A 56,238-nucleotide genomic window follows, 5' to 3' on the forward strand; every position below is an offset into this window, starting at 1 on the left:
GCCGGTGACGTTGGAGGCGTCGCACCCCAGGTGGTCTGCGAGCGCACGCATGGACTGCGGCGTCTCGAGCACGAGCACCATGCGCGCCAGGGGCGGGGTGAGCCCGGCCTCGGCGACGACGTCGCTGAAGTCCTGCTGCACCCGGTCGACGACCCGGAAGAGCAGGCGCGTGAGTGCGTGGGCCTCACCCAGACGCGCAGCATCGTTGGTCATGCCCGCACGCTACTTGACCAACTCAACGATTGACCTCGCCATGCATGAGTGATTGCATGAGTACCTCAACCATTGACGTACCAAAGGATCTCTCATGGCTGCCACTGACCTGCTCCGCCGCCCTGGTCCCACCGTTCGTAGACCGGTCGTTGCAGCCGTGCGTGCCGGAGCCGGGGCGCTCGCGGTGACCGGGCTGGTCAGTCTCACCACCCACCTCGTCGCCGGGTGGGCCGGGGCCGAGTTCGCGGCCCGGGGCGCAGACTCATGACTCGGACCATGTTCACGGAGGCGGAGCACGCGTTCCTCGCCGCACCGCGCGGGCTGGCGCGAGTCGCGACCGTCGACTCCACCGGGATGCCCCACGTGGTGCCCACCGGCTGGTCGTTCGACGCCGCCAGCGGCGACCTCCTGCTGACCGGTCGCGACGTCGGCTCCACGCAACGCGTGAAACACCTCAGGGCTCAGCCCAGGGCCGCCGTCGTCATCGACGGGGTGGACGACGCCCGGGGATGGAACCCCTGGGCCCTGGTCGTCCGGGGAACTGCTTGCTACGACGACACCGCCGACGCGATCCGGGTGACGCCGGTCTCGATCATCTCGTGGGGCATCTGAGGGCTGCCGATGCAGAAGACCCCGTCCCCTCGCCGACCAGCGTGGGGACGGGGTCTCACCGTCTGGTGGAGTTGAGGGGATTCGAACCCCTGACCTTCTCATTGCGAAGGTGTTCCTTGCTTCCATCTCCCAAATGCGCAACCGCTTCCGTGCGTTGCAGTGCTTGCCACGAATAGCCCGAATCTCCGACTCGGGGGCCACGGGGGCCACGGCCGGACGACGGATCCACGGGCGGACCGCCTGCTGGGTTAAGCGGTCGCCTGACGTCCGCAAGGCTCAGTTCACAGCCGCCGGGCCGACGCGTCCAGCGCCGACACGGGCTTGGGCGTGTGCTTCTACACCGCAGCAGAGCGTCCCGAATGAGGATCCGCTTGCGGTAGATGCTCTGTCTGACGGCGTTGCCGTCCATCACGGTCGGTCAGCCCAGACGATCCTGGAGCAATGACGCGCCGGGGCCGGCAAGCTCGCTCGCGACACCGCGTCGCCCGGCCAGAGCCATGAGCACCGCCTCGCCGGTGCCGCGTGCCTCGGGTCCCTTGCCGCGGACCCAGTCGACGTCGGTAGCGACCAGCCGGACCCCACGCCCGTGCCACCAGCCGCCCAGCGGAGGTGCGGTGACTGCGAAGGGCAGCGCGTATCGCAGCCGTTGGGCGGGGATATCGCGCTTCATCCCCAGGGGGCGGCGCATGTCCTGGTGGTGGATGAGGCTGTCGACCAAGCCGACGCCACCACGCCGGGCTGCGGTCGTGCCGCGCGGCTCCAGATGCGCCCGCAGGAACGCGACCAACTCGGCCGGAGGGCGATGCTGGTAGTCGACCATCGCCTCAGTGTTGAGCCTCGCGGGCCGAAAGCCAGCCCGGGCAAACAACCTGAGGACCTCGATTCGGCTGCGCTCCTCGTAACTGACGACGTGCGCGGCCACGTCTCGCACCCGCCAGCCCGCACAGAGACTGGGCGCATCCCACTGCTCGGCCGACAGCGACTCGAGGAAGTCGGCCATCTCGGCCCGCTCGGCAGCTGCCATCGCCATGGCGTCCATGACCACGTCCTTTCCACATAGCTTCGGGTTCGCGCTCGCCTCAGGCGGTCGAGTCACGGACTAGCCTCGCCGGTTGCCTAGCGAGATGTCTTCATGGCCGCCCGCTTGACGGTCGCGTCGTCATTCATCAGGTCGTTGTACCTACTGGACCCCATCGGCACGAGTGCGACGCGGCCCTCTGCATTGGCATGGATGCCCCAGCCATAGCTCTTGGCCAACGGCGAGGTCCGCAAGCAGGGCTGTCCCTTGGAAAAGAACTCGGCACGTGCTGCTTTCCGCTCCTGGGTGTCGATGCCTTTGCGGTCGGCAAAGACACCGAAGAGCACATCGTCGCTCGTCAGTTCGTAGTCATGGCCATGCATCATCGCGAACTGCAGTTCGGCGACCGATCCCTTTCCTGTAGGTGGTGCCGTCGCCGCCACGGCCTTGGTGTCTGGTGACACCGCGATCAGCGTGTTCACGTAATTGGTCGTGTGCATCAACACATCATGACAGTGGGGTGCGACACCCGGCGAGGAGTCGTAGGCAGGCCGGGATGCCAAAGCTCTTCACCGACTGAGGATCGTCACGCGACCGTGACCACTGTCGGATAGTAAGCGGACAGTGGCCAGGATTTGGTAATGCTGTACGGCTTCGCCCACTCACCTGCCCAACGTCGACGATTCGTACGGTCTCAGGCCTCTGTGTTGAGGGAGGAGCTCGGAGTTCCGCTGAGCGCCGTCGCATTGATCAGCTGTTGCACGACGTCGGCGCTGCCGGACACGTCGATGTCCGGCAGTTGCTCGAGGGGGACGCTGCCGATCACGCACGCTTTCCAGTCCCGGCTTGTGGCCGACACCTCCGCGTCGACTCTTTCCGGTTCCGGCGACCGGTCGATGGTCGTGCGTTGCTTGGACATCCGCGCCAGATAGGTGACCGGCTGAGCGTCGTTTCGCCGGGAGTCCGTGAGGATCAGCGCGACACGTCGTTCGTCTGGGCTGCCGGAGGCCGCCCGGGCGTGTGCGCGCATCGCGAGGACCACGGTGTCGGGGCTCAGGTCCGCCTCGCGGGGCAGCGCGGGTGATCCCACGGCCCATAGCGACAACGCCGTGTTGACGGCTTCCAGCCCGTAGCCCCATTCGGTCAGTTCGTAGACATCGATCCGGCCGGGTCCGGCCAGACGGCGTCGTTGCACGATGGCGGCGGTCTCCAGATCATGCAGGCGCTGGGTCAGGACGGCGGGTCCGATGCCCATCACGTCTCGCTGGATGTCGGAGAAACGCTTCGGGCCCAGCAGAAGCTCGCGCACCACGATCATCGTCCACCGTTCCCCGATGAGGTCGAGAGCGTGAGCGGCGGCACAGCCGTCGTTGTATGAGCCGTAGGACCGTCGAGCCGCCATTGACACATGCTACTACTACTGTCGTAGTGTGTGCTTCACTATTCGTAGTGCCAAGGTCGATGGCTGGCACGCACGCGAGACAGGAGCCGGCATGCGTCTCCCAGCAGCGGCGGTATGGCAGACCGTTCACTCCGAGAGACGACGGCTCGTCGCGGATCTTTCCGGGCTGAGCGAGGACCAGTGGCGACTCCCTTCGCTCTGCCCAGGCTGGGATGTCCACGACGTTCTCGCGCACCTCGTGGATACGGCGAGAACCGGCCGGGCGGCCTTCGTCCGTGACCTGCTGAGAGCGCGCATGGACTTCGACCGCGCGAACCAGCACGGCATCGTCCGGCACAAGCGGCGGGACCCGCGGGACACGGTCAAGGCACTTATGGAGGCCGCTGATCTCACGCGGACTCCACCGGCGAACCTGGCAACCCGCCTAGTCGAGGCCATCGTGCACGGTGAGGACATCCGCCGACCTCTGGGCATCGCTGGGTCGTATCCGGAGCCCGCGATCGTGCAGGCCCTCGTCTATCAGATGCGCACCCCGGTCTCCTTCGGTGGTGGGCGCGAGCGTGTTGCGGGCCTGCGGCTGGTCGACCGGAGGACTGGGGCGATCTGGGGACAGGGCGACGATGTGGAGGCCGACGCCATCGATCTCCTGCTCGCGGTCTCCGGGCGTCGCCTGGATCGGGAGAGGCTCACCGGGAGCGGAGCGTCTCGCCTCGCCGGCGCCTCAACAGCCGTGCCAGGTGCGCGTCGGGCGCATGATCGATGAGGAGGGGATCGAGCGGTATGACGAGGTCGGACGACCGCCTGTGGGCCCTGATGCGGGCCGAGCGGGCCGCGCTGGCAGATGACCTGTCGGCCCTCAGCGCTGAGCAGTGGCGACACGCCACCTTGTGCGGGCAGTGGGACGTCGAGCAGGTCGTCGCCCACCTCACGGCCGCGGCCAGCTTGAATCAGTGGCGGTGGCTGCGCAGCATCGTCGGCGCGCGTTTCCGTCCCGACGTGCACAACCAGCGGCGACTGGCCGAGCAGCGCGGCAAGACTCCCGCTGAGACGCTCGACCGGTTCCGTGCCGTGATCGGCAGTACCACGGCGCCCTCCGGGCATACGCCGGCCTACCTCGGCGAGGTCCTGGTGCACGCGCAAGACATCCGCTGGCCGCTGGGAATTCTCCGGTCACCGAGCGTCAACGCGCTGACACCCGTGGCCAACTTCTTCGCCCGGCGGAACTTTGCCGTCGCGAGCCGCACGAACGCTGCCGGTCTCCAACTGAGGGCGGACGATGGGCCGTTCGCCACTGGCTCCGGCCCCCTGGTCACCGGTTCGACGCTCGCCCTAGTGATGAGCATGGCCGGCCGCGCGCCCTATCTTGAGCAACTCGACGGGCCAGGAGTACCGATGCTGCGCTCGCGCCTTCACGGCACCGCCGCCTGAACCAGTTCCGCCTCAAGACCACGACCCGCAGGAACCTCTCGCTGAAAAGGGACGCCATGACCGACGTGCCTCACGACCTGGACCACAGCTTCACCGTGCCGATCGGAGTCAACGTCAAGGGCGAGACCTGGCCGTGCGTCGAGATGCCCGGCTCGGCCGAGTTCTTCGGAACTAAGAGGAGCGTGCGGGTCGACGCGACCGTGGACGGCATCCCGGTGTCCGACGTAGGACTGATGGTCACCGGCCGCGGCGGGCACATGCTCTCACTCAGCGCCGCGATGCGTAAGCGCCTTGACAAGGACCTCGGAGACGAGGTCGTCGTCCACCTGCAACGCCGCCTCCGCTGAGGCTCCACTGCAGCTTCGCAGAAGTTCCATTCGCCGCTGGCCGTCTGAGAGCCGTCCCGCAACCCGAACCTTCAACGGAGACGCCACGGACCAGGGGCGGAGCGATGGCTGGTTGTCCCGGAGGGCCAGTCCGGTGACATCCACCGGGGACGGGTCCCTATCCGGAGACCAGTGCGTTCCCCCGCTTTGACACCGGCGACCGATCAGAGTCAGCTCGGCAAGGTTCGCCGCGGCCGGCCGGCAAGGTTCGCTGCATCTCTAACAAGTGTGTCGTGCTGGACCCCCTCTGGCGTCAGTTCGGCATCCGCGCCAGGACCGAGCACCGCTCGCTAGAGGCTCGGAGTCTGCCCATGCGCCTGTTCGGCGAGCCTCGACAGTTTCCTGCTGACGGGCGCGGAGCGCGTCTGCATCTCTCTACCTACGCCCGCCGATGGAGGTGCCGGCACCCGGCATGATCGTTCGTCGATCGGCACCCGAAGGCATCGCCACTAAGGCCACCAAGAGTGGGCGATCACGGCGCGTCCCGATCGGCAACCGCGTGCTCCCGATCGTCGAGCGGCTCAAGGTCGACAAGTTGCCGAGTGACCTGCTCTTCACCACCGTGTCCGGCTCCCGCCTCCACCGCTCCGCGGTGCTGCGCACGATGAGGTGGGAGCGGACCGGGCGGGGCCGCCGCATCCACGACCTGCGACACACCGCCGCCTGCCCCTGGCTGGCGCGCGGTGTCGATGTCAGCACGGTGCAGGCCTGGATGGGCCATGCATCGATCGCGACGACGAACCTCTACCTGCACCACCTCGGCACTGGAGCCGATCTGGCCAGCCTGGAGCGCCTCAACAGGGCGCCGGGGGCCACCGGGGGGCCATCCGCCGGACGCGCGGGCGAACAACAATGACGAACCCCCCGGGTGATCCGTGCGTTTCCGCAGGTCGCCCGGGGGATTCTATCGGTGGAGCTGAGGGGATTCGAACCCCTGACCTTCTCATTGCGAACGAGACGCGCTACCAACTGCGCCACAGCCCCGTGAACCCTGCGGTCCACTGCATCAACCGATGTGTTCGAAAAGATAGCACCTGCGCCGGAGGAGACCGCAATCAGGTCGGTCCCGAGCCTCGGTGGCTCAGCCCTTGCGCGGCCGTGCCTCTCAGTGGCCGACGGCCCGACGGTGCGCGGCTTCCTCCGCGGCGCGAGCCTCGGCCTGCTTGATCTCCTGGGCGGTGCGCGCCAGCGCGGACTCCGCCTCGGAGTGGCCGGAGGTCCACACGCCGGTGGACTCGAGGTCGATCTGCTGCACGGTCCGCCGCGTGGCCACCGGCTTGGACACGTAGGTCGGCAGCGTCACCGGAACCATGTCCCAGCGCGAGGGGTCGTCGGCGGCGAGCTCCTCCTGCACCACGGGCAGGGTCAGGCTCGACTCGCGCACAGCGCCCGACCCTGACACGTCGACGGTCACGACCGGGTGTGTCTCGGTGGGGTCGTCGGAGGCGCTGCGGGTCGCCGGCGCCTGCGGGGCGCGGGCGGGGCGTACGGCCTCGCGACGCTCCGACTTCACCATCAGGCGACAGGCGACGAGCCAGGCGACCAGCAGACCGCCGGGGATCGCCAGCGACCACCACGGTGCGGCACCGGCCGCGGCCACGGCAGCGACCACGACCAGCGCGAGCAGCAGGACCGAGAGCACGTTGCGGCGCCGACGCGTCGCCCGCTGCGCCGCGGCACGGCGGGCCGCGATCGTCGCGGCGACCGGCGCAGGACCCTTGGTCTCGATGACGGGACGCGAGGGGGCACGGCCGGGCTGCACGACGAGCCGGGCGTCGCGCGACGACGTGGGTTCGCGGCGGGCCAGGACGCGCATGCGGCTGGAGAACCGCTCCACCGACCGGCTGCGCTGGGTCGTCTCGTGGTGCTGGAGCGCCTTGGGCACCAGGTACACGCCCCACGCCACGGCAAGGGCGACGAAGATCAGCGCGCTCGGGTCCACAGGACGAGACTAGATTCGTCCGGGCGCCTTGCGAGGTATCGCGGCAGGTGTGTCGCAGAACAACATCTGGGACTGCTGTGACTCGCGGCCCGCCTAACCGTCGCGCCCGATGTTCTCACGCAACCGCGCCAGCATGCCCCCGGGCACCTCTTCGCGGGTCACGGCGTAGACCCGGTGGTCACGCCAGTCACCGTCGATGTGCAGGTAGCGCGGCGCCAGGCCCACCTCGTGCAGCCCCAGCTTCTCCACCACCCGCAGCGAGTTGGAGTTCTCCGGGCGCACGCAGATCTCGAGGCGGTGCAGACCGGCCACCGTGAAGCAGTGGTCGATCACCAGCGCCACCGCCCGCGGCACCAGCCCGCGGCCGGCCCAGCGCTCGTCGATCCAGTAGCCCAGGGAGGCGAACTGCGCCGACCCCCGCACGATGTTGTTGACCGTCACCTGACCCACCAGTCGCTGGTCGACCTCGATCGCGAACGGCATCGTGGTGCCCAGGCGCGCCGAGCGGCGCAGCCGTCGCACCAGGTCGGCGTAGGTCACCGTGGCGGGCTCGGTGCCCTCGGGCACGCTCGCCTCCCACGGCCCCAGCCACTCGGCGCTGTGGGAGCGCGACTCCAGCCACTCGGCCTGGTCGAGCCGCGAGATCGGTCGCACCTTCAGGTCGCCGTCGACCAGCACCGCCGGCCACGCGCGCGGTCGCGACGCCCCCCACACGGTCTCAGTCCCCTGCGTCCGTGAGCGCGGCGTCCCCGGCGTCCCCCGACCGGGGGTGGTCGCCGCCGCCGAGCTGGTCGACGGCGTGGCGCAGCACCGGCGCCAGCACGGCCAGGCCGTCCTTGACCCCGCCGCGCGACCCCGGCAGGTTGACCACGAGTGTCTCGCCGACGACGCCGGCCACCGCGCGCGAGAGCATCGCCGTCGGCACGCCGGCCACCACACCCGCGGCCCGGATCGTCTCCGCGATGCCCGGCACCTCCGCGTCGATCACCGCGCGCGTCGCCTCGGGCGTACGGTCCGTGGGGGTCAGCCCGGTGCCGCCGGTGGTGAGCACCACCCTCGCCCCGTCCGCCACCGCGGCCCGCAACGCCTGCGCCACCGGCTCACCGTCGGGCACGACCGCGGCCTCGTCGACGGAGAAGCCCTGGCCGCGCAGCCAGTCGACGATCAGCGGCCCCGTCTCGTCGGCATAGACACCGGTGGCCGCACGGTTGGAGGCGACCACCACGGCGGCGGGCAGGACGCGGGACTCACTCACCGCGACCAGTCCCCCGACGCACCGCCGGCCTTGCGCTCCACGCGTACGTCGGTGATCACTGCTGCCTTGTCGACCGCCTTCACCATGTCGATCACCGTGAGCGCCGCGACCGAGACGGCCGTCAACGCCTCCATCTCGACGCCGGTCCGGTCGGTGGTGGTGACGGTGGCGGTGATCTCGACCGCGTCGTCGGCCACCGTCAGCTCGACGCCGACCGACGAGAGCGAGAGCGGGTGGCACAACGGGATCAGCGCCGGGGTCTGCTTGGCGCCCATGATGCCCGCCAGCCGCGCCACCGCGAGCGTGTCGCCCTTCGGCATCCCCGCCCCGCGGAGCAGCTCGACGACGGCGGGCGCGACGAGCACGCGGCCGGACGCCACGGCCGTACGCTTCGTCACCGCCTTGTCGGAGACGTCGACCATGCGTGCCGCACCCGACTCGTCGATGTGGGTGAGCCTGTCGCCGGTGGCCATGCCGTCCTCCTCAGAAGTCCTCGTCCAGGCAGAGCACCTGGACCATGTCGCCCGCCGACACCCCGGAGCTCTCCTCGTCGACGACCACCAGCGCGTTGGCGGAGGCCAGGTCGCCGATCATGTGGGAGCCGTGCCCCCCGACCGGCGTGACGAAGGCGCCGCCGCGGTCGGTGCCGTAACGGGCGCGCACCATCTGGCGACGCCCCACGGTGGAGGTGATCGGGTCGGTGAGCCGGGCCCGGCGGGGCGGGCGCGAGGCCGGCGTGCGGCCCATGAGGGTGCGCAGGGCAGGCAGCACGAACGTCTCGAAGGAGACGTAGGCCGACACCGGGTTGCCGGGCAGGCAGAAGATCGGCACCTCGTCCTCACCGACGACACCGAAGCCCTGCGGCTTGCCGGGCTGCATCGCGACCTGGCCGAACCAGACGGTGCCGAGCCCGCGCAGGGCCTCCTTGACGACGTCGTAGTCGCCCTCGGAGACCCCGCCGGAGGTGATCACCAGGTCGGCGCGCACCAGCTGGTCGCTCAACGCCTCGGTGAAGGACCGCACGTCGTCGGGCACGATGCCGACCCGGTAGACCGTCGCCCCGGCCTGCCGGGCGGCGGCGGCCAGGAGGTAGGAGTTGCCGTCGTAGATCGAGTCGTGACCCAGCGGGGTGCCGGGGTCGCGCAGCTCGGAGCCGGTGGAGATCACCACGACGCGGGGGCGCGGACGCGACCGCACCGTGGCGCGGCCCACGGAGGCGAGCAAACCCAGGTGGCGGGGCCCCAGGACCGTGCCGTGCTCGACGACGAGGTCGCCGGAGCGTACGGCCTCACCGGCTCGACGGATGTTGGCGCCCAGGTCGGCGGCCCGCTCGATGCGGACCCGGGCGACGCCCCGGTCGGTCCATTCGTAGGGCACCACCGCGTCGGCGCCGGCAGGCACCGGCGCGCCGGTCATGATCTTGACCGCGGTGCCGGGCGACAGGGCCAGGTGGGCCGCCCGACCGGCACTGATCTCGCCGACCACGGGCAGGTGGACCGGCGCCTCAGGGCTGGCGGAGGCCACGTCGGCGGCGCGCACGGCGTAGCCGTCCATCGCGGAGTTGTCGAAGGGCGGCAGGGAGACCTCTGCGACGACGTCCTCGGCCACCGGCATGCCGAGCACCTCGGTCAAGGGCATCGGGAAGTCGCGCAACGGCGCCAGGGAGGAGACGATCCGCTCCACCAGCGTGTCGACGGAAAGGGGGCCCTCAGTCACGGAGCACCGTCACCGAGCACCGCGCCGGCCTCGACCCGCTGGGCGGAGTCGGCCTCCAGCGCGACGTCGCCGGTCAGGCGGACGCCACGACCGAAGGTCCAGTCGCCGTCGATCCGCACCGAGGAGGCCTCGCGCAGCGACGGCGCGCCCTCGGGGAAACGCTTGTCGAACTCGCCCACGAACTTGTAGTGCTCGGAGTCGAGGTCGACGAACGGGACCGCCTCGGTGGTCTGGTCGAGCACGAAGTCCTCACCGAGGTCGTAGACGTCGGAGCGCAGCACCAGCAGGTCGTTGGTGGTCTTCACCGGCACGAAGCGGTCGCGCCCGACCTCGATGGTGCGCGCGCCCTCGAAGACCTCGATCGCAGCGCCCATGGCGGTCTCGATCTGCACGACCTCCGGCGAGGTGGGGTCGGCGGGGTCGACCGTCTTGACGTTGCGGATCAGCGGGAGGCCGAGGATGCCCCGACGCTGGGCCAGCACGTCGCGCATCGCGTGCAGGTCGAACCAGAGGTTGTTGGTCGAGGTGAACCGGTGACGGTCCAGGTCGGCCAAGGCCTCCTTGTCCTCCTCGAGCGTCTGCGCCGACTCCCGCAGCACGATCCGGCCGTCGGACTTGCGCCGGGCGAAGTGGCCACCCTTGCGGTCGGAGGCGGTGCGGCGCACGGCCTCGATGGCGAAAGGGGCACCGGAGGCGGCGAACCAGCCCGCCACCCGGGCGTCGGGGATGGCGCCCAGGTTGTCGGAGTTGGAGACGAAGACGTAGCGGTAGCCGGCCTCGATCAGCTGCACGAGCAGACCGGAGCCCTGGAGGGCGGTGTAGATGTCGCCGTGCCCGGGCGGGCACCACTCCAGCGTCGGGTCCTTGGGCCACACGACGGGCGTCAGGCCCTCGGCCAGCAGCTTGGGTTCCTTGTTCTGCAGGAACTCCAGGGGCAGCCCCTCCACCGGCAGGTCGGTGTAGCGGCCCAGCGCGTCGAGGGTGTCCTGCGAGGTGCGGAAGCTGTTCATGAAGACCAGCGGCAGCGTCGCGTCGTAGCGCTCACGCAGGTGCAGCACCTGCCGCACGATGATGTCGAGGAACGAGAGTCCGCGGCGCACGCAGAGCAGCGACTTGGCCCGGTCCATCCCCATCGAGGTGCCGAGACCACCGTTGAGCTTGATGACGGCCGTGGCCCGGACCGCGGCGAGGGCGTCCTCCTCGGAGACCTCGACGTCGACCAGCGACTCCATGTCGAGCGGCTCGATCGTGGACTCCGCGATCATGCCGGTCTCGCCGTGCTCGAGCAGGCGGTGGTAGTGCGCGAAGGTCTGGACGGCAACCTCGTCGACGCCGGCGTCACGCATCTTGGCGACCGCCGCGTCGAGCCCCTTGCTCCTGACATGTGATGGCATACCGACGATCGTAGGCTGATCGCGTGCACGGCGCCGAGGTCCCCCACTTCCCAGACACGGTCGAGGCCAAGCGCGCCCTGCGACGCCGCCTGCTGCAGGCCCGTCGCGACCGCTCGCCCGCCTCGCTGGCCCTCGACGGGGAGGCGATCAGCGTCCACGTCGCGACCCTCCCGCAGGTGCGCGCCGGCGCCTGCGTCGCCGCGTACGTCTCGGCCGGCACCGAGCCCTCCACGGACCGGACCCTCGAGGCGCTGCGCGAGCGGGGCGTACGCGTGCTCCTCCCGGTGCTGCTGGCCGACGACGACCTCGACTGGGCCGCGTACGCAGGCCCCACGGCCTGGCGGACCGGTCGCCGCGGGCTGCGGGAGCCCGACGCGCCTGCGCTCGGGACGCACGCCGTCGCCGAGGCCGACCTGGTGCTCGTGCCCGGGCTGGCGGTCTCGGACTCCGGCCACCGCCTGGGCCGTGGCGGTGGTTCCTACGACCGGGCGTTGGCACGGGTGGCTCCCGACGTCGTCACGGCGGTGGTCCTGCACCCCGACGAGGTCGGCCTGCCGGTGCCGGTCGAGCCGCACGACCGCCCGGTCGACGCGGCCGTCACCCGCGACGGGGTGACCTGGCTGGACTAGTCGTCGCCCGACGGCACCAGCAGCAGCCGCTCCTCGCTCGACTCCCGCACTACCCCGGGGTCCCAGCTCCAGGGCAGCAGGCGCCCCTCGACGAAGAGGTCGGTCTGGTCGTCGTAGTGCGGCGAGGCGGGGTGACCCGACACACCGGTCAGGTTGACCCACCTGGACTCGTCGAAGTCGGCCAGCGAGACGACCATGCGCATGGAGGGCGAGCTGGTGACGGTGAACCCCTCGGTCGCATTCCACGCGGTCGCGTTGGGCGCCGAGGGACCTCCGCCGATGCCGCCGCCGCTGCGGTTGAAGAGTCTCTCGACCACGCCGATCCCGGAGGTGCCCAGGGTGGAGTGGGTGAGGTCCAGCTGGTGCAGGTCGCCCCAGGCCCAGCGCTCGGGGCGCACCGACCGCCGCCGGGTCATCTCGTCACGGGCCTCCTCCAACGCACGGGCCAGCACGTCGTCGCGGACCTCGACCACGCCCTCGGTGGTCCGGTCGTCCCACAGCGGGTGGGCCGGTCGCGCCAGCAGGTCCTCCACGACCGCGACCCAGCGCGAGTCGCCGGCCGGGTGGACGCGGGTGCGCAGGTCGTCGTGGAACGCCAGCGCCAGCAACCGCTCCCACACCACGTTGAAGTAGGCCGCGGCGGCGCTGTCGGAGTCGTCCTGCTGGTCCCAGTCGGCGAGCAGGTCGACGGCCTCGGCCACGTAGGGCGGGAGCCCGTCGATGTCGAGCAACGCGAGCACGAGGGTCTCGGCCAGCGGGTTGCGGGCGTCGAGCTGGATCTCGGCCATCTCGGCGACCGTCAGGTCGTCCTCGGCCTCGATGAGCTCGCGGATCCGCTGGGCGCGGTAGCCGTGGTCCCAGTCGTGGGTCAGGTGGTGCGGGTAGTCGGGCCCGGCGACGGCCTGGTTGGCGGTCACGACGAAGCCCTCGTCGGGGTTGAGCACCGACGGCAGCTCGTCGAAGGGGACGTACTCCCCCGTCCAGTCGTTGCGCTCCACCCAGCCCGGCACCGGGGTCCGGCCGTCGTGGCCGGGGCGGCGCACCGGCACCTTGCCGGGCGCCTGGTAGCCGATGTTGCCGGCCGTGTCGGCGTAGACGAGGTTCTGGGCCGGCACGTCGAAGAGTCGGGCCGCCGCCCGGAAGGAGTCCCACCCGCTGGCGCGGTTGAGGGCGAAGATGGCGTCGGCGGTCGTGCCGGGCTCGAGTGCCGTCCACGCCAGGGCGACCGCGTAGGGATCGCCGGTGAGGGCCTCGGCCGACCCCTGGGCCGCCCGTTCCTGCGCCGCGGCGTTGGCTCCGACCGAGCTGGCTGCCTGCGAGACGTCGGAGATCAGCGGGCCGTGGTCGGTGGCACGCACCTTCAGCTCGAAGTCCTCCTCACCGCGCACCTCGATGGTCTCGGTGCGCACCCGGAGCGGACGCTCCCGCCCGCCGTGGCTCCACGAGTCGCCGTCGACGCGTTCGAGGTAGAGGTCGGTGACGTCGGGACCGAGGTTGGTGAAGCCCCAGGCGATCTCGGCGTTGTGGCCGATCACGACACCGGGGAGTCCGGAGAAGGTGAAACCGGCGACGTCGAGGGTGCAGTCGGGGGTGCGCTCACGGCAGTGCAGCCCCATCTGGGTCCAGATCCCGGGCTGGCTGGTGCCCAGGTGCGGGTCGTTGGCGAGCAGCGGTCGCCCGGTGGCCGAGCGTTCGCCGGAGACGACCCAGGCGTTGGAGCCCAGGCCCTGCCCGCGCCCCAGCAGGGCGGGCACGGCGGCGAGCGAGTCGCGTACGCCCTCGAGCACGGCCACGCGGGCCGAGGCGCCGGCGCGCCCGGGCGTCCCGACCCGGGGACGGCGGCCCGTCGCGCCGGCCACGAACTCCCCGTCGACGATGCGGCCGCCACCCACGATCGGAGGGTGGCGCTGGGCGTCGTAGGGCGGGTGGAGCGTGTCGACCACGTCGTCGTCGTTGGTGAGGGCGGCAACGGCCCGGTCGATCTCGTCGTCCATGTTGCCGCGCAGGTCCCAGGCCATGGCCTTGAGCCACGTCATCGAGTCGACGGCGGTCCACTTCTCCGGAGTCGTCTCCACGCCCGTGAGGTCGAGCAGGGAGTACTCGACCGCCAGCTCCGCGGGGCTGCGCTGCGCGATCAGCGCGTTGACGCCGTCGGCGTAGGCGTCGAGCAGCGTCCGGGTGTCGGCGCTGACCAGGCCGAGCTCCTCCTCCGCCACGCGGCGCCAGCCCATGGTGCGCACCATCTTGTCGCTCTCGAGGGCGTCGGGGCCGAAGATCTCCGCCAGCCGCCCCGCCGTGGCGCGGCGACGCACCTCCATCTCGAAGAAGCGCTCCTGGGCGTGCACGTAGCCCTGGGCGCGCACGAGGTCGCGGTCGCTGTCGGCGTAGATCCGGGGGATGCCGTGGGCGTCGCGGTGCACCTCGACGGCGCCGTCGAGGCCCGTCAGCACGACCTCGCCGGAGGTCTGGGGCAGCGGCCGTCGGTAGAGGTCGACCGCGAAGACCGTCAGCAGCACCAGGACCAGCACCAGGCCGGTGGCGACCCCGGTGGCCCAGTGGGCCCACCGCGGCCAGCCCCGGTAGCGCGACCACCAGGACGGGGTCGGGGTGGAAGCCGGGCCGTGGGGTGCGGCGTCGGTCACAGCTGCTGCGTGGGGAGTCATCACCGGCCATTGTGCCGACCCGACGTGCCTTACCATGGACGACGTGCCGACCTACCAGTACGCCTGCACCGAGTGCGAGCACGCCTTCGAGCAGTTCCAGAGCTTCAGCGACGACGCGCTGACCACCTGCCCCGAGTGCGGCGGGCGCCTGCGCAAGCTGTTCAACGCCGTCGGGGTCGTCTTCAAGGGTTCCGGCTTCTACCGCACCGACAGCCGCTCCGGTTCGTCGGCCAGCGTGCCCGCATCGGGCGGTTCCTCCACGAGCTCGTCGTCCACCTCCTCCTCCGGCTCCAGCTCGAGCGGGTCGTCGTCGACCACTTCGACCAGCACCAGCTCCGCCGCCAGCTGACGTCCACAGCCCGACGGCTCCGGCCGGTGACCGGGGGGGCTGTGCACGGTCAGCGCGGACCTCTTCCGTGACTGCCTAGCGTCGGCGCCATGGCGTCGACCTCACTTCCCCCACCTCTGCGCGAAGGACCCCACTCCCGCGGCCCCGACCGCCCGGCCCGGCTGCGTCGCTGGTGGCGGCGACACGTGGTCGCACACCGCCGCCTCCTGGTGGCCCTCTGCCTGGGCCTGGCTGCCCTCGGCACGTTGCGCACGGTGGCGCCGGCGCCACCCCCGACCGACGAGGTGCTGGTGGCCGCCCGCGACCTGCCCGCCGGCACCGAGCTGACTCACAGCGACCTGACCCTCGTGACCTACGCCCGGGGCACCGCCCCCGACGGTGCACAGACCGACCCCCTGGGGGCCACCTTGGCCAGCCCCCTGCGTCGCGGCGAGGCGGTGACCGACGTACGGCTGCTCACCCCCGACCTCATGGACGGGCACCCGGGGCGGGTGGCCGTGCCGGTGCGCGTGGTCGACCCGGCGGCCGCCGACCTGCTCCGGGTGGGCGACACGGTCGACCTGCTCAGCGCCGACCCCGCGACCGGGGACGTCACGGTCGTGGCCCGGGCCGCACGCGTGGTGGCGCTGCCGCCGGAGCCGGACGGCGTTTCGGGGCAGGGGTCATCGGGCAGGGTCGTCGTCGTTGCCCTGACCCACGACGAGGTGGAACCGGTCACCGTCGCGACGGTGCGACAGTTCCTCACCGTCGTCTGGTCCCGCTAGCGTGAGGCGACATCGACCTCGGCGCACCCGTGTCGAGCCCCACACCTCCAGGAGTACTCCATGTCCGGCTTCAAGAACTTCCTGCTGCGCGGCAACCTCATCGAGCTCGCCACCGCCTTCATCATGGCGACCGCCTTCGCCAGCGTCGTCACCGCCACCGTCGCGGTGATCATGGACCTGATCGGCAAGCTGGGCGGCGTGCCCGACTTCTCCTCCTACAAGCCGGGCGGCGTCTCGGTCGGCGCCTTCCTGACCGCCCTGATCTCGTTCATCATCATGGCCGCGGTCGTCTACTTCCTGATCGTGAAGCCCTACACCGTGGCCAAGGAGAAGTTCTTCCCGGCTGCCGCCGAGGAGGACGAGGGCACCCCCGAGGACGTCCTGCTCCTCACCGAGATCCGCGACCTGCTCCAGGCCCAGTCCGGTGGGCGCACGACCGGACAGCCCCCGCTCGGTCAGTGACCTCCGTGGTGCGGCGGCACCTGTGACCTGAGCCAGGCGTCCTGCGCCGACTCCTTCGGCGCCGCGCCCGGGGCGCGCTCGTCCGAGGTGGTGGCGGGCAGCACGTCTCCGAAGATCTCCGCGAGCCGCCGCCGTCGCTGCCACTCGGGCTCCTCGGGCACCTCAGGTTCCTCGCGCTCAGGCGGCGCCGGCGGGGTCTCGTCGCTCATCAGTCACCGGCCTCAGGCGCAGCGGGCCTCGAACTCGGCCGCCTGCTTCTCGTCCTCCGACGGCCCCCGCTTGCCACCCTTGCCGCCACCGCCGTCACCGCGACCCCCGGGGGCGCGATCGGCACTGATGGCCTTGCTGGTCAGCTCGGGGCCCAGGGGACGGTCGAACTTCACGCGCTCCCACAGCTCGTCGGCCTGGTCGGTCCACGCCACCCTCCCGAAGTGCTGGTGCCCGCGCGGGAAGTAGGAGAAGGGCACGGTCACGAACTGCACCTTGCTCATGCCGATGTTCTGCAGGCTGAGGGCGATGCCGGCCAGCTGCTTGGTGTTGTTGATGTTGTCGGAGATCGTCAACGACTTCGCGACGGCCGAGAGGAAGCCGAGCACCCGGTCCGGCCGGGCCAGGGTGCCGGCGGAGCTGACCTTCTTCACCATGGAGGCGATGAAGGTCTGCTGCCGCGAGATGCGGCCGATGTCGGTGCCGTCGCCGATGTTGCGCACCCGGACGTAGTCCAGGGCCTCGTCACCCATGACCTCGCGCTCGCCGGCCTTGAGGTAGATCTTCGCCTTGTCGTCGTTGACGTCGAAGGGCAGACAGATCGGCACACCGTCGATGGCGTCGACCATGTCCTTGAAGCCGGCGAAGTCGATGGTCACGAAGCCGTCGACGCGCACGCCGGTGCTCTGCTCAAACTGCTCGACCGTGCATCCCTCGCCCCCCACCTTGTAGGCGGCGTTCCACATGGCCTCCGACTGCTCGGGGATGCTGTTGTCGGGGCCGCAGGCGGGACGGTCGACGATGGAGTCACGCGGGATCGAGATGCCGTAGGCGCGGGTGCGGTCGGCGGAGATGTGGAGCAGGATCGTCGTGTCGGAGAGGCCACCCTCCTCGTTGTCGATCTTGTTGTCCTCACCGTCGCGGGTGTCCGAGGCCATCACCAGGATGCGGACGGCCTTCTTCGGGCCGGTGTCGAAGTCCTCGGGCCGGTTGTCGACGTGCTCCATCGCGTCGGAACCGTCGATGTTGCTCGTGATCGAGCGGTAGACGGCGACGGCACCCAGGCCGGTGACGAGGGTGAGAGTCAGCATCGTCGAGAGGATGACCATCCCGACGGTGTGGCGCTTCTTCGCCTTGCCACGCCGCTTGGGGCCTTGGTCGGACCCCTCCGGACGCTCGGATGCCTCGCTCACGCACACCTCGGGAGTTCAGGGGACAGCGCCGGTGACGGTAGCCGCCGGACAGGACGAATCTACGGCAAACGCGCAACTTCGTGCTCCCGGACCCTTGGGCCTGCGGGTGGCCCCTGTCACGATGGAGCCCATGCCCGACTCCCAGAGCGACTCCCGGCCCGACCGCCCCTCCGGCTCCGCGCGTGACCTCGACGTCGTCCTGCTCGGGGCCACCGGCTTCGTGGGCCGATTGACCGCCCAGCACCTCGCGGCGCACGCCCCCGCCGACGTCCGGTGGGCCGTCGCGGCCCGCTCGGAGGCGGCCCTTCAGCGCCTCGTGGCTGACCTGGCCGACCACCCCTCTCCCCCGGTCGCCTCCGTCGTCGTCGACGTCACCGACACGACCAGCCTCGACGCGCTCGCGGCGCGCACCCGGGTGCTCGCCACCACCGTGGGCCCCTACCTGAAGTACGGAGACGCGGTCGTCGGCGCGTGTGCCCGCGCCGGCACCGACTACCTCGACCTGACCGGCGAGGCCGAGTTCGTCGACCGCAGCTGGACGGCCCACCACGCCACAGCCGTCGAGTCGGGCGCCCGCCTGGTGCACGCCTGCGGCTTCGACTCGGTGCCCCACGACCTGGGCGCCCAGTTCACGGTCGAGCAGCTGCCCTCCGACGTGCCCCTCACGGTGCGCGGCGTGGTGCGCTCCTCGGCCGCCTTCTCCGGCGGCACCTACGCCTCGGCCCTCAACGCGATGGGCCGCATGGGCGAGGCCCGGGAGGCGGCCCGCGCACGTCGCGCCGTCGAGCAGCGCCCCGAGGGGCGTACGTCGCGGGCCACCGCCCCGCGCCCCCACCGCGACCCCGACCTGGGCTACTGGCTGCTGCCGCTGCCCACGGTCGACCCGGTGATCGTGGCGCGCAGCGGCGCCGCCCTCGCCGACTACGGTCCGCGCTTCACGTACTCCCACTTCGCGGGCATCCGTACGTTGAAGCGCGCGGTGCTGGGCGGGGTCGCGGTCGCCGGGCTGGCAACGGCCGCAAAGGTCCCGCCACTGCGGCGACAGCTGGAGAAGCGGGTGCCCGCGGGCTCCGGACCCTCGGCGGAGAAGCGGGCTCGCTCCTGGTTCACCGTCGACTTCATCGGCGAGGGCGGCGGGCAGCGGGTGCACACCCGCGTCAGCGGCGGCGACCCCGGCTACGACGAGACCGCGGTCATGCTGGGCGAGGCGGCGCTGTGCCTGCTGCGCGACGACAACCCCGAGACTGCCGGACAGGTCACCACCGCCGTGGCGATGGGACCCCGGCTGCGCGAACGTCTGGAGCGTCACGGGATGCGCTTCGAGGTCATCGACAGCTGAGCTCCTCCCCGTCGGGCGGCCCGTGCACGACGACGGCCAGCCCGCCGGGCACCGTGTGCAACGCCTCCAGGGTGGGGCGCACGGCGTGCACCCGTCGGACCAGGCCGTCTGCCCATGCCTGGACCGGTGTGGCGCCGGCCGGGATCCGCGAGGGGGTCCGGTCTCCCGCCGCCCGGACCAGGCCGGCCAGCACTCCCTCGGCGCGGTCGAGCAACAGCCGCAGTCCCTCGACCGAGCGGGCCAGCGCCGCCAGGGTGGAGCTCAGTCGGGCGGTCAGGGTGCGGGCCCGCGCCGCCACCCGGAGCACCACCCCCGGCACCGCAGCCCCGGCGGTGACCACGACCGTGACCGCGCTGCTGGTCGCCATGCCGACCAGCTCGGAGATCGCGTCGCGCACGAGGCCCCGCACGACGGTCACCAATCCCGAGGCCCGTCGCATGGCCTCGGCACCCGCTGCCACCAGGGCGGCGAACACCTCGCAGTCGGCGCCTGCTCCCCGAGCGAACTCGGCGGCCGCGGCCACTGCCTCCCCCGCCATGTCGCCCAGGTGACGTGACGTCGTCTCCCGGACCACGCCCACCGACGTCATGGTGGCGGCGGCCGCGTCCTCCAGTCGGCCCGCGTCCGCCATCACGGACGTCGGGTCGCCCGCCAGGTCGTCGAGCATCTCCCGCAGCGGCCCGACGTGCTCGATCGCCCAGCCGACCCCGGCCGAGGTCAGGGCGGCCACCGGGTCGGCCACGAAGCCGACGGCCCCCAGCCCCGCGCTCAGCCCGTAGAGACTCGCCTCGACCCAGTCGCCTTCGCGCAGGCTGCTCGCCACCAGTGCCGCGTCGTGCGGCACGCCCGCTCCCGCCCAGGCGTCCATCAGCGACCACCCCCCAGGGCTCGCGCCACCTCCAGGTCGACGAGGTGGATGTCGTTGGCGGTGTCCCGGGCCGCCAGGGCTCCCTGCTGCCACGTGTCGCCGCACCGTTCGGCGGCGCGGGTGGCCAGGTGCACGAACCCGAGCAGGGCCGGTGTCAGGAACTGGTTGAGCCGACCGAAGTCCTGACCTCCGGAGCCCACCGAGGCGATCGTGGTGCGGTGGGCGCTCACCGAGTCACCGGTCTCCTCCCAGGCCCCCGCGAGGGCACGCAGCCGGTCGCCGTCGACCTCGAGGATCATGACCCGGCCCCCACGAACCGGGCACGCGCCTCGTCGACCACCTGCGTGGCGAGGGGGTCGTCACCCCACGTCGTGCGGGCGTGGCCGGCGAGCTGCGCGAGGGCATCGGCCAGGGCGGCGCGGTGCGCACGTACGGTCGCCTGCGCGAGCAGGCTCGACGGTGTCGGGGCCGGGAGGGGGTCGGGGTAGGTGACCTCACGGAGCAGCCCGTGCTGGTCGACCACCACCCGGACTCCGGAGGACTCGCCGCGACCCCTGACCCCCTCGAGGGCGGTGGCGAAGTCCCGGGCTCGCTCGAAGGCGTCGTGGGCGCGTCGGGCGCGGGCGTCGATGCGCGCCAGGGCGTCGTCGAGGTTGCCCGGGGTGGTGTCGGTGTCGTCGGTGGCGTGGGAGAAGTGCGTCGGCATGGACCCCAGCGTCGCGGCCGGACGCCGAGCGACGGAGACGCTGTCCCCAGCCACCGGCCATCCGGACGGCTGTGGACGTCACGTGGCGGGTGCAGGTGTGGCCGTGCGGTGTGGTGCCCCAGGCAAGAGTCGAACTTGCGACCTTTCGCTTAGGAGGCGGCTGCTCTATCCACTGAGCTACTGGGGCGTGACGCCGGGACCCTCCGACGTCAGGGGACATCTTGGCACGAGCGCGGAACTGTCCGTGCGCGGCCCGGGAACCGCGGGGCGGCCTGCCGCGTCACACCTGCATGACGACCTCGCACCCGACCTCGCGCCCCACTGCCGCTCCCAGGACCCGCCGCCGCGGACCGCTGCTGGCCGCCGGCAGCGTGCTCGCCGTCGGGGGCGTCTTCGGCGCCGGCGTGCTCGTCGGGCAGCACGACGCACCTCCCTCACCCGCCCCGCCCCACTCCGCGTCCCCCGCCTCGGACCCGTTCCGCCTCGCCAACGCCGACCTGGCACCCGTCGACTCCTGCGAGGAGCTGCTCGCCTCCTACCAGGAACGAGCCCTGGAGGTCGTCGGACCGTGGGGCTGGGAGGGCGGGTGGCACCACCCCCTGCTGCGCAGCCCCATCGCCGAGCTGGCCGGCCCCCAGGCGACGGCCGGCCGCGCGGACGCCGCGGCACCCACGCCCCGGGCGGCGACCTCGAGCGCGACCGGCACCAACGTGCAGGAGGAGGGCGTCGACGAGCCCGACACCGTCAAGACCGACGGCAGCCTGCTGCTGCGGGTGCGCGACGGCGACCTCGTCATCCATGACGTCACCGGCACCGCGCCCCGCGAGCTCTCCCGCACCGTCCTGCCCGAGATGGAGCAGCCCGAGGTCCTGCTGGTCGGCGACACCGTCGTGGCACTGGGCACCACCTCCCCACCGGACTCCCTCCGCGACGAGGTGGACACGCCCGCCACGCGCGTGGTCACGCTCGACGTCTCCGACCCGGTCGCCCCCGAGGTGGTCTCCGAGACCGTGTACGACGCCACGTTGGTGACGGCCCGTCAGCACGGCGACGTGGTCAGGGTGGTGGTGCGCAACGACCTGCCCGACCTCGACTTCCGTCACCCCGACGACGACCGGGACGCGAGGACGGCCCAGCGTCACAACGAGGATCAGGTGCGCGCGAGCACGCTGGCCGACTGGCTGCCCTCGTTCGTCGACGAGGCCGACGGAGAGGCCGAGCAGGCCGTGGCCTGCGCCGACGTGGCCGTGCCCGGAGCGACGAGCCCCCTCGGCACCCTGACCACGGTGACCTTCCACGCCGACGACGCGCGGGAGCGTACGACCGTGGCGGTCGCCGCGGCCACGGACGTCGCCTACTTCTCACCCGACCGCCTGCACCTCGCCACCGCGCCGATGATGAGCGGCTGGGGTTGGCGCCGGCCCTCCGACGGCAGGTTCGCGCCCGACCCCGACGAGGGGCGCAGCCACCTCTACTCCTTCGCCCTCGAAGGCACCGACACCGCCTTCGTCGCCTCGGGTCGGGTCGACGGCTCCGTGCGCGACCGCTGGTCGATGGACTCGGTCGACGGCGTGCTGCGGGTGGCCGTGGGTGCCACGACGGCCACCGGAAACTTCAACTCGGTCGTCACCTTCGCCGAGGACGACGGACGACTGGTCGAGCGCGGGCGCGTCGACCGTCTCGGCGTCAACGAGGAGATCAAGGCCGTGCGGTGGTTCGACGACCTCGCCTTCGTGGTGACCTTCCGTCAGGTCGACCCGCTCTACGCCGTCGACCTCTCCGACCCCACAGACCCCACGCTCCTGGGCGAGCTCAAGATCCCGGGCTTCTCCGAATATCTGCACCCCGTGGGGCCGCACCGCCTCATCGGCATCGGGCAGGACGCCAGCCGGTCCGGAGCGCTGCGGGGCGCCCAGGCCGCGCTCTTCCTCGTCACCGACCTGGCCCGCCCGCGTCGCCTCGACACCGTCACCTATCCCGAGGGCACGCAGGCGGGCGCCGGCACCGACCCGCGCCAGTTCACGTGGTTGCCCGAGCGACGCACGGCCCTGACCGTGGTCACCGACGGCTGGGTGGGGCGTACGGCCTGGGTCTCCGCCCTCCGGTTGGCCGGCGGACGCCTGCACGAGACGCGCACCGAGGTGGCCCACGGCCACGACGTCGGCGACGTGCGACTGGTGCCGTTGCCGTCGGGCGACGTGGTGCTCGTGGCCGGTGACTCGGTGGAGTTCTTCGACGTAGATTGACCACATGTGCCGCAACATCCGCCCGCTCAACAACTTCGAGCCGCCGGCGACCGACGGTGAGGTCGCCGCGGCGGCGTTGCAGTACGTCCGCAAGGTCGCCGGCACGACGCAGCCCTCGCTCGCCAACCGCGAGGCGTTCGACGCCGCGGTCGCCGAGGTCACCGTCGCCACCCGTCGCCTGCTCGACTCCCTGGTCACCACTGCCCCGCCGAAGGACCGCGAGGTGGAGGCCGCGAAGGCCCGGGCCCGCGCCGAGGCCCGCTACGCCCGATGACCCTCGTGACGACACCGGACGCCGGGGCCGCCCTCGGACCTGCGCTCGACCTGGTCGCCGACCGGCCGCTGGTCGTGCTGACCGGCGCCGGGCTCTCCACCGACTCCGGCATCCCCGACTACCGGGGGCCCGGCTCGGTGCCCCGCACCCCGATGACCTGGGCCGAGTTCGTCGCCACCCCCGAGGCGCGCCGTCACTACTGGGCGCGCAGCCACGTGGGCTGGAGCCGGATGGGCGCCGCCGAGCCCAACGCGGGCCACCGCGCGCTGGCGGCGCTCGACCCTGAGCTGCTGATCACCCAGAACGTCGACGGCCTGCACGAGGCGGCCGGCACCCGTCGCGTCGTGGCGCTGCACGGCCGGGTCAGCCAGGTCATCTGCCTGGCCTGCGCCACCGTGATGTCGCGCGCGGCGGTGCAGCGCATGCTCGAGGCCGCCAACCCCGGGTGGGCCGAGGCGCACGCCGACGTGGCGACTCGGCCCGACGGTGACGTCGAGCTGGCCGAGACGGCCGACTTCACCGTGCCGGGCTGCCCGCTCTGCGACGGTCCGATCAAGCCCCACGTGGTCTTCTTCGGCGAGAACGTGCCGAAGAACCGGGTGGAGCGCTGCTACGCCGCCGTCGACGCACTGCCGGAGGCCGACGGTGTCCTGCTGGTGGTGGGCACGTCGCTGAGCGTGATGAGCGGGCTGCGCTTCGTCAAGCGGGCCACGCGCCAGGGCACGCCGGTGGTGCTCGTCAACCGCGGTGCGACCCGCGGCGACGACCTCGCCACGGTGCGGCTCGACGCCGGGTGCAGCGAGTTCCTGACCGCGCTGGCGGCGCTGCGGGCAGGTCAGACCGAGCGTACGAAGATGTGGTCGGCCGACTCGTAGTCGATCTCGGCCGCCTCGCCGCCCGAGCCCACCATCACGCCCTCGGCGGTGGCGACGATCTTGACCGTCTTGTCCGGCACGGCGCCGACGCGGCGCAGGGTCGCCATCAGCTCCTCGTCCTTCTGCATCTCTTCGGAGATGCGCCGCACGTGCACCCGCGCGGCGTCGAAGGTCGCGACCTTCGACAGCGGGGCCACGCCGTGCATGAACGACTCGTTGCTGGGCGACTGGCCCAGCTCCTCCAGCCCGGGGATCGGGTTGCCGTAGGGCGACTCGGTGGGGTTGTCGAGCAGCTCGATGAGCCGACGCTCCACGGTCTCGGAGATCACGTGCTCCCAGCGGCAGGCCTCGGCGTGCACCAGCTCCCAGTCGAGGCCGATCACGTCGGTGAGCAGGCGCTCGGCGAGGCGGTGCTTGCGCATCACCCGGGTGGCGAGGCGCAGGCCTTCCTCGGTCAGCTCGAGGTGACGGTCGCCCTCCACGGTGAGCAGCCCGTCGCGCTCCATGCGGGCCACCGTCTGCGACACCGTCGGCCCGCTCTGGTGCAGGCGCTCCGCGATCCGGGCCCGCAGCGGGACGATCCCCTCCTCCACGAGCTCGAAGATCGTGCGGAGGTACATCTCGGTGGTGTCGATGAGGTCGCTCACGCCAGCCATTGTGTCCCATCCGGGCCAAGGAGTGGCACGCTGGCCGCATGAGCACCCTGATCGTTCCCTCGCGCTACTGCGGCCCCCCGAGGTCGGGCAACGGCGGGTGGACCGCCGGGGAGCTGGCCGCCCACGTCGAGCACGGCTGCCCCACCGACCGCGCGGACGCCTGGCCTCCGGTGCGCGTACGCCTCCGGCAGCCCCCGCCGCTCGACGTGACGATGACGGTGACCGACGTCCAAGGCACCACGACCCTGCTCCACGACGGTGCCGTGGTCGCCGAGGCGGTGCCCTCGGTCGACGAGCTGCTGCCCGTGGCGCCGGTGGGTCAGGACGCCGCCCACGCCGCCGAGGCGACCTACGCCGGGGCGGCGCAGCACCCCTTCCCCACCTGCTTCGCCTGCGGCCCCGAGCGGGAGGAGGGCGACGGCCTGCGGATCTTCCCCGGCGAGGTCGACCCCGTCGAGGGGCGCCGGCGCGTCGCCGCGACGTGGACGCCGCACCCGAGCCTCAGCGAGGACTGGCACGTCTACGGCCAGGCCGGTCGCCACGTGGCGCTGCCCGTCACCTGGGCCGCGCTCGACTGCGTCGGCGGCTGGGCCGAGGACCTGCTCGGCCGTCCCATGGTGCTGGGCCAGATGACCGCCCGGGTCGACGCCCTGCCCGAGGTCGGTGAGACCCACGTCGTCGTCGGCGAGCACCGCGGCTCCGAGGGACGCAAGACCTTCACGGCCTCCACGCTGTACGCCCCCGGCGGCGCCGTCGTGGCCCTCGCCGAGCACGTGTGGGTCGCGGTCGACCCAGAGCGGTTCGGCTGACGGATCAGGCGTCGGTGCCCGACTCCTCGATCTCCTCGAGGGCGAGGTTGTAGCGCCCCAGGTCGCGCACGAACGCGGCCAGGCTCTCGTCGTCCCATCCGCCGAGGCGCTCCTTGAGGCGGGCGCGGCGCACGTGGACGAGGTGGCGCATCCGCTCCAGGGCGTCGGGGGTGGGCGCGAGCAGCGTCGCGCGCCGGTCGTCGGGGTCGGAGCGGCGCTCGACGAGGTCGAGGTCGACCAGGTGCTGCACCGTCCGGCTCACCGCACCCTTGTCGAGGTCGAAGCAGCCGGCCACCTCCGAGGCGCGCACCGAGCCCCGCTCACAGATGAGTCCGAGGACGATGTAGGAGGTCGGCACCAGCTCGGGGTGCACGAGGGTGGCGCGCACCGCCATCACCCGCCGGGCCCGGCGCATGAGCACGCCGACCTCGCGCTCGAGGGTCTCCAGCACGCGGTCGCGTCCGGCTTGGTCGTCGGGGTCCACGTCACCCATCGTGCCCCACCGGCTCCGCGTCCGCGTCAACGTGGGGCCTCTCGTCGGCCCGCTGCACGGTGTGGCGCAGCGGCACCTCCTGGATGAAGAGCACGCAGACCAGCGTGAGCACCGCGAAGGGCACGGTCAGCGCGAAGACCGAGGCGATGGCGTCACCGTAGGCGTTCTCGAAGACGAGACGGACAGGGGTCGGCAGGGTGGCGAGGTCGGGCACCGACTGCGAGTCGCTGCCGCCGCCCAGGGCCATGCCGAGCCGCTGCAGGCCCGCGCGCACGGAGTCGGAGACCTGGTGGGCCAGCACCGCGCCCAGGGCCGCGACGCCCGCCGAACCACCGATGGAGCGGAAGAACGCGACGAGCGAGGAGGCCGCACCGATGTCGGCGAACGCGGTGTTGTTCTGGACCGCCAGCACCAGGTTCTGCTGGATCGCCCCGACGCCGAGGCCCAGGACGAGCATGAAGAGACCGACCTGCACGAGCCAGGTCTCCCGGTCGATGGTGCCGAGCAGGCCGAGCCCGACGATGACGAGCACTGCGCCACCGACGAGGTAGCGCTTCCACTTCCCGGTGTCGGAGATCAGGCGCCCCGAGACGATGCCGGCGACCATGGTGCCGAGCACCATGCAGATGCTCATCAGGCCGGCGGTGGTGGGGCTCATCCCCCGGGCGAGCTGGAAGTACTGGCTGAGGTAGACGCCGGAGCCGAACATCGCGATGCCGACCGAGACCGAGGCAAGGGTGGCCAGGGAGGTGGTGCGGTCGCGGAAGAGGCGCAGCGGGATCAGCGGGTCGACGGCCACCTTCGCCTCCCACCAGACGGCGACGAGCGTGACCACGACCGCGGAGACCACGAGGACAAGGCTGATGGTCGAGGTCCAGGCGAACTGGTTGCCGGCCAGGGAGATCCACACCAGCAGCAACGAGACGCCCAGCATCACCAGGAACGCACCGACGTAGTCGATGGAGACCTGCTTGCGGGGGCGCTGCGGCAGCTTCAGGGTGCGCTGGAGGAGCAGCCAGCCGGCGACCGCGAAGGGCAGGCTCACCCAGAAGCACCAGCGCCACCCGAGGGTGTCGACCACGAGACCACCGATGAGCGGTCCGCCGACCGTCGCGACGGCGAAGACCGAGCCGAGGTAGCCGGCGTAGCGGCCGCGCTCGCGCGGCGACACGATGCTGGCGATCACGACCTGCACGAGCGCCATCAGGCCACCGATGCCGAGACCCTGGATGACGCGCGCCCCGATGAGCATCTCCATCGAGGTGGAGAAGCCGGCGACCAGGGAGCCGACGGCGAAGATCGTCAGCGCGGTCTGGGTGAGGACCTTCTGGTTGAAGAGGTCGGCCAGCTTGCCCCAGACCGGCGTGGTCGCGGTCATCGCGAGCAGGGTGCCGACCACGACCCAGGTGTAGCCCGTCTGGCTGCCGCCGAGGTCGGCCACGATCGGGGGCAACGCGGTGTTGACGATCGTCGAGGCGACCATCGCGGCGAACATCGACAGCAGCAGGCCGGAGAGCGCCTGCAGGATCTGCTGGTGGGTCATCGGTGCGCCGGGCGAGGCCGACGGTGCCGAGTCGACCGCTGGGGCGGACGGGGAGGTGGAGGTGCTCACAAAGACTCTTTCGCGGGGACGACGTGTGGTCGAGCGGCGACCCGGGAATGACCCAATGGTTGCCGCGCGCAACCATACGCCTGATCGTTGACTCTGGCAACCAACGGCGGCGGCACGACCACGTCGAAAGGGGACCTCTTGGAGTCCCTCCGGACCGGGCTTCGGCTTGCTTCCCCGTGACACGGGTCCAGGCTCGCTGGTCGGCGGCCCCCGTCCTCAGTCGGTGGCAGCCGCGGCGAACTGGGCGGCGGCGAGTCGGGCGTACGCCCCCTTCGCGGCCAGGAGCTCGGCGTGCGAGCCCTGCTCCACGATGCGGCCCTCCTCCATCACCAGGATCAGGTCGGCGTCGCGGATCGTGCTGAGCCGGTGGGCGATCACGAAGGAGGTGCGGTCGGCCCGCAGCGCCCCCATGGCCTGCTGCAGCAGGAGCTCGGTGCGGGTGTCGACCGAGCTGGTCGCCTCGTCGAGGATCAGCAGCGCCGGGTCGGTCAGGAAGGCGCGCGCGATCGTGACGAGCTGGCGCTCACCCGCCGAGAGGTTCGACCCCTCCTCGTCGACGACCGTGTCGTAGCCGTCGGGCAGCGAGTGCACGAAGCGGTCGACGAAGGTGGCCCGCGCCGCCTCCAGCACCTCCTCGCGGGTGGCGTCGGGCCGGCCGTAGGCGATGTTCTCCGCGATCGTGCCGCGGAAGAGCCACGTGTCCTGCAGCACCATGCCGATCCGGGCGCGCAGCTGTGCGCGGGGCACCGTGGCGATGTCGACGCCGTCGAGGGTGATGCGTCCGCCGGTGACCTCGTAGTAGCGCATCACCAGGTTGACCAGCGTGGTCTTGCCCGCTCCGGTCGGACCCACGATGGCGACCGTCTGCCCCGGGCGCGCCACCAACGACAGGTCACGGATCAGCTCGCGCTCCGGGTCGTAGGAGAACGACACGCCCTCGAACCGGACCTCGCCCGCACCGTCGTCGACGAGCGCACCCGAGGCGGACTCCACCTCCTCCGGGCCGTCGAGCAGCTCGAAGACCCGCTCGGCGGAGGCGACCCCCGACTGCAGGAGGTTGGCCATGGACGCCAGCTGGGAGACGGGCTGGTTGAACTGGCGGGTGTACTGGATGAACGCCTGCACCTCTCCGATGGAGAGCGCACCGCTGGTCACCCGCAGGCCGCCGACGACCGCGACCACGACGTAGGCCAGGTTTCCGACCAGCATCGTGACCGGCATGATCAGCCCGGAGACGAACTGTGCTGACCAGGCGGCGGAGTGCAGCTCGTCGTTGACCTCGGCGAAGCGGGCGCGGTCGGCGTCGCGGTGGCCGAAGACCCGCACAAGCGTGTGGCCGGTGAACGACTCCTCGACGTGGGCGTTGAGCCGACCGGTCTCGCGCCACTGGGCGATGAAGAGCTGCTGCGAACGCTTCATCACCGCCGACGTGGCCAGCATCGTCACCGGCACCGACACGACGGCGACCAGGGCGAGCAGCGGTGAGATCCACAGCATCATCGCCAGCATGCCGAGCACCGTGAAGAGGGCGGTCAGCACCTGGCTCAGCGTCTGCTGCAGCGACTGGGCGAGGTTGTCGATGTCGTTGGTGGCGCGGCTCAGGATCTCGCCGCGGGGCTGCCGGTCGAAGTAGCCGAGCGGAAGCCGGTGCACCTTCTCCTCCACGTCGCTGCGCAGGCCCCGCACGGTCTGCTGGACCACGTCGTTGACCACGAAGCCGGCGAGCCACGAGACCAGGGCAGCGACGACGTAGAGCGCCAGCACCCCGAGCAGCACGCTGCCGACGGCGTCGAAGTCGACGCCCTGCCCGGGCACGACGTCCATCCCGCCGACCATGTCGGCCACCTCGTCGTCACCGCGCTCACGCAACCACCGCACGGCCTCCTCGCGGGTCATCCCCTCGGGCAGGCGCCGACCGATCAACCCGGCGAAGACGAGGTCGGTGGCGTGGCCGAGGATGCGAGGGCCCACCGAGGTGAGGGCCACGCTGACCACGATGAGCGCGAGCACCAGGCTCGTGCGCAGCCGCTGCGGGCGCAGCAGGCCCAGCACGCGCCGGCCCGAGGACCAGAAGTCCTCCGCCTTCTGCCCGACCATGCCGGCGCCGGGGCCGTGCCCCCCGCGCACGATGCGCTCGGTCTGCTTGAGGTCGCGGGACCCACCGGGGCTCGCGGAGGCAGGCTGACCGCTCATGCCGCCTCCGTCCCGGTGGCCTGCGAGGCGACGATCTCCGCGTAGGTGGCACACGAGGTGAGCAGCTCGTCGTGCGTGCCCTCACCGACCACCCGGCCGTCGTCGAGCACCACGATCCGGTCGGCGTCGCGGATGGAGGCCACCCGCTGCGCGACCACCACCACCGTGGCGTCCCGGGTGATGGGGGCGAGGGCAGCACGCAGGCGCGCGTCGGTGGCCATGTCGAGGGCCGAGAACGCGTCGTCGAAGAGGTAGATCGCCGGGCGGCGGACCACCGCACGCGCGATGGCGAGCCGTTGCCGCTGACCGCCGCTGAGGTTGGTGCCGCCCTGGGCAATGGTCGCCTGCAGCCCCCCGGGCATCTGCTCGACGAAGTCACGCGCCTGCGCGACCTCCAGCGCGGCCCACATCTCCTCCTCGGTCGCGTCCGGCCGGCCGTGACGCAGGTTGTCGGCGACCGTGCCGGAGAAGAGGAACGCCTTCTGGGGCACCAGCCCCAGGTGGGCCCACAGCGTCTCGAGGTCGAGCTCGCGCACGTCGACACCCCCGACCCGCACCGCACCGTCGGTGGCGTCGAAGAGCCGGGGCACGAGGTTGACGAGTGTCGACTTGCCCGAGCCGGTCGAGCCGACCACCGCGACCGTCTCGCCGGGTCGCGCCGTGAGGCTGACCCGGTGCAGCACCGGGGCCTCCGCCCCCGGGTAGGCGTAGGTGACGTCGACCAGGTCGAGGTGACCGGGGGCCGGCAGCTGCGTCACCCCGTCGGTGGGTGGCACGACCGACGACTCGGTGTCGAGCACCTCGCCGATCCGGTCGGCGCAGACCGCCGCCCGCGGCACCATGATGAGCATGAAGGTCGCCATCATCACCGACATCACGATCTGCATGACGTAGGAGATGTAGGCGGTGATGGCCCCGACCTCCATCGCCCCGGCCTCGACCCGCTGCCCGCCGAACCAGATCACGCCGACGGTGGCCACGTTGGAGACGACCATGACCGTGGGGAACATCGCCGCCATCCACCGCCCGGCGGTCACCGCCACCGAGGTGAGCGCGTCGTTGGCGACGTCGAACCGGGCGACCTCGTGACGCTCCCGCACGAAGGCGCGCACCACGCGTACGCCCGTGACCTGCTCGCGCAGCAGGCGGTTGACCTCGTCGATGCGCACCTGCATGCGGCGGAAGCTGGGCACCATCTGCGACACGATCGTGCCGATCGCGAGCGCCATCACCGGGACGACCACCGCCACGAGCCACGCCAGGCCGACGTCCTCGCGCAGCGCCATCACCACCCCGCCGACCATCATGATCGGCGCGGAGACGGCCATGGTGCCGAACATCAGCACCACCATCTGCACCTGCTGCACGTCGTTGGTCTGGCGGGTGATGAGCGACGGCGCGCCGAACTGCTGCACCTCACGCGCGGAGAACTCCCCCACCCGTGCATAGATCGACGCCCGCAGGTCACGACCGAAGCCCATCGCCATCCGCGCCGCGAACCAGACCGCGACGACCGCGCAGAGGGCCTGGCCGAGCGTGACGGCGAGCATCACCCCGCCCAGGCGCCAGATCAGGCCGATGTCTCCGGTGACCACGCCGTCGTCGATGATCCGGGCGTTGACCGAGGGCAGGTAGAGCAGGGCCAGCGTGGAGGCGAACTGCAGCGCCACGATGGCCAGCAGGTGCCCGCGGTAGGGACGGACGTACTCCCTCGCCAGGCCCAGCAACCGCCTCACGGAGCCAACCGCTCCCGGAGCCAGGAGTCACCCTCGCGGCGGAAGCGCAACCGGTCGTGCATCCGCCCGGGGCGGCCCTGCCAGAACTCGAAGGCCTCCGGCCGCAGGCGGTAACCACCCCAGGTCGGGGGCACCGGCACCTCACGGTCGGCGAACTGCGCCTCGTACTCGGCGTACGTCTGCTCGAGCGCCGCGCGCGACTCCACCACCTGCGACTGTCGCGACGCCCACGCCCCGATCTGGGCCCCGCGTGGCCGCAGGCGGAAGTAGCCCTCGACCTCGTCCGTCGGCAACGCCGCCGCCACCGCCTCGACGCGCACCTGCCGCTCGATCGGGTGCCAGGGGAAGACGACCGCACACGCGGGGTTGGCTGACAGGTCGGCGCCCTTGTGGGAGGCATGGTTGGTGAAGAAGACCAGCCCGCGCTCGTCGAACCCCTTGAGCAGCACGGTCCGGGAGGAGACCCGCCGGTCGGTGGAGACGGTGGAGACGACCATGGCGTTGGGCTCGTGCAGCCCGGAAGCGAGCGCCTCGTCCAACCAGCGGCGGAAGAGCAGCCAGGGATCGCTGCCCGCGTCGTCCTCGACCAGGCCCGCGTCGGCGTACTCGTGGCGCAGCCGCGCCAGGTCATGCTGCTCGTGCTCCGGCATCAGTCGCTCCTCCGCCACTCGCCCTGCGCGTCAGGGCTCCCCTGCAGTCTCCTCCACGACCACGGGGTCCCGCAGCCGGCCGTCACTCACCGTGGCACCGGCCGCCGACAACGTCGAGGGCAGCCGCACCGCGGAGGCCGCCGCCAGCAGAGCCACGGCCCCCAGCACGACCCACACCGCCACTTCACCACGCGCCAGCAACCAGGTGAAGACCACCGGCGTCACGGCGCCGGTGACTCCCCAGCTGAGCTGGGTCAGCCCCAGGTAACGTCCGCGCAGGTGCGCGGGCGCCGCCTCGGCCGCCGTCGCGTTGAGCACCGGTCCTCCGATGAGCTCGCCGAGCGTGTAGACGGCGGCCCCCAGCAGGACAGCCACCACCGCGACCACCAGCGGAAGGAGCCCGACAGCGACGAAGACGACGTAGCTGGCCACGAACACCAGGTGGGCCAACGCGATCATCCGAGCCCGCTGGCGACCGGTCATCCAGCGCACCACCAGGCCCTGCCCCAGCCCGACCATCAAGGTGTTGAGGGTGAAGAGCACGCCGACCGTCCAACCGGGAAGGTCCAACGTCTCGGCCACGTAGACCGGCAGCGCGTAGTTGAGCACCATCATGCCGACCGCGAACGCGAACTGGATCCCCACCAGCCGCAGGTAGGGACGGTCGCGCAGCACCACGCCCCAGCCGCCCGGCGGCGGCTCGTGGTCGAGGGCGGGCCGGTGGTCGGGCACGCCCAGCAGCAGGACGAAGGCACCCACGAAGGTCATCGCGTTGACGGCGACGATGGTCCGCAACGACGCCTCGGTGCCCACCTGCAGCGCCAGCCCGGCCACCAGGCCGCCCAGGGCGTACCCCAGGTTGCGCACCGCCTGCAGGAACCCGAACCAGGTCTCCCGCTCACCGGGCCGCGAGATCGCCACCACGACCGGACCGAAGGCGCCCCAGAACGACTGGCGCCCCACGTTGAGCAGGATCGACCAGGCGGCGACCTCGACGAACGAGTCGGCCCACAGGTAGGCGGCCATCCCGACGGCCTGCAGGAGGTTGCCCGCGAGCATCACCCGGCGCGGCCCGAGGGCGTCGACGAGCGAGCCGATCACGAAGCTCACCGGGATGGTGACCAGCGCCGAGACCGAGAGCGCCCCACCGACCTGCACCAGCGTGAGGTCGGTCGTCGCGAGGAAGTAGAGCAGCGTGATCGGCATGAAGAGGCCGCTGCCCACCGTGTCGGCGACGATCGCGGAGACGAGACGCCGGTGCTCGCCCACGTGGGGGAAGCCCAACCTGCTCAGCACCCGACCCACTCCCCGACCACGCCTCGAATCCGCCCCCCGGACTGTGCCACAGCTGCCTGCGGCGTCGCGACGGGTTTTCCCCGACGTCGTCCGGGTCACGACTCCCCACCGTGTGAGGCGCGACCCGAAGGGGCACAATGGCGGGTGGCCCTCCCCCACGGGCCCGACCCACCACCGACGAAGGAGTCGCACTCCCATGACCGAGGTACACCACGGACTCGAAGGAATCGTTGCGTTCGAGACGCAGATCGCCGAGCCGGACAAGGAAGGCTCGGCGCTGCGCTACCGCGGTGTCGACATCGAGGACATCGTCGGCCGCGTGCCGTTCGAGAACATCTGGGGTCTGCTCATCGACGGCTCCTACTCCCCCGGTCTCCCTGCCGCCGAGCCCTACAACCTTCCGGTGCACACCGGCGACGTGCGCGTCGACATCCAGGCCGCCATTGCGATGCTCGCGCCGGCCTTCGGATTCGGCCAGACCTACGACATCACCGACGAGCAGGCTCGCGACGACCTCGCCCGGGTCGCCGTCATGGTGCTCTCGTACGCCGCCCAGTCGGCGCGCGGCCTCGACCAGCCGGTCGTGCCGCAGAAGGTCGTCGACGAGGGCAAGACCCTCGCCGAGAAGTTCCTGATCCGCTGGAAGGGCGAGGCCGACCCCAAGCACGTCAAGGCCATCGACGCCTACTGGTCGTCGGCTGCCGAGCACGGCATGAACGCCTCCACCTTCACCGCTCGCGTCATCACCTCCACCGGCGCCGACGTGGCCGCGGCCTTCTCCGGTGCCGTCGGTGCGATGTCGGGCCCGCTGCACGGCGGCGCCCCCTCCCGCGTGCTCGGCATGATCGAGGACGTCGAGAAGACCGGCGACGCCGAGGCGTACGTCAAGAAGCTGCTCGACAGCGGCGAGCGCCTCATGGGCTTCGGCCACCGCGTCTACCGCGCCGAGGACCCCCGCGCCCGCGTACTGCGCCGCACCGCCCGCGAGCTTGACGCCCCGCGCTACGAGGTCGCCGAGGCCCTGGAGAAGGCCGCCCTCTCGGAGCTGCGCGCCCGCCGCCCCGACCGCGTGCTGGAGACCAACGTGGAGTTCTGGGCGGCCATCGTCCTCGACTTCGCCGAGGTGCCGGCGAACATGTTCACCTCGATGTTCACCTGCGCCCGCACCGGTGGCTGGTCGGCGCACATCCTCGAGCAGAAGAAGACCGGCCGCCTGATCCGCCCCTCGGCGATCTACACCGGGCCGGCCTCCCGCGCCGCCTCCGAGGTCGAGGGTTGGAACCCCGACTGGGGCAACTGAGCACCTCCGGCTTCCGGCCCCGTCGTCACGCTCGTGACGGCGGGGCCGTTTCCGTCCCCCGGGGGCCGGGTACGGGTCGGGGGCGTCACCCTTTCCCCACGAGCCCGAGGAGGCACCCCATGACCGAGTCACCCGACAGCGAGGTCTACGGCGAGTACAGCGTCGACGACGAGGACCAGCCGCAGGGCGACGGCGACAGCCTGGTCGACAACCGCGGTCTCCAGGAGCCCCTCGACGAGGGCTACTCCCCGCCGGAGAAGTGGTCGGCCGCCCAGGGCTACGGCAACACGCCCCGCGAGGAGGCCGAGGGCGAGTCCCTCGACCAGCGTCTGCGTCAGGAGGAGCCCGAGCCCGACCCCTACGCGGAGGCGGCCCAGCTCGAGGACGTGGAGAACATCGACGACGGGGAGGTCGGGGACACCCGCGCCGGTCGCCTGGTCGACCCCGACCGCGGCATCGGTGAGGACACGGAGAAGGACCTGGTCGGCGACGACGTCGGCATCGACGGCGCCGGCGCGAGCGCCGAGGAAGCCGCGATGCACATCATCGAGGAGTAGGACCCCCGGACGCGCGGTCAGTCGGAGGGCTGGGCCAGGTACCAGCTGAGCTTGCCCTTCGCGGCCTTGCGGGTGATCGACACGTGCACGTGGTCGCGGTGCCGCAGCGTCTTGGAGCACTTCTTCACCCGTGTGCACGAGGAGGAGAGGTAGGGCCGCGGCCGGAAGCCGTTGTAGGAGCTCCACATCCGGTCGTTCCAGATGACGTACATGATGCCCATCCGGCGGGCCAGCGCGTGCTCGTTGCCGTCGGCGTCGGTGGCGAAGAGGTCGTCGAGCCAGGCACGCGCGAGCTTGCGCTCGCGCTTCTTCGTCGCGTCGAGCATCCAGTCGAAGGCCCGCGACTCCTTGTGCTCGGACTGGCCCCCCGAGGTGCACCGACGGAAGATCCCGCCACGCCCGCCCCCGCGCTGCACGAGGTGGTCGGCCAGCAACAGGATCCCGGGCCTGGCCTTGCGCAGGCACTTGGTCTGCGGCTGGTAGGGCGCGTAGTCCTCGACGGGCTGGGCGTAGGCCGTGTCGTCGGCCCCTGCGGGGGACGACCAGCCGGTGCCGAGCAGGCCCGTGAGCAGCAGGAGGACGACGAGTGCGGCGAGCCGGGGGCGCCGGGCATGGTCGGAGAGGGGGTTCACGATCAAGTCCTGGGGGGTCCGAGAGGTGGTGCACCACCACCGTCGCACGACACGACACGCCGGACAGCGAAATGCTTGATTTGGTGCGCCGGATGCGCCCAGCGTTGCTCCCGCCACGCCGAACGGTCGCTCAGACGAACTCCTTGGCATAGCACCGCGCCAAGGGCGACCACTGGTAGTGGCCGAACCCGGGCACCTCTCGGTAGCCCTCGGAGAGGTACAGCGCGATCGCCTCGGGCTGGCGCAGCCCGGTCTCCAGCACCGACGCCGCAGCCCCCGCGGCGCGCGCGTCGGCCTCCACCGCGGCCAGCATCGCCCGCGCCAATCCGCGTCGGCGCAGCTCGGGCACCACGTACATCCGCTTCAGCTCCACCGCCGGCCCCGCGCGTACGCCCTCGGGCACCGCGTGCCAACGCCACGCGGCGGTGGCCACCGGCGTCTCGTCGAGGTAGCCGACCAGGAAGGCACCCCGGCCACCGACGAACTCGTCGTCCTCCATGGGTGCGGAGTCCGGGTCGCCGTAGAGCACCGCGTACTCGTCCTGCACCCGCTCCACCAGGTGCGCCGCATCGGGGTGGGCGAGGGTCCGCCGCTCGATGCGCCAGCCGGGGGTGACCGGAGTCATGGGAAGATCCGTTCCATCGAAGTGCCGTCCGGGTCAGACTAGGCAAAAGCTGCTGACAGCGACGTCAGGACTCCGTCCGGCACCCTGCCGAGGACCGATGAGAAAGGATGTCCGGTGACCAGCACCGACACCGTCAAGATCCCTGCCGAGCTCCTTCCCGCCGACGGCCGCTTCGGTGCGGGCCCGTCGAAGATCTCCACCAGTGCGCTCGACGCGCTGGCCGCCACGGGCACCTCGCTCATGGGCACCTCCCACCGCCAGGCCCCCGTGAAGAACACCGTGGGCCGCGTGCGCGACGGGTTGGCCACCCTCTTCAACCTGCCCGAGGGCTACGAGATCGTGCTCGGCAACGGCGGCGCGACCGCCTTCTGGGACATCGCCGCCTTCGGACTGATCCGCACCAAGTCGCAGCACCTGAGCTTCGGGGAGTTCTCCTCGAAGTTCGGCACCTCGGCCAAGAAGGCTCCGTGGCTCGCCGAGCCCACGATCATCACCTCCGAGCCCGGCTCGCGCCCCGACGCGGTGGCCGAGGAGGGTGTCGACGCCTACGCGTGGGCCCACAACGAGACCTCCACCGCGGTGATGGCGCCGGTCGTGCGGCCTGCGGGCATCGACGACGACGCGCTCGTCCTCATCGACGCGACCTCCGGTGCCGGCGGCCTGCCGGTCGACCTCAACGAGGTCGACGCCTACTACTTCGCGCCGCAGAAGTGCTTCGCCTCCGACGGCGGACTGTGGATCGCGGCCATGAGCCCGCGTGCCCTGGCCCGCGCCGAGGAGATCGCCGGAGGCGACCGTTACATCCCGCCGTTCTTCTCGCTGCCGACCGCGATCGACAACTCGAAGAAGAACCAGACCTACAACACCCCGTCGGTCGCGACGCTCTTCCTGATGGCCGAGCAGCTCGACTGGATGAACGCCAACGGTGGCCTCGCCGGGATGGTGCAGCGCACCACGGCCTCCTCCGACGCGCTCTACGGCTGGGCCGAGAAGACGTCCTACACGACGCCCTACGTCGCCGACCCGACCCACCGCTCGCTGGTGATCGGCACCATCGACTTCGACGACGCCATCGACGCCGCCGCTGTCGCCAAGGTGCTGCGCGCCAACGGCATCGTCGACACCGAGCCCTACCGCAAGCTCGGCCGCAACCAGCTGCGCATCGCGATGTATCCCGCGGTCGACCCCTCCGACGTGGAGAAGCTCACCCAGGCGATCGACCACGTGGTCGGCCAGCTCAGCTGACCCGCCCTCACGCACCAACCAGAATGGCTCCAGATCCTCGGATCTGGAGCCATTTCGGTTGGTGCGTGGTCAGAGGCGGGCGACCCAGCGGGACCAGACACCCTGCCACCAGGCGCGCACCGGGTCCCGCTCGTGGCGTACGACCTCGGGCAGCGCCACCCGCAGCACGTCGCGGTTGCTGCCCTCGGTGCTGATGAGCACCTCCCCCTCGGGCAGCACGGTCAGGCCCTCGCCCTGCGGCTGGGGCGGCAGCTCGAAGGTGTCGACCACCTCCCACTCCGGGTAGGTCAGCACGAACCCGTGCGTGTAGCCGCGCAGCAGCACGTGGTCACCCGACGGCAGGAACGCTCCGTCGGTCACCAGGGCGGGCGCGAGCCCGACCTGCCGCAACGGATCAACGCGCCCGGAGCCTCGCGCCCCGGAGCCAGCGTCGGGCACCTGCCAGACCTGGCCGCCCAGCAGGCCCTTGCTCACCACGAAGAGCTCACCGGTGCCGGGGTGGGCGAGCAACGCCTCCGCGTCCCGTCGCCGGTCGGGGTAACGCACCTCGCGCCGCTCCACCTCGCCCTCCTCGCCCTCCTCGCCCGCCACGCGGTCGCCGGGCCCCACCGGCACGCGGGTCAGCACGAGGCTGCGGCGCATCCGCGCGTTGTCGCCGATGTCGGCCACCCAGACGTGCCCGTCACCGGCCGGAGCGAGGGCCTCCACGTCGCTGGGGTCGGGCTCGAAGGTGGTGACACCGACGGTCTCCCCCGACTCCGGGTCGAGCGTGAAGACCCGCCCGGTGTCCCCGCTGTCGTTGACGGTGACGATCCAGCGACGACCGTCGACGTCGGCCCACGCCAGACCGGACGACTCCACGATCTCGGGGTCGGCGACCCGGAAGGCGACCTCGGAGTCGGCCGGCTCCGGCGCCGCGGCGCCGGCGGTGAGTCCGGGGTGGACCGTCGACGCCGCTGCACTCACCACCGTCAGCGCGACGAGGGTGGGAGCGGCCTCACTCCACCTGACGGAGCGCTTCACCGTCGCCACCGACCCGCTCGTCGAGCAGCTCGGCCAACCGCGGGCTGATGCCCCACGTCGTCACGAGCTCCTCGTACTCCTTGCGCACGCCGCCGCCCTTCACCTTGCCGCCGGTCCGGGTCGCGCGCAGCAGCGTGTTGCGAGGCGTGTGGGCGGACTCGACGAACTCCACGACGTCGACCTTGTAACCCTCCAGCCGCAGCAGGGAGGCGCGCAGGGCGTCGGTGAGGGTGTCAGCGAAGCGCTCCCGCAGGATGCCGTGGCGCGTGAGCGCGGCGTACGGGGCCGGCGTCCTGGCCTTGCGCAGCTGGGCAGCGATGTCGTGGTGGCAGCAGGGCGCGGCGAGCACCAGCGAGGCGCCCCACTCGACGGCGCGGTGCAGCGCCTCGTCGGTGGCGGTGTCGCAGGCGTGCAACGCCAGCACGACGTCGGGCGCGGGATCGAGCACCGCGTCGGCGATCGAGCCCACGACGAAGTCGGCGTCGATCCCGAGCTCCGCAGCCACGCCCGAGTTGTGGTCGGCCGACTGCTGCTTCACGTCGACGCCGGTGACGTGGACGGGCAGCTTGCGTACGTGGGTGAGGTAGCGCTGGGCGGCGAAGGTCAGGTAGGCGTTGCCGCAGCCGAGGTCCACGATCCGCAGCGGGTCGGCCTTGGAGGGCTGACGCAGCGCCTTCTTCCTGATGGCGTCGCTGATCGAGGCGTCGAGCAGGCGGAGGAACTCCTCCACCTGGCGATACTTCGCCTGCCGGCTCGGCTTGACCTTGCCCTCGGCCGTGGAGATGCCGACGGCCACGAGCACCGGGTCGTCCTCGGGCAGCAACCGCTCCTTGGCCTGGTCGTGGCTGCGCTCCACCTCGACCGGCTCGGTGCGGGCGGTGACGTTGACCATCGCCTCCAGCTTCTTCGTCACCCGCACCTGCATCTGCTCGGTGGCGGTCTCGACGTGCCAGTTGCCGAACGGCTCATCGAGCAGCGCGTCGACCACCTCGCGCAGGTCACCGTCGGCAGCGTGGTTGGAGGTGTGCGCCTGGGTCTCGTCGTAGCGCACGACCTGGAGGTGGCGTCCGGCCTTGAGGTCGACCCACCGGAGCTCGACGCGCTTCCACGCGGGCGTCTCACCCTTGCGTCGACCGGAGGCGACGGCACGGACGAGGGTGGTGTCGTCGAGGAGCGCGGTGCGCACCCGCATCAGGGCCCGCAGGAGCGGCTCAGCTGCCATGGCCGCGCCTCACTTCCCGAAGATCGCGGCGAGGACGGCGACCAGGATGAGCGCTCCCAACGCGACGGGGATGACGAGGCGGCGCTGCCGAGGGTTCATCCCTCGATCCTAGGCCGCACGGCCACGAAGTGGGTCATCGTCCAGCGCTCTTCCGGCCCGAGCGGGTGACCCTGCCTAGACTCGGCGACCGTGACCTCGCGCCTCGTTCAGATCGACGGGTGGCTGCGGCCTCCCCGCGGGAGCCGGCTCACGGCGCAGGCCGCCGCCTCCGTGCTGCGGCAGGCGGGTGTGCCCGGAGCGGTCGGGGCCCCGGACTCCCGGGGCGTCCTCCCGGTGGCACTGCTGGCCGAGGGGTGGACCCCCTCGCGAGTCCCCGGCAGCTCCCGGCTGCTCGTCGAAGCCCTCGGTGAGGCGACGACGGCCAGCGGCATCGGGGTCATGCTGGAGGACGGCGTCTTCATCGGTGACGACCTGCCGGAGATCGACGACCCGTCCGTCCCCGAGACGCCGGACGACGGTCCGCCGGACGTCCTGCTCGGACGCCTCGACCCCGAGATGCTGCCCCTCCTCGCCCACCACGTCGGCTCCCCGCTGCGGTGGGAGCAGCTCGAGGACGGCGTCGTGCTGGTGCAGCTCGAGGAGCGCGGAGCCCAGCTCCAGGAGGAGGCGTTCCTGCGCCCCGAGCTGCCGGTCGTCGCCCTGACCACCCTCCGCGGCCAGCGCTACTGCAGCGTGCTCCTGAAGCGCGGCCTGCTCCCCGGCCACCTGCTGACTCGCCAGCAGCCGTGGGTGCCGACGTACGGCCCCGAGGTCGCCCACCCCGGGCTGCGCGCGGCACTCCCCGCGCTCGACGAGCTCCACCTCACTCCCGACGAGACGGTGAGGTCGCTCGTCGACTCCGTCCTCCTGCCCGGGTGTGAGGAGTCCGCGCTGCGCGCGGCCCTGGCCAGCCCCGGCGACGACGCGTGGTCCGCCCGCGTCCTCGCGGCCCTCGGTCTGCCGACCGTCGCCGCGGACGTTCACGAGGGTCGGGCGGTCGTCGCGGGGACGTACGTGACGCCCCAGAAGGCGCTGCCCACGCTCACGCAGGCCGTCGGCCGGTCCATCCCCCGCACGGCTGACGAGATGCGGCAGCACGGTCGCGGGGGCCGCCTGGTCGCGGCCAGCCTCACCCGTCCGGCGCTGGCCCTGCTGTGGATCCTGCCCCAGCTCCTCCTCGCCCTGGCCCTGACCCTGTGGGTGGCCGGTGCCGACCCGCGCGCGTGGTGGCACTGGCTCCTCGCCCTCGTCGCCCTGGCGGCCTGGTTCGGGGCGGTCACCGACACCGTCACGATGGTGCGCGCCCTGGTCCGACGCCGGCGACCCTCAGACCCGCCTCGCTAGGCTCGAACCATGAGCGCCACCTCCGCCGACGTGACCCTGCGCCCCCTGCTCGGCTGGATCCACCCGGCCGACGGAGAGGCGGTCGACCCGGCCGCGGTGCTGGCCCACCTGCGTCGCCACGGCATCGTCGGTTCGGTGCAGTCCGGCGCGATCGGGGTCGACGAGCCGTGCACGCTGGTGGTGCTCGTCGACGACGTCGAACGCGTCCAGGTGGTGCGCGACGGCAGGGTCGGCGCCGGCGCCCCGGTGACGAGCTTCGCCCCGGCGCTGGGGCGTGAGCTGGAGGTCGAGGTGCTCCTGGGTGACGAGTTCTACGGCGACGTCGACGCCGGCGGCGAGGACACCCCGGAGCTGCCCGACGTGGCGCTGTGCCGCGTCGTGGACTCCGCACTGCCGCTGCTCGCCCACACCCTCGGCCCGCTGGACGCCAGCGTCGTCGACAGGTGGACGATCCTCCGCTTCGAGGAGGAGTGGGTCGACGTCGAGCAGCACGGGTGGCTGGGCGGAGACCTGCCGCTGCTGGTGCTGCGACGAAACGGGCGCTCGCGCGAGATCCAGGTCGTCACCCGGTGGAACGACTCCTCCGGCCACGCCCTGACCCGCGAGCCCGACCTGATGCCCGCCTTCACCGAGATGGAGGGCCCGGCGATGGCGGCCCTCACCAACCCCCACCTCGCCGCCGACTCCGACCTGCGGGCCGTGCTCGCCCACCCGCGCTTCCGCCACCTCGACCTGCTCGAGGTCGCCTCGGTCCTGCAGAGCGCGATGGACGACGGGTGGTCGGCCCGCGTCCTCACCGCGCTCGGGTTGCCGTCCCTGGCCGCCGACGTGCACGAGGGGCGGGCGGAGCTGCCCGACCCGACCCACGTCGGGGCCACGTCGCTCGGCCGCTCGCTCGTCGACACGGTCCTGCGCTACTACGACGCCCCGCACGAGGAGGTCCGGCGCCGTACGCCCTACGGCAAGCTATACGACCGGGTGCAGCGCCACCCGGTCGCGGCGGGCGCGATGATCACCACCGAGGTCGCCGCGTCGGTAGCGGCGCTGGCCGCAGGCGTACGCCCCGGGCGCGGCACCGCGGCCCGCACCGCGCTGCTGTCGGCAGGGGTGGTCGGACTGCTCGACGCCACCATGGGCGCGGTGCTCGCCACCCGGCGCTTCCGCCGTCGCCGCCTCACCGCCTGACGGGTCATTGGGGGCCGGTGGCCGGCAGCAGCAGCTGGGCCAGGTGGAGCACCTCGCGCCCGGTCAGGTCGGCGACCTGGCTGCGGCACGACAGTCCGTCGGCCAGCACCACCGCGTCGGGGTGCGCGCGCAGGGCCGGCAGCAGGTGGGTCTCCGCGACCGCCACGGAGACGTCGTGGTGCCCTGCCTCCATGCCGAAGTTGCCGGCCAACCCGCAGCACCCGCCCACCACGACGACGTCGGCGCCGGTGCGGCGCAGCAGCGCCTCGTCACGCGCCCAGCCGCCCACCGAACGCTGGTGGCAGTGCGGCTGGGCGACCACCGTGGTCCCGGTGAGGTCGGGCAGCGCCACCTCGACGCCCTGGTCAGCCAGCCGTTCGAGCAGCTCGGCCAGCGTCACGGTCGTCGCAGCCACCGCCCGCGCCGCGGCCCGGTCACTCGCCAGACGCAGGGCGTCGCTGCGGAGGGTCGCCAGGCACGACGGCTCCAGCCCCAGCACCGGCGCCCCGGTCGCGACGTAGGGCGCCAGCACCGCGACCAGGTCGTCGACGCTGCGCGCCGCGGCGTCGAGCTGGCCGGTGGAGACCAGCGGCAGGCCGCAGCAGGCCCGCGCACCCACGACCTCGGCCCGCACGCCCGCCGACGCCAGCAGCTGCTGCACCGCCCGCCCCGACTCGGGCAGGAAGTGGTCGGTGAAGGTGTCCGCCCAGATCCACACGTCCGGCGCGGTGTCCGGTCGTACGCCCGCAGGCCGCAGCCGGGTGGGTGCGGGGCGCGGCAGCGCACGGCGCGGATCCACGCCGGCGGCCCGCTTGGCCAGCCCGGCCAGACGACCGTCACCACCCGCGAGCGGCAGCAACCGCCGCAGCGGCGACTCGAGCAGCTGCGGCAGTCGCCCCAGGGTGTGGTGGCTGCGCGGCCGGGCCAACCAGCCCCGCAGCCCCTGATGCCGCACATGCAGCACCTCGGCCTTCATCGCGGCCATGTCGACCCCCGTCGGACACTCCGTCGAGCAGGCCTTGCAGGCCAGGCAGAGGTCGAGGGCGTCGGCCACCGCGTCGCCGTCGAGCGTGACCACCCCGTCGGCGTCGAGCGCCTCCTGCAGCACCCGGGCCCGCCCGCGGGTGGAGTCCTTCTCCGCCCGCGTCGCCTGCCACGACGGGCACATCACGCCGGGCGTGTGGGCCGAGACGCACTTGCCCACCCCCGTGCAGCGGTGCGCGTCATCGGCGAGGTCGTCGAGCAGCCGGACGCCGGCGATCGTGCGCACCGGCCGGGCGGGTCGCAGGTCAGCGTCGAGCGGCGCCGGGTCGACGAGCACGCCGGGGTTGAGCAGCCCGTCGGGGTCAGCGGCCGCCTTGACGGCGCCGAAGAGCGCCAGCGACCGCTCGTCGTACATGAGCGGCAGCAGCTCCGAACGGGCCCGACCGTCACCGTGCTCGCCCGACAGCGACCCGCCGTGGGCGACCAGCGCCGTCGCGCACTCGCGCAGGAACGTCTTGAACCGCGCCGGACCGTCGGAGAAGTCGAAGTCGATGCGCACGTGCACGCAGCCGTCACCGAAGTGGCCGTAGGGCACGCCGTCGAGTCCGTGGTCGACGAGCAGCCGGTCGAAGTCGCGCAGCCACGCGCCCAGCCGCTCGGGCGGCACCGCCGCGTCCTCCCAGCCGGCGTGGGCGGGGCGGGTCAACGAGCGGGCGGCCAGACCGGCGCCGTCCTCCCGGATCCGCCACAGACGCGCCTGCGCGACCGGGTCGACGACGACCTCCGCGTCGAGCGCCCCCGCCGCCGCGACCACGGCCCGGGCCCGCTCGCCCGCGACACCCGGGTCGTCGCCGGTCACCTCGGCGAAGAGCCAGCCCTCCCCGCGCGGCAGGGCCGGCGGCGCGGTCACCAGCCGCACGATGCGGGCGTCCAACCCCTCGCAGGCCACCAGGCCGTCGAGACCGAGCAACCCCGGCACCGCGTCGGCGGCCTCGACCATCGAGGCGTAGCCGAGCACGACGAGGTGGCGCACCGGGGCGTCGCGCACGAGGCGTAGGGTCGCGGCCTCCACGACGGCGAGCGTGCCCTCCGAGCCGACCAGCGCCCGCTCGGGTCGCAGCCGCTCGGGCAGCAGGTGCTCCAACGCATAGCCGCTGACCTGACGGGAGAAGCGGCCGAAGGTGGTGCGCACGTTCCCGAGGTCGGCGGCGACCACGTCGGCCAGCGCGCCGGCGACCCCGTCGACGACCCCCGGCGCGACGTGCTGACGCGCCCCGTCGCCCCACAGCACGTCGAGCGCCTCCACGTTGTCGCTCGTACGCCCGTAGCCCAGCGCTCGGGAGCCGCACGCGTTGTTGCCGACCATGCCGCCGACCGTGCAGCGGGTGTGCGTCGACGGGTCAGGACCGAAGCGCCAGCCGGCCGCCACCGCCCGGGTCTGCAGTGCGGCGTGCACCACACCGGGCTCGACCACGGCGGTGCCGGCCTCGGCGTCGAAGGCGCGGACGCGGGTCAGGTGGCGCGAGGTGTCGACGACGATCCCCGGCCCGACCGCGTTGCCGGCGATCGACGTGCCGGCCCCGCGCATCGTGAGCGGGGTGCCGCTGGCGCGCGCGACCTCGAGCACCGCGGACAGCTCGTCGGTGTGCCGCGGGCGCACCACGACCTGCGGCAGCACCCGGTAGAGCGAGGCGTCGCTGGCGTGGAGCGTGCGGTCGAGGTCGCTCGCCCCGACGTCGTCGACGCCGGCGGCCCGCAGCGCGGCGACCAGGTCGACGGCGCGGGTCACCTCACGCCTCGGGCACGTCGCGGTAGAAACGGTTGCGGTGACGCATCATCGCGACGAGCGCCAGGCAGAAGGCCCCGATGAGGATCCAGACGCTCCACGCGAGCGGACCGGTCAGCTCGCCACGCCGCGCGCTGAGCACCATCACGGGGCAGATCGAGACGAGCAGCCCCATCGTCCAGAGGTTGACCAGCGCCATGTCCTCCGCGAGCCGCCGGCGGGCCACCGGCTCGTGCTCGGGCTTCGCCCAGTGGTCCTTGCGCGGGATGTTGACCATCGACCAGTGCAGCCGGTCGGCGGAGTGCGACATCCAGGCGAGGAACAGCCAGGTCGCGAGGCAGAGACCACCGACGACCGCGACGAGCTCGGTGCGGGTGCCCCATTCGTCGGGCTGACCGTCGACGCCGAAGTGCACGGCGATCTCGCCGTCGGGCAGGGCGAACCAGGCCAGCGCGAAGCTCCCCAGGGCGAGCAGGAGGGCGGAGAGGTTCCACCGCGCCGGCAGGCTCATCGGTCCCTCCGCAGGGTGAGCGCGTGCCGCACCACCTCGTGCACCTCCACCTCGTCCGAGGTGATCCGGCCCACCGGCACGAAGTCGACCGCGTCGGTGGTGCCGCCCAGCTCGGCGACGTAGGGCTCGGCACCGTCGGCGAGCGACGCAGCGAAGATCGTGTGCACGCCGTGGAAGTCCTCGAGCCGCCCGTCGGGCGCGGTGCCGGTGAAGTGCACGTCGTGCAGGCCGAGCAGCTCGCCCACCTCGCACTCCACACCGCACTCCTCGAGCACCTCTCTGGCCAGCGCGTGGGCCGGCGCCTCACCGTGCTCGACACCGCCGCCCGGCAACGTCCAGGCCCCGGAGTGGAAGCCGTGCGACGAGATGCGCGTCAGCAACCACTCCTCACCCTCCGCGCCGTCGCGCGCGATGACGCCGTACGCCGCCAGTCGCTGCACGCGCGGCGGCTGCAGGTCGCCGAGAGCGTCGGCGACCATCGCGAAGACCGGCACCCGGCCCGAGAGCACGTCCTCGATCGGCTTCCAGGCGGCCTCGGCCGTCGAGCCGTCGACCTCGACGACGCGAGGGGCGGGCGACTCCTTGGCGACCCATCCCTCGAAGACGATGCGCAGCGCGTGGGCGTCGACCACCCGACCGTCACGGCGTACGCCCGGCAGGTGCGCCGAGTAGACACGAGCGGTCTCGCCGACGGTGACCGCCAGCCCCGTCTCCTCGTGCACCTCACGCACCACCGCGTCGCGGGGGTCCTCCCCGTGCTCGACGCCGCCGCCCGGAAGGGTCCACATCTCCGTCGCCGAGATCCGCTCGGCCAGGCGGGAGAGCAGGATCTCGTCGGTGCCGTCGGCGAGGGTGCGCCGGATGACCGCATAGGCAGCGACCCGCTGGTGACGGGGGTGGACTGCGGCGCTCATGGCACCAACCTAGGTCACCGTTCCAGCCATCCCTTGCCTACGGTGGAGGGATGCCGACCGCAACTCCCTCACGGGAGCTCGCGTCGCCGGCCTCGCAGCGGCGTCGCGACCCCTGGATCGACAACACCAAAGCCGTCCTCGTGCTGCTCGTGGTGGTGGGCCACTTCCTCACGATGACGCCCTGCGGGCCCACTGGGTGTGGCTGCCGGTCTCAGTCGCGCTGAGCCTGGTCGTCGGCCAGTGGGGCCTGCCGTGGCTCGACCTCAACCGGGTCTTCGGTTTCCTGCCCTTCTTCGTGCTGGGCCTGCACCTGCCGTCGTGGGCGGAGGCGGCGCTGCCGACGTGGTCCGCTGGCTGCCCGACGAGGCGTGGGGCCAGGTGCTGTGGGTCGTCACGGGGTCCCTCGCAGTGGGCGTGCTGCTGGGCTGGCCCCCGGTCGCCCGCCGTCTGCAGTGGCTGGTCGAACCGGTGGGTGCCGTACGCTCCCTCGCCGCCCACGTGCGTTCGCTCAGGAAGGCTCCGGAACCGTCGCCCACGACGCCGGCAGCGCCGACCGGGGAGAGTTGTCCCACCGCGCCGCCTCGGCCCGCGTCGGCGCGTGACCTCCCAGGTGCGCCGGATACCACGGGGCGTACTCCCCCGGTCGGGGACGATGGTGCTCCGCGGTCTGCAGGTCCTCCAGCATCTCGGTGAGCCGCACGCCCAACTTGGTCGTCCAGCTGTCGAGGTCCTCCCCCGGTCCCACGGTCAACGGTGGACCGAACCGCAGGTCGACGCGACGCCCGCGGGTGAGGTCGGGGCCGGGTTCGCGCCCGCCGAGCTCACCGCCCTCCGGGCGCCCCACCGAGTAGATCCGCTGGATGCCCCACAGCGCAGCCGGCACGACGACGGCGCCGGTCTCCCGGGCCAGGGCGGCCGTGCCGCGCATCAGCGGGCGCACCGTGAACGAGTAGGAGATGCCGGCCTCGGGGAAGGTGCCGACCATCTCGCCGTCGCGCAGCAGCCGGCGCGCCTGCAGGTAGGCAGCGGCCGGTGCCGCCCGGTCGACGGGGATGTGGCGCATCCGGGTCATGGGGCCCGCGATGCCCGGGGCGTGCCACACGTCGTGACGCGCCATGAAACGAGGCGTACGCCCTCGGCGACGCGCCGCCAGCGCGAGAGGCAGGGCGTCGAGGTAGGAGACGTGGGTCGCCGCGAGGATCACCGGCCCGGAGGTCGGCACGTGCTCGAGTCCGTCGACCTCCAGACGTACGTCGAGTGCCCGCATCGCCGCGCGCCCCACGGTCGTGGCCGCGGCATACCAGAACTCACCCACCGGCCCATTCTCGACGCCCTCGGGCCCGACGTCCGGCGAACGTCTCAGGAGAAGGGCGGTCGCGCGTCCCGGGCGATCGAGCGACGACCGGCCCAGCGCCACACCCGGGCGGCGGCGTCGCGGTCCTCGTCGGTGACCAGGTTGCCCATCCAACGCAGCGCCAGGGTCATCAGCAGGTCGGAACGCATCCCGACCGGGCCGAGGGCCGTGATGACCTTCGGCGTGGTGGCGATGCCGGCGAGGCGGCGGGCGATCGAGAAGGACTCCCCGTAGCTCTCCCGCAGCAGCGCCGGCCACGTGGTGGCGAGGTCGAGCTCCTCCCCGCTCCCCGCAACGCCGTGGGCGGCGAGCAGCTCGGCGAGCACCCGTCCGGTCTCCAGGCCGTAGTCGATGCCCTCACCGTTGAGCGGGTTGACGCATCCGGCGGCGTCACCGACCAGCGCCCAGTTGCGCCCCGCCACGTTGCTCACCGCCCCGCCCATCGGGAGCAGCGCGGAAGCCTCGGCGCGCAGGTCACCGACCAGCGCGAACTCCTCGCGCAACGTCTCGGCGTAGAAGCGCATCAGCGGCTTCACCGCGATGTCCGCGGGCCGCTTCGCGGTCGCCAGCGCCCCGGCGCCGAGGTTGACCTCGCCGCTGCCGAGCGGGAAGACCCAGCCGTAGCCCGCGAGCGCCTTCCCCTCCTCGTCGCGCAGCTCGAGGTGGGAGGAGATCCACGGGTCGTCGCTGCGCTCGGACTTCACGTACGACCGTCCCGCGACGCCGTAGACGGTGTCGCGGTGCCACTCGCGCCCGAGCACCTTGCCGAGCGGGGAGCGTACGCCGTCGGCGACGACGAGCCAGCGGCACGCCACCTCGACGCGCTCCTTGGCGCCGTCCTCGCCGGTGACCTGGAAGACCACGGCACGCACCCGGTCGCCGTCCATGACGACGTCGACGGCCCGGGCCCCGTCGACCGACCTCGCGCCCGACGCCACCGCCGTGAGCCGCAGGTGGTCGTCGAGCTCGGTGCGCGGCACCGCGGAGCCCCAGGTGGGCAGGTCGCTGCCGGGCACGTCGGGCCAGCGCAGGTGGAGCACCTGGCCGAAGCCGTGGGCGCGCAGGCCGTGGTTGACGGTGCGGCCCTGCAGCCACTCGGTCAGTCCGAGCTTGTCGAGCTCGTGGATCGCGCGCGGGGTGAGGCCGTCACCGCAGGTCTTGTCGCGCGGGAAGACCGCGGCATCGACCAGCAGCGTCTCGAGTCCGTGGCGGGCCGCCCACGCGGCCGCACCGGACCCGGCGGGGCCGGCTCCGACGACGAGGACATCGGTCTGGGTGGGCAGCTCGTGGGGCACCCCCCGATTGTCTCAGGTGCACCCAGTCGCGGCGCACCGCCTCGAAATGGCCGCGAGGGCCGACCCCACGGACGTGGGGCCGACCCTCGCGGGTGACTGCGGGCGACGACTCAGTTCTGGTAGGAACCGAAGTCGAAGTCGTCCAGCGCGACGGCCTGGCCGCCCCCCTGACCGAAGTCGTAGTCGTAGTCGTAGCCGGTGACCTGGTAGGCGGCCGCGCGGGCCTCCTCGGTCGGCTCGACGCGGATGTTGCGGTAGCGCTCCAGACCGGTACCGGCCGGGATGAGCTTTCCGATGATCACGTTCTCCTTCAGACCCAGCAGCGAGTCCGAGCGACCGTTGATCGCCGCGTCGGTGAGCACGCGGGTCGTCTCCTGGAAGGAGGCGGCCGAGAGCCACGACTCGGTGGCCAGCGAGGCCTTCGTGATGCCCATGAGCTCCGCACGACCCGAGGCCGGCTTGCGGCCCTCGGAGACCACGCGACGGTTCTCCTCCTCGAAGAGCGCCCGGTCGACCAGGTCGGAGGGCAGCAGGTTGGTGTCACCCGACTCGATGACCGTCACGCGACGGAGCATCTGGCGCACGATGATCTCGATGTGCTTGTCGTGGATCGACACACCCTGGCTGCGGTACACGGCCTGGACCTCGTCGACGAGGTGCTGCTGGGCCCGGCGGATGCCGAGGACCCGCAGGACCTCCTTGGGGTCGGGCGTACCGAAGGTCAGCAGGTCGCCGACCTCGATGTGGTCGCCGTCGGCGATGCGCAGGCGCGAGCGCTTGGAGACCGGGTACTCGACCTTCTCGGAGCCGTCGTCGGGGGTGACGATGACCTTGCGGGCCTTGTCGGTGTCCTCGATCTCGACGCGACCGGCGACCTCCGAGATGGGCGCGAGGCCCTTCGGGGTGCGGGCCTCGAAGAGCTCGACGACTCGGGGCAGACCCTGCGTGATGTCGTCGGCCGACGCCACACCACCGGTGTGGAAGGTACGCATGGTCAGCTGCGTGCCGGGCTCACCGATCGACTGGGCGGCGATGATGCCGACGGCCTCACCGATGTCGACCAGCTTGCCGGTGGCCAGCGAGCGGCCGTAGCACTTGGCACACGTACCGGTCTTCGCCTCGCAGGTCAGGACCGAGCGGACCTTGACCTCGGTGATGCCGGCCTCGACCAGCTCACCGATCTTGACGTCACCCAGGTCCTCACCCGGCGCGGCGAGGACCTCGCCGGTGCTCGGGTGGACGACCTCGGTCGCCGCCGCGCGGGCGTAGGCCGCGGTCTCGGCGTTCTCGTGGCGGACGATGCGCCCGTCCTCGAGCACCTCACCGATGGTCTTGGCCAGACCGCGCTCGGTGCCGCAGTCGTCCTCGCGGATGATCACGTCCTGCGAGACGTCCACCAGACGACGGGTCAGGTAACCCGAGTCGGCGGTACGCAGGGCGGTGTCGGCCAGACCCTTGCGGGCACCGTGGGTGGAGATGAAGTACTCCAGCACCGACAGGCCCTCGCGGAAGTTGGCCTTGATCGGGCGCGGGATGATCTCGCCCTTCGGGTTGGCCACCAGACCACGCATACCGGCGACCTGACGGATCTGCATCATGTTTCCGGAGGCGCCCGAGTCGACCATCATGTAGATCGGGTTGGAGCGGTCGAAGTTCTCCGCCATCGCCTCGGCCACCTCGTTGGAGGCCTGGGTCCAGATCTCGATGAGCTCCTGGCGGCGCTCCTCGTCGGTGACCAGACCACGCTCGAACTGCTGCTGGACCTTCGAGGCCTGCGCCTCGTAGCCCGACAGGATCTCGGCCTTGGCGGCCGGCGCGGTCACGTCGTCGATCGACACCGTGACGCCCGAGCGGGTCGCCCAGTGGAAACCGGCGTCCTTGAGGGCGTCCAGCGACGCGGCGACCTCGACCTTGGTGTAGCGCTCGGCCAGGTCGTTGACGATCGCGCCGAGGCGCTTCTTGCCGACCTCCTCGTTGATGAAGGGGTAGTCGGCCGGCAGGGTGTCGTTGAAGATCGTGCGACCCAGCGTGGTCTCGATCGTCGCGACACCGGCCTCGTCGCCCACCTCGGCCACGTGGTCGGCCAGACGGATGCGCACCTTCGACTGCAGCGAGATCTCACCGCGGTCGAACGCCATGATCGCCTCGGCCTGCGAGGAGAAGTGACGCCCCTCGCCCGGCTCACCCTCACGATCGGTGGTCAGGAAGAACAGACCGATGATCATGTCCTGGGTCGGCATCGTCACCGGGCGACCGTCGGAGGGCTTGAGGATGTTGTTGGTCGAGAGCATCAGGATGCGGGCCTCGGCCTGGGCCTCCGCCGACAGCGGCAGGTGGACAGCCATCTGGTCGCCGTCGAAGTCCGCGTTGAAGGCGGTGCAGACGAGCGGGTGGATCTGGATGGCCTTGCCCTCGATCAGCTGCGGCTCGAAGGCCTGGATGCCGAGGCGGTGCAGCGTGGGTGCACGGTTGAGCAGCACCGGGTGCTCGGTGATGACCTCTTCGAGGACGTCCCACACGACCGGACGCGCGCGCTCCACCATCCGCTTGGCGGACTTGATGTTCTGCGCGTGCGAGAGGTCGACCAGACGCTTCATCACGAACGGCTTGAAGAGCTCCAGGGCCATCTGCTTGGGCAGACCGCACTGGTGCAGCTTCAGCTGCGGACCCGAGACGATCACCGAACGACCCGAGTAGTCGACGCGCTTGCCGAGCAGGTTCTGACGGAAGCGACCCTGCTTGCCCTTGAGCATGTCGGAGATCGACTTCAGCGGACGGTTGCCGGGGCCCGTGACCGGGCGACCGCGACGGCCGTTGTCGAAGAGGCTGTCGACGGCCTCCTGGAGCATCCGCTTCTCGTTGTTGACGATGATCTCCGGAGCACCCAGGTCGAGCAGGCGCTTGAGTCGGTTGTTCCGGTTGATCACGCGGCGGTACAGGTCGTTGAGGTCGGAGGTCGCGAAGCGGCCACCGTCCAGCTGGACCATGGGACGCAGGTCCGGCGGGATCACCGGGACGGCGTCGAGCACCATGCCGATGGGCTGGTTGCCGGTCTTGCGGAAGGCGTCGACGACCTTGAGGCGCTTGAGGGCGCGGACCTTCTTCTGGCCCTTGCCGTTGGCGATCGTGTCGCGCAGCGACTCGACCTCGGCCTCGATGTCGAAGTCCTGGAGGCGCTTCTGGATCGCCGTGGCGCCCATGTGGCCCTCGAAGTACTTGCCGAACCAGTCCTTCATGGAGCGGTAGAGCACCTCGTCACCGAGGAGGTCCTGCACCTTCAGGTTCTTGAAGGTGCTCCAGATCTCCTCGAGGCGGGCGAGCTCGTTGTCGGAACGCTTGCGGATCTGCGCCATCTCGCGCTCCGCACCGTCCTTGACCTTGCGACGCTGGTCGGCCTTGGCGCCCTCGGCCTCGAGGGCAGCCAGGTCCTCCTCCAGCTTCTTCGCGCGGTCGTCGATCATCGAGTCGCGGCGCTTCTCGAGACGCTCGCGCTCCAGGCCCACCTTGTTCTCGAGCGAGGACATGTCGCGGTGACGCGCGTCCTCGTCGACCGAGGTGATCATGTAGGCGGCGAAGTAGATGACCTTCTCGAGGTCCTTCGGCGCGAGGTCCAGCAGGTAGCCGAGACGCGACGGGACACCCTTGAAGTACCAGATGTGGGTGACCGGCGCGGCCAGCTCGATGTGGCCCATCCGCTCACGACGCACCTTGGAACGGGTGACCTCCACGCCACACCGCTCGCAGATGATGCCCTTGAAGCGGACGCGCTTGTACTTGCCGCAGTAGCACTCCCAGTCACGGGTCGGGCCGAAGATCTTCTCGCAGAAGAGTCCGTCGCGCTCGGGCTTGAGGGTGCGGTAGTTGATGGTCTCCGGCTTCTTGACCTCGCCGTGGCTCCACTCGCGGATCGAGTCCGCGGTGGCCAGCGAGATCTGCAGCTGGTCGAAGAAATTGACGTCGAGCACTGTGTTGATTCCCTACCTTCTCAGACTTCTTCGACGGAGCTGGGCTCGCGACGGGACAGGTCGATGCCGAGCTCTTCGGCGGCGCGGAAGACGTCGTCCTCCGCGTCCTTCATCTCGATCGGGGTGCCGTCCTGCGACAGCACCTCGACGTTGAGGCAGAGCGACTGCATCTCCTTGATGAGCACCTTGAACGACTCGGGGATGCCCGAGTCGGGGATGTTCTCACCCTTCACGATGGCCTCGTAGACCTTGACGCGACCGGGCACGTCGTCGGACTTGATCGTCAGCAGCTCCTGGAGCGCGTAGGCAGCGCCGTACGCCTCCATCGCCCAGACCTCCATCTCACCGAAGCGCTGGCCACCGAACTGGGCCTTACCGCCGAGCGGCTGCTGGGTGATCATCGAGTAGGGGCCGGTCGAGCGGGCGTGGATCTTGTCGTCGACCAGGTGGTGGAGCTTGAGAATGTACATGTAGCCGACCGAGACCGGGTCCGGGAACGGCTCGCCGGAGCGGCCGTCGAAGAGGTTGGCCTTTCCGGTCTCGTCGATCACGCGGACGCCGTCACGGTTGGGCAGCGTCGAGCCGAGCAGGCCGGTGATCTCGTCCTCACGGGCACCGTCGAAGACCGGGGTGGCGACCTTGGTGTTCGCCGCCGCCTTCTCCGCACCGATCGAGAGCAGACGCTCCTTCCAGGCCGCGTCGGAGGTGTCGCCGGAGAGGTTGAGGTCCCAACCCTGCTTGGCGAGCCAACCGAGGTGCAGCTCGAGGATCTGGCCGATGTTCATACGACGCGGCACACCGAGCGGGTTCAGGATCACGTCGACCGGGGTGCCGTCCTCCATGAACGGCATGTCCTCGACCGGCAGGATCTTGGCGATGACGCCCTTGTTGCCGTGACGACCGGCGAGCTTGTCACCGACGGAGATCTTGCGCTTCTGAGCCACGTAGACGCGCACCAGCTGGTTGACGCCGGGCGGCAGCTCGTCGCCGTCCTCACGGTCGAAGACGCGCACGCCGATAACCGTGCCGGACTCACCGTGCGGCACCTTCATCGAGGTGTCGCGGACCTCGCGGGCCTTCTCGCCGAAGATGGCGCGCAGCAGGCGCTCCTCCGGGGTCAGCTCGGTCTCACCCTTGGGGGTGACCTTGCCGACGAGGATGTCGCCGGGAGCGACCTCGGCACCGATGCGGATGATGCCGCGCTCGTCGAGGTCGGCCAGACCCTCCTCGGAGATGTTCGGGATGTCCCGGGTGATCTCCTCGGGGCCGAGCTTGGTGTCGCGGGCGTCGACCTCGTGCTCCTCGATGTGGATCGAGGTGAGCACGTCCTCCTGGACCAGGCGCTGGCTCAGGATGATGGCGTCCTCGTAGTTGTGGCCCTGCCAGGGCATGAAGGCCACGAGGAGGTTGGTGCCCAGCGCCATCTCGGCGTCGTCGGTGCAGGGACCGTCGGCGATCGGCGTACCGACCTCGAGGCGGTCACCCTCGCGCACCAGCGGACGCTGGTTGATGCAGGTGCCCTGGTTGGAGCGGCGGAACTTCGCCAGGCGGTAGGACGAGTAGGACCCGTCGTCGTTCATCGTCTCGATGACGTCGGCGGAGACCGACTTCACCACACCAGCGGTCTCGGAGACCACCACGTCGCCGGCGTCGACGGCGGCGCGGTACTCCATGCCGGTGCCGACGAGCGGGCTGTCGGAGGTGATCAGCGGGACAGCCTGACGCTGCATGTTGGCGCCCATGAGCGCGCGGTTGGCGTCGTCGTGCTCGAGGAACGGGATGAGCGCGGTCGCGACCGACACCATCTGGCGCGGCGAGACGTCCATGTAGTCCACGTCGCCGGGCAGGATCTCGGAGACCTCGCCACCCTTCTGACGCACCAGGACACGCTCGTCGACGAAGCGTCCGGACTCGTCGATCGCGGCGTTGGCCTGGGCGATGACGTAGCGGTCCTCGTCGTCGGCGGTGAGGAAGTGGACCTCGTCGGTGACGACGCCGTCGACGACCTTGCGGTAGGGCGTCTCGACGAAGCCGAACGGGTTGATCCGACCGTAGGAGGCCAGCGAGCCGATCAGACCGATGTTGGGACCTTCAGGGGTCTCGATCGGGCACATGCGGCCGTAGTGCGACGGGTGGACGTCGCGGACCTCCATGCCGGCGCGGTCACGGGAGAGACCGCCGGGGCCGAGCGCGGAGAGGCGACGCTTGTGCGTCAGGCCCGCGATCGGGTTGGTCTGGTCCATGAACTGCGACAGCTGCGAGGTGCCGAAGAACTCCTTCAGCGCCGCCACGACCGGGCGGATGTTGATCAAGGACTGCGGCGTGATGGCCTCGACGTCCTGGGTCGTCATGCGCTCGCGGACCACGCGCTCCATGCGGGCCAGACCGGTGCGGAGCTGGTTCTGGATCAGCTCGCCGACCGTGCGCATGCGGCGGTTGCCGAAGTGGTCGATGTCGTCGGCCTGGACCTTGATCGGCTTCTCGTCCTGGCCCATCACCACGTTGCCCTGCGGGTCGACCAGGTCGACCGGCTCGGCGGGCGCGCCGGAGGCGTGCAGCTGGACGATGTAGCGGATGGCCGCCACGATGTCCTGGATCGTGAGGGTCTGCTGGTCGAACGCCTCGTCCAGGCCCAGCTTCTTGTTGATCTTGTAGCGACCGACCTTGGCCAGGTCGTAGCGCTTCGGGTTGAAGTAGTAGTTCTTCAGCAGCGTCAGCGCAGCCTCGCGCGTGGGCGGCTCGCCCGGGCGCAGCTTGCGGTAGATGTCCAGCAGCGCGTCGTCAGGACCGGCGGTGTTGTCCTTCTCCTCGGTCAGCTGGATCGACTCGTACTGGCGCAGCTCGGCCATCACCGACTCGTAGTCGTAGGGC

56 protein-coding genes and 2 tRNA genes (2 of these 58 cut by a window edge) are annotated in these 56,238 nt (G+C 71.5%); 20 read left to right on the forward strand and 38 right to left on the reverse strand.

Annotation, left to right across the window (positions count from 1 at the left end):
• A protein-coding gene (locus IEQ44_RS11770; RefSeq protein WP_193638663.1) for a MarR family winged helix-turn-helix transcriptional regulator crosses the window boundary here: on the reverse strand, nt 1-213 show its beginning. The gene continues 213 nt to the left of window position 1, outside the view; only the first 213 of its 426 coding nucleotides appear in the window; its start codon is at nt 211-213; its stop codon lies off the left edge, out of view.
• 94 nt (nt 214-307) lie between these two features.
• Here IEQ44_RS11770 and IEQ44_RS11775 point away from each other — a divergent pair, with 94 nt between their 5' ends.
• Complete coding sequence (locus IEQ44_RS11775; RefSeq protein ID WP_193638664.1) at nt 308-481, forward strand: hypothetical protein; 174 nt, start codon at nt 308-310, stop codon at nt 479-481.
• Nucleotides 478-825 (forward strand): pyridoxamine 5'-phosphate oxidase family protein, encoded by a 348-nt coding sequence (locus IEQ44_RS11780; RefSeq protein WP_193638665.1) that lies wholly within the window; start codon nt 478-480, stop codon nt 823-825. Before IEQ44_RS11775 ends, IEQ44_RS11780 begins: the two co-directional genes overlap by 4 nt.
• Nucleotides 826-1,243: 418 nt before the next feature.
• On the opposite strand, the gene IEQ44_RS11785 is transcribed toward IEQ44_RS11780, so the two are convergent.
• From IEQ44_RS11785 to IEQ44_RS11795, 3 genes are all read right to left on the reverse strand, one after another.
• On the reverse strand, nt 1,244-1,864 hold the full coding sequence (locus tag IEQ44_RS11785) for a maleylpyruvate isomerase family mycothiol-dependent enzyme (RefSeq protein WP_227487366.1): 621 nt from the start codon (nt 1,862-1,864) through the stop codon (nt 1,244-1,246).
• 77 nt (nt 1,865-1,941) lie between these two features.
• The gene (locus tag IEQ44_RS11790) at nt 1,942-2,343 is read right to left on the reverse strand and encodes a DUF6157 family protein (RefSeq protein WP_193638666.1); all 402 of its coding nucleotides are present in this window, start codon (nt 2,341-2,343) and stop codon (nt 1,942-1,944) included.
• A gap of 194 nt (nt 2,344-2,537) precedes the next feature.
• Nucleotides 2,538-3,245 (reverse strand): winged helix-turn-helix transcriptional regulator, encoded by a 708-nt coding sequence (locus IEQ44_RS11795; RefSeq protein WP_193638667.1) that lies wholly within the window; start codon nt 3,243-3,245, stop codon nt 2,538-2,540.
• A 91-nt stretch (nt 3,246-3,336) separates the two neighbouring features.
• Here IEQ44_RS11795 and IEQ44_RS11800 point away from each other — a divergent pair, with 91 nt between their 5' ends.
• The 4 genes from IEQ44_RS11800 (at nt 3,337) to IEQ44_RS11815 (ending at nt 5,915) form a co-directional block, all read left to right on the forward strand.
• Entirely contained in the window at nt 3,337-4,008 is a 672-nt protein-coding gene (locus IEQ44_RS11800; RefSeq protein ID WP_193638668.1) for a maleylpyruvate isomerase family mycothiol-dependent enzyme, read from the forward strand.
• 17 nt (nt 4,009-4,025) lie between these two features.
• Nucleotides 4,026-4,673: a maleylpyruvate isomerase family mycothiol-dependent enzyme gene (locus IEQ44_RS11805; protein ID WP_193638669.1), complete on the forward strand. Its 648-nt coding sequence runs from the start codon at nt 4,026-4,028 to the stop codon at nt 4,671-4,673.
• Nucleotides 4,674-4,729: 56 nt separating this feature from the next.
• Nucleotides 4,730-5,020 carry a DUF1905 domain-containing protein gene (locus IEQ44_RS11810; RefSeq protein WP_193638670.1) on the forward strand — a complete coding sequence of 97 codons (291 nt, stop codon included), beginning with the start codon at nt 4,730-4,732 and terminating at the stop codon, nt 5,018-5,020.
• Between the two features lie 451 nt (nt 5,021-5,471).
• Nucleotides 5,472-5,915, forward strand: a complete 444-nt coding sequence (locus tag IEQ44_RS11815) for a tyrosine-type recombinase/integrase (protein ID WP_227487367.1) — start codon at nt 5,472-5,474, stop codon at nt 5,913-5,915.
• Between the two features lie 55 nt (nt 5,916-5,970).
• On the opposite strand, the gene IEQ44_RS11820 is transcribed toward IEQ44_RS11815, so the two are convergent.
• The 7 genes from IEQ44_RS11820 to IEQ44_RS11850 form a co-directional block, all read right to left on the reverse strand.
• Nucleotides 5,971-6,043: transfer RNA gene (locus IEQ44_RS11820), tRNA-Ala, on the reverse strand.
• Nucleotides 6,044-6,164: 121 nt separating this feature from the next.
• Nucleotides 6,165-7,001 (reverse strand): divisome protein SepX/GlpR, encoded by an 837-nt coding sequence (gene sepX, locus IEQ44_RS11825; protein ID WP_193638672.1) that lies wholly within the window; start codon nt 6,999-7,001, stop codon nt 6,165-6,167.
• Nucleotides 7,002-7,094: 93 nt separating this feature from the next.
• Nucleotides 7,095-7,715 carry a GNAT family N-acetyltransferase gene (locus IEQ44_RS11830; protein WP_193638673.1) on the reverse strand — a complete coding sequence of 207 codons (621 nt, stop codon included), beginning with the start codon at nt 7,713-7,715 and terminating at the stop codon, nt 7,095-7,097.
• A gap of 4 nt (nt 7,716-7,719) precedes the next feature.
• Nucleotides 7,720-8,256 (reverse strand): MogA/MoaB family molybdenum cofactor biosynthesis protein, encoded by a 537-nt coding sequence (locus tag IEQ44_RS11835; RefSeq protein ID WP_319804638.1) that lies wholly within the window; start codon nt 8,254-8,256, stop codon nt 7,720-7,722.
• Nucleotides 8,253-8,729, reverse strand: a complete 477-nt coding sequence (gene moaC, locus IEQ44_RS11840; protein ID WP_193638674.1) for a cyclic pyranopterin monophosphate synthase MoaC — start codon at nt 8,727-8,729, stop codon at nt 8,253-8,255. Before moaC ends, IEQ44_RS11835 begins: the two co-directional genes overlap by 4 nt.
• A gap of 10 nt (nt 8,730-8,739) precedes the next feature.
• Nucleotides 8,740-9,972, reverse strand: coding sequence for a molybdotransferase-like divisome protein Glp (gene glp / locus IEQ44_RS11845; protein WP_193638675.1), 1,233 nt, complete (start codon nt 9,970-9,972; stop codon nt 8,740-8,742).
• Complete coding sequence (locus IEQ44_RS11850) at nt 9,969-11,366, reverse strand: UTP--glucose-1-phosphate uridylyltransferase (RefSeq protein ID WP_193638676.1); 1,398 nt, start codon at nt 11,364-11,366, stop codon at nt 9,969-9,971. Before IEQ44_RS11850 ends, glp begins: the two co-directional genes overlap by 4 nt.
• Nucleotides 11,367-11,389: 23 nt before the next feature.
• Here IEQ44_RS11850 and IEQ44_RS11855 point away from each other — a divergent pair, with 23 nt between their 5' ends.
• The gene (locus tag IEQ44_RS11855) at nt 11,390-11,995 is read left to right on the forward strand and encodes a 5-formyltetrahydrofolate cyclo-ligase (RefSeq protein ID WP_319804639.1); all 606 of its coding nucleotides are present in this window, start codon (nt 11,390-11,392) and stop codon (nt 11,993-11,995) included.
• On the opposite strand, the gene IEQ44_RS11860 is transcribed toward IEQ44_RS11855, so the two are convergent.
• Nucleotides 11,992-14,658 (reverse strand): penicillin acylase family protein, encoded by a 2,667-nt coding sequence (locus IEQ44_RS11860; RefSeq protein ID WP_193638677.1) that lies wholly within the window; start codon nt 14,656-14,658, stop codon nt 11,992-11,994. The two genes, IEQ44_RS11855 and IEQ44_RS11860, sit on opposite strands and share 4 nt — an antisense overlap.
• Before the next feature lie 43 nt (nt 14,659-14,701).
• On the opposite strand from IEQ44_RS11860, the gene IEQ44_RS11865 reads away from it, so the two are divergent.
• From IEQ44_RS11865 to IEQ44_RS11875, 3 genes are all read left to right on the forward strand, one after another.
• On the forward strand, nt 14,702-15,007 hold the full coding sequence (locus tag IEQ44_RS11865) for an FmdB family zinc ribbon protein (protein ID WP_193638734.1): 306 nt from the start codon (nt 14,702-14,704) through the stop codon (nt 15,005-15,007).
• An 89-nt stretch (nt 15,008-15,096) separates the two neighbouring features.
• Nucleotides 15,097-15,771 carry an SAF domain-containing protein gene (locus IEQ44_RS11870; RefSeq protein ID WP_193638678.1) on the forward strand — a complete coding sequence of 225 codons (675 nt, stop codon included), beginning with the start codon at nt 15,097-15,099 and terminating at the stop codon, nt 15,769-15,771.
• 60 nt (nt 15,772-15,831) lie between these two features.
• The gene (locus tag IEQ44_RS11875; RefSeq protein WP_193638679.1) at nt 15,832-16,233 is read left to right on the forward strand and encodes an MscL family protein; all 402 of its coding nucleotides are present in this window, start codon (nt 15,832-15,834) and stop codon (nt 16,231-16,233) included.
• On the opposite strand, the gene IEQ44_RS11880 is transcribed toward IEQ44_RS11875, so the two are convergent.
• Nucleotides 16,227-16,442, reverse strand: a complete 216-nt coding sequence (locus IEQ44_RS11880) for a hypothetical protein (RefSeq protein WP_193638680.1) — start codon at nt 16,440-16,442, stop codon at nt 16,227-16,229. The genes IEQ44_RS11875 and IEQ44_RS11880 overlap by 7 nt on opposite strands.
• A 12-nt stretch (nt 16,443-16,454) precedes the next feature.
• Entirely contained in the window at nt 16,455-17,633 is a 1,179-nt protein-coding gene (locus IEQ44_RS11885; RefSeq protein WP_193638681.1) for an LCP family protein, read from the reverse strand.
• Between the two features lie 130 nt (nt 17,634-17,763).
• Between IEQ44_RS11885 and IEQ44_RS11890 the strand changes: the two genes are divergently transcribed.
• Complete coding sequence (locus IEQ44_RS11890; protein ID WP_193638682.1) at nt 17,764-18,972, forward strand: saccharopine dehydrogenase family protein; 1,209 nt, start codon at nt 17,764-17,766, stop codon at nt 18,970-18,972.
• Here IEQ44_RS11890 and IEQ44_RS11895 read toward each other — a convergent pair.
• From IEQ44_RS11895 to IEQ44_RS11910, 4 genes are all read right to left on the reverse strand, one after another.
• On the reverse strand, nt 18,959-19,840 hold the full coding sequence (locus tag IEQ44_RS11895; protein ID WP_193638683.1) for a hypothetical protein: 882 nt from the start codon (nt 19,838-19,840) through the stop codon (nt 18,959-18,961). The genes IEQ44_RS11890 and IEQ44_RS11895 overlap by 14 nt on opposite strands.
• Nucleotides 19,840-20,139, reverse strand: coding sequence for a hypothetical protein (locus tag IEQ44_RS11900; protein WP_193638684.1), 300 nt, complete (start codon nt 20,137-20,139; stop codon nt 19,840-19,842). Before IEQ44_RS11900 ends, IEQ44_RS11895 begins: the two co-directional genes overlap by 1 nt.
• On the reverse strand, nt 20,136-20,600 hold the full coding sequence (locus tag IEQ44_RS11905; RefSeq protein ID WP_193638685.1) for a hypothetical protein: 465 nt from the start codon (nt 20,598-20,600) through the stop codon (nt 20,136-20,138). Before IEQ44_RS11905 ends, IEQ44_RS11900 begins: the two co-directional genes overlap by 4 nt.
• A gap of 57 nt (nt 20,601-20,657) precedes the next feature.
• A tRNA-Arg gene (locus IEQ44_RS11910) sits at nt 20,658-20,733 on the reverse strand.
• 34 nt (nt 20,734-20,767) lie between these two features.
• On the opposite strand from IEQ44_RS11910, the gene IEQ44_RS11915 reads away from it, so the two are divergent.
• Genes IEQ44_RS11915 through IEQ44_RS11925 form a run of 3 tightly spaced genes read left to right on the forward strand, consistent with a single transcriptional unit; the run spans nt 20,768 to nt 23,941 of the window.
• Nucleotides 20,768-22,792 (forward strand): beta-propeller domain-containing protein, encoded by a 2,025-nt coding sequence (locus IEQ44_RS11915; protein ID WP_193638686.1) that lies wholly within the window; start codon nt 20,768-20,770, stop codon nt 22,790-22,792.
• A gap of 4 nt (nt 22,793-22,796) precedes the next feature.
• Nucleotides 22,797-23,066 carry a DUF2277 domain-containing protein gene (locus IEQ44_RS11920; RefSeq protein ID WP_193638687.1) on the forward strand — a complete coding sequence of 90 codons (270 nt, stop codon included), beginning with the start codon at nt 22,797-22,799 and terminating at the stop codon, nt 23,064-23,066.
• Nucleotides 23,063-23,941, forward strand: coding sequence for an NAD-dependent protein deacetylase (locus IEQ44_RS11925; protein ID WP_193638688.1), 879 nt, complete (start codon nt 23,063-23,065; stop codon nt 23,939-23,941). The genes IEQ44_RS11920 and IEQ44_RS11925 overlap by 4 nt, the downstream gene beginning before the upstream one ends.
• Here the strand turns inward: IEQ44_RS11925 and IEQ44_RS11930 are convergent.
• A complete protein-coding gene (locus tag IEQ44_RS11930; RefSeq protein ID WP_193638689.1) occupies nt 23,902-24,588 on the reverse strand; it encodes an iron-dependent transcriptional repressor DtxR in 687 nt (228 codons plus the stop codon). The two genes, IEQ44_RS11925 and IEQ44_RS11930, sit on opposite strands and share 40 nt — an antisense overlap.
• Before the next feature lie 47 nt (nt 24,589-24,635).
• On the opposite strand from IEQ44_RS11930, the gene IEQ44_RS11935 reads away from it, so the two are divergent.
• Complete coding sequence (locus IEQ44_RS11935; RefSeq protein ID WP_193638690.1) at nt 24,636-25,406, forward strand: hypothetical protein; 771 nt, start codon at nt 24,636-24,638, stop codon at nt 25,404-25,406.
• Nucleotides 25,407-25,410: 4 nt separating this feature from the next.
• Here IEQ44_RS11935 and IEQ44_RS11940 read toward each other — a convergent pair whose 3' ends face one another.
• The 6 genes from IEQ44_RS11940 to IEQ44_RS11965 form a co-directional block, all read right to left on the reverse strand.
• A complete protein-coding gene (locus IEQ44_RS11940; protein WP_193638691.1) occupies nt 25,411-25,899 on the reverse strand; it encodes a MarR family winged helix-turn-helix transcriptional regulator in 489 nt (162 codons plus the stop codon).
• Entirely contained in the window at nt 25,892-27,511 is a 1,620-nt protein-coding gene (locus IEQ44_RS11945; RefSeq protein ID WP_319804640.1) for an MDR family MFS transporter, read from the reverse strand. The genes IEQ44_RS11940 and IEQ44_RS11945 overlap by 8 nt, the downstream gene beginning before the upstream one ends.
• A gap of 216 nt (nt 27,512-27,727) precedes the next feature.
• Nucleotides 27,728-29,704 carry an ABC transporter ATP-binding protein gene (locus tag IEQ44_RS11950; RefSeq protein ID WP_193638692.1) on the reverse strand — a complete coding sequence of 659 codons (1,977 nt, stop codon included), beginning with the start codon at nt 29,702-29,704 and terminating at the stop codon, nt 27,728-27,730.
• Complete coding sequence (locus tag IEQ44_RS11955) at nt 29,701-31,440, reverse strand: ABC transporter ATP-binding protein (RefSeq protein ID WP_319804641.1); 1,740 nt, start codon at nt 31,438-31,440, stop codon at nt 29,701-29,703. The genes IEQ44_RS11950 and IEQ44_RS11955 overlap by 4 nt, the downstream gene beginning before the upstream one ends.
• Nucleotides 31,437-32,090 (reverse strand): pyridoxamine 5'-phosphate oxidase, encoded by a 654-nt coding sequence (pdxH, locus tag IEQ44_RS11960; protein WP_193638693.1) that lies wholly within the window; start codon nt 32,088-32,090, stop codon nt 31,437-31,439. Before pdxH ends, IEQ44_RS11955 begins: the two co-directional genes overlap by 4 nt.
• Nucleotides 32,091-32,120: 30 nt before the next feature.
• A complete protein-coding gene (locus IEQ44_RS11965) occupies nt 32,121-33,386 on the reverse strand; it encodes an MFS transporter (protein WP_319804642.1) in 1,266 nt (421 codons plus the stop codon).
• 196 nt (nt 33,387-33,582) lie between these two features.
• Here IEQ44_RS11965 and IEQ44_RS11970 point away from each other — a divergent pair, with 196 nt between their 5' ends.
• On the forward strand, nt 33,583-34,686 hold the full coding sequence (locus IEQ44_RS11970) for a citrate synthase 2 (RefSeq protein WP_193638694.1): 1,104 nt from the start codon (nt 33,583-33,585) through the stop codon (nt 34,684-34,686).
• A 119-nt stretch (nt 34,687-34,805) separates the two neighbouring features.
• Nucleotides 34,806-35,243 (forward strand): DUF5709 domain-containing protein, encoded by a 438-nt coding sequence (locus IEQ44_RS11975; RefSeq protein ID WP_193638695.1) that lies wholly within the window; start codon nt 34,806-34,808, stop codon nt 35,241-35,243.
• A 17-nt stretch (nt 35,244-35,260) separates the two neighbouring features.
• On the opposite strand, the gene IEQ44_RS11980 is transcribed toward IEQ44_RS11975, so the two are convergent.
• Both IEQ44_RS11980 and IEQ44_RS11985 read right to left on the reverse strand, forming a co-directional pair.
• Nucleotides 35,261-35,875, reverse strand: coding sequence for a VldE C-terminal domain-containing protein (locus IEQ44_RS11980; protein ID WP_193638696.1), 615 nt, complete (start codon nt 35,873-35,875; stop codon nt 35,261-35,263).
• Between the two features lie 130 nt (nt 35,876-36,005).
• Nucleotides 36,006-36,500, reverse strand: a complete 495-nt coding sequence (locus IEQ44_RS11985; protein ID WP_193638697.1) for a GNAT family N-acetyltransferase — start codon at nt 36,498-36,500, stop codon at nt 36,006-36,008.
• A gap of 114 nt (nt 36,501-36,614) precedes the next feature.
• On the opposite strand from IEQ44_RS11985, the gene serC reads away from it, so the two are divergent.
• Complete coding sequence (serC, locus tag IEQ44_RS11990; protein ID WP_193638698.1) at nt 36,615-37,745, forward strand: phosphoserine transaminase; 1,131 nt, start codon at nt 36,615-36,617, stop codon at nt 37,743-37,745.
• 69 nt (nt 37,746-37,814) lie between these two features.
• Here serC and IEQ44_RS11995 read toward each other — a convergent pair whose 3' ends face one another.
• Nucleotides 37,815-38,777: an esterase-like activity of phytase family protein gene (locus IEQ44_RS11995; RefSeq protein ID WP_193638699.1), complete on the reverse strand. Its 963-nt coding sequence runs from the start codon at nt 38,775-38,777 to the stop codon at nt 37,815-37,817.
• Nucleotides 38,743-39,990 carry a class I SAM-dependent methyltransferase gene (locus tag IEQ44_RS12000; protein WP_193638700.1) on the reverse strand — a complete coding sequence of 416 codons (1,248 nt, stop codon included), beginning with the start codon at nt 39,988-39,990 and terminating at the stop codon, nt 38,743-38,745. The genes IEQ44_RS11995 and IEQ44_RS12000 overlap by 35 nt, the downstream gene beginning before the upstream one ends.
• A gap of 189 nt (nt 39,991-40,179) precedes the next feature.
• Between IEQ44_RS12000 and IEQ44_RS12005 the strand changes: the two genes are divergently transcribed.
• On the forward strand, nt 40,180-41,373 hold the full coding sequence (locus tag IEQ44_RS12005) for a hypothetical protein (RefSeq protein WP_193638701.1): 1,194 nt from the start codon (nt 40,180-40,182) through the stop codon (nt 41,371-41,373).
• A gap of 9 nt (nt 41,374-41,382) precedes the next feature.
• On the forward strand, nt 41,383-42,558 hold the full coding sequence (locus tag IEQ44_RS12010; protein WP_193638702.1) for a hypothetical protein: 1,176 nt from the start codon (nt 41,383-41,385) through the stop codon (nt 42,556-42,558).
• Between the two features lie 4 nt (nt 42,559-42,562).
• On the opposite strand, the gene IEQ44_RS12015 is transcribed toward IEQ44_RS12010, so the two are convergent.
• The 9 genes from IEQ44_RS12015 to rpoB all read right to left on the reverse strand — a co-directional run.
• The gene (locus IEQ44_RS12015) at nt 42,563-45,331 is read right to left on the reverse strand and encodes an FAD-binding and (Fe-S)-binding domain-containing protein (RefSeq protein ID WP_193638703.1); all 2,769 of its coding nucleotides are present in this window, start codon (nt 45,329-45,331) and stop codon (nt 42,563-42,565) included.
• A gap of 1 nt (nt 45,332) precedes the next feature.
• The gene (locus tag IEQ44_RS12020; RefSeq protein ID WP_193638704.1) at nt 45,333-45,839 is read right to left on the reverse strand and encodes a DUF1648 domain-containing protein; all 507 of its coding nucleotides are present in this window, start codon (nt 45,837-45,839) and stop codon (nt 45,333-45,335) included.
• Nucleotides 45,836-46,753, reverse strand: a complete 918-nt coding sequence (locus IEQ44_RS12025) for an NUDIX domain-containing protein (RefSeq protein ID WP_193638705.1) — start codon at nt 46,751-46,753, stop codon at nt 45,836-45,838. The genes IEQ44_RS12020 and IEQ44_RS12025 overlap by 4 nt, the downstream gene beginning before the upstream one ends.
• Before the next feature lie 37 nt (nt 46,754-46,790).
• Complete coding sequence (locus IEQ44_RS17710; protein WP_264674473.1) at nt 46,791-46,925, reverse strand: hypothetical protein; 135 nt, start codon at nt 46,923-46,925, stop codon at nt 46,791-46,793.
• A complete protein-coding gene (locus IEQ44_RS12030) occupies nt 46,922-47,251 on the reverse strand; it encodes a hypothetical protein (RefSeq protein ID WP_193638706.1) in 330 nt (109 codons plus the stop codon). The genes IEQ44_RS17710 and IEQ44_RS12030 overlap by 4 nt, the downstream gene beginning before the upstream one ends.
• A gap of 10 nt (nt 47,252-47,261) precedes the next feature.
• Entirely contained in the window at nt 47,262-48,221 is a 960-nt protein-coding gene (locus tag IEQ44_RS12035) for a lysophospholipid acyltransferase family protein (protein WP_227487370.1), read from the reverse strand.
• Nucleotides 48,113-49,402 carry a geranylgeranyl reductase family protein gene (locus tag IEQ44_RS12040; RefSeq protein ID WP_319804643.1) on the reverse strand — a complete coding sequence of 430 codons (1,290 nt, stop codon included), beginning with the start codon at nt 49,400-49,402 and terminating at the stop codon, nt 48,113-48,115. Before IEQ44_RS12040 ends, IEQ44_RS12035 begins: the two co-directional genes overlap by 109 nt.
• Nucleotides 49,403-49,512: 110 nt before the next feature.
• Nucleotides 49,513-53,367, reverse strand: coding sequence for a DNA-directed RNA polymerase subunit beta' (locus IEQ44_RS12045; RefSeq protein ID WP_193638708.1), 3,855 nt, complete (start codon nt 53,365-53,367; stop codon nt 49,513-49,515).
• Between the two features lie 20 nt (nt 53,368-53,387).
• Nucleotides 53,388-56,238 carry the 3' portion of a DNA-directed RNA polymerase subunit beta gene (rpoB, locus tag IEQ44_RS12050; protein ID WP_193638709.1) on the reverse strand. 713 nt of this gene lie beyond the right edge of the window, so the window shows 2,851 of its 3,564 coding nt (coding positions 714-3,564); the start codon falls outside the window, past its right edge; its stop codon occupies nt 53,388-53,390.

Origin of the sequence: Nocardioides malaquae, from assembly GCF_015070385.1 — a bacterium.
Taxonomy (GTDB): domain Bacteria; phylum Actinomycetota; class Actinomycetes; order Propionibacteriales; family Nocardioidaceae; genus Nocardioides; species Nocardioides malaquae.

Coding starts and splice junctions, on each gene's coding strand:
- IEQ44_RS12000 (WP_193638700.1), bottom strand. CDS start 39,990: ATGGCAGCTGAGCCGCTCCTGCGGGCCCTGATGCGGGTGCGCACCGCG.
- IEQ44_RS11775 (WP_193638664.1), top strand. CDS start 308: ATGGCTGCCACTGACCTGCTCCGCCGCCCTGGTCCCACCGTTCGTAGA.
- IEQ44_RS11790 (WP_193638666.1), bottom strand. CDS start 2,343: ATGCACACGACCAATTACGTGAACACGCTGATCGCGGTGTCACCAGAC.
- IEQ44_RS11795 (WP_193638667.1), bottom strand. CDS start 3,245: ATGGCGGCTCGACGGTCCTACGGCTCATACAACGACGGCTGTGCCGCC.
- IEQ44_RS11935 (WP_193638690.1), top strand. CDS start 24,636: ATGAGCACCCTGATCGTTCCCTCGCGCTACTGCGGCCCCCCGAGGTCG.
- IEQ44_RS11875 (WP_193638679.1), top strand. CDS start 15,832: ATGTCCGGCTTCAAGAACTTCCTGCTGCGCGGCAACCTCATCGAGCTC.
- IEQ44_RS12025 (WP_193638705.1), bottom strand. CDS start 46,753: ATGAGCGCCGCAGTCCACCCCCGTCACCAGCGGGTCGCTGCCTATGCG.
- IEQ44_RS11870 (WP_193638678.1), top strand. CDS start 15,097: ATGGCGTCGACCTCACTTCCCCCACCTCTGCGCGAAGGACCCCACTCC.
- IEQ44_RS11785 (WP_227487366.1), bottom strand. CDS start 1,864: ATGGACGCCATGGCGATGGCAGCTGCCGAGCGGGCCGAGATGGCCGAC.
- IEQ44_RS11950 (WP_193638692.1), bottom strand. CDS start 29,704: ATGAGCGGTCAGCCTGCCTCCGCGAGCCCCGGTGGGTCCCGCGACCTC.
- IEQ44_RS11900 (WP_193638684.1), bottom strand. CDS start 20,139: ATGATCCTCGAGGTCGACGGCGACCGGCTGCGTGCCCTCGCGGGGGCC.
- IEQ44_RS11800 (WP_193638668.1), top strand. CDS start 3,337: ATGCGTCTCCCAGCAGCGGCGGTATGGCAGACCGTTCACTCCGAGAGA.
- IEQ44_RS11985 (WP_193638697.1), bottom strand. CDS start 36,500: ATGACTCCGGTCACCCCCGGCTGGCGCATCGAGCGGCGGACCCTCGCC.
- IEQ44_RS11815 (WP_227487367.1), top strand. CDS start 5,472: ATGATCGTTCGTCGATCGGCACCCGAAGGCATCGCCACTAAGGCCACC.
- IEQ44_RS11970 (WP_193638694.1), top strand. CDS start 33,583: ATGACCGAGGTACACCACGGACTCGAAGGAATCGTTGCGTTCGAGACG.
- IEQ44_RS11850 (WP_193638676.1), bottom strand. CDS start 11,366: ATGCCATCACATGTCAGGAGCAAGGGGCTCGACGCGGCGGTCGCCAAG.
- IEQ44_RS11880 (WP_193638680.1), bottom strand. CDS start 16,442: ATGAGCGACGAGACCCCGCCGGCGCCGCCTGAGCGCGAGGAACCTGAG.
- IEQ44_RS11940 (WP_193638691.1), bottom strand. CDS start 25,899: ATGGGTGACGTGGACCCCGACGACCAAGCCGGACGCGACCGCGTGCTG.
- IEQ44_RS11810 (WP_193638670.1), top strand. CDS start 4,730: ATGACCGACGTGCCTCACGACCTGGACCACAGCTTCACCGTGCCGATC.
- IEQ44_RS12020 (WP_193638704.1), bottom strand. CDS start 45,839: ATGAGCCTGCCGGCGCGGTGGAACCTCTCCGCCCTCCTGCTCGCCCTG.
- IEQ44_RS11895 (WP_193638683.1), bottom strand. CDS start 19,840: ATGGACGCCTGGGCGGGAGCGGGCGTGCCGCACGACGCGGCACTGGTG.
- IEQ44_RS11780 (WP_193638665.1), top strand. CDS start 478: ATGACTCGGACCATGTTCACGGAGGCGGAGCACGCGTTCCTCGCCGCA.
- IEQ44_RS11890 (WP_193638682.1), top strand. CDS start 17,764: ATGCCCGACTCCCAGAGCGACTCCCGGCCCGACCGCCCCTCCGGCTCC.
- IEQ44_RS11860 (WP_193638677.1), bottom strand. CDS start 14,658: ATGACTCCCCACGCAGCAGCTGTGACCGACGCCGCACCCCACGGCCCG.
- IEQ44_RS11925 (WP_193638688.1), top strand. CDS start 23,063: ATGACCCTCGTGACGACACCGGACGCCGGGGCCGCCCTCGGACCTGCG.
- moaC (WP_193638674.1), bottom strand. CDS start 8,729: ATGGCCACCGGCGACAGGCTCACCCACATCGACGAGTCGGGTGCGGCA.
- IEQ44_RS12010 (WP_193638702.1), top strand. CDS start 41,383: ATGAGCGCCACCTCCGCCGACGTGACCCTGCGCCCCCTGCTCGGCTGG.
- IEQ44_RS11975 (WP_193638695.1), top strand. CDS start 34,806: ATGACCGAGTCACCCGACAGCGAGGTCTACGGCGAGTACAGCGTCGAC.
- IEQ44_RS11805 (WP_193638669.1), top strand. CDS start 4,026: ATGACGAGGTCGGACGACCGCCTGTGGGCCCTGATGCGGGCCGAGCGG.
- IEQ44_RS11920 (WP_193638687.1), top strand. CDS start 22,797: ATGTGCCGCAACATCCGCCCGCTCAACAACTTCGAGCCGCCGGCGACC.
- pdxH (WP_193638693.1), bottom strand. CDS start 32,090: ATGCCGGAGCACGAGCAGCATGACCTGGCGCGGCTGCGCCACGAGTAC.